A 57,671-nucleotide genomic window follows, 5' to 3' on the forward strand; every position below is an offset into this window, starting at 1 on the left:
ATTCAGGGAATTATGTGGATAACTAGTCGAAGCACTGAATCGACTTTTCGTTTTCCGCTTATTTTTTGTCCTTACGCAGGGTTAAAGGAGAGAAATTGTCGTGGACAACCGCAACAATGAAGTCTGGCAACAAGTGTTGTCGGTCATCCAAACGAAACTCAGTAAGCCAAGCTTCGACACTTGGTTTAAAGCAACGAAGGCTTCCTTCCTTAACGACGATGTAGTTATTGTTACTGCTCCGACTACATTTGCCGTTGAATGGCTGGAAACCCGATATACAAAATTAGTTGCTTCTACGCTTTCTGATTATATAGGTAGGAAAGTAGACGTTAAGTTTTCTATTGAAGAAATTCGACCGGCTGAGCCAGTTGAAGCCTTCACACAGCCAACAAATCGTCAGCCGGTTCTCGAAGAACCTATGATGCATATGTTGAATCCCAAATATACGTTCGATACATTCGTTATCGGAGCGGCCAATCGTTTTGCGCACGCAGCCTCTCTTGCTGTAGCGGAGCTGCCTGCAAAATCCTATAATCCTTTTTTCATGTATGGAGGCGTCGGACTAGGTAAAACGCATCTCATGCATGCCATCGGCCATTATATTTTGGAACATAACCCTCATATGAAGGTTCTATATCTCTCCTCGGAGAAATTTACTAACGAATTCATCAACGCCATTCGAGATAATCGTGGTGAAAGCTTCCGTAACAAGTATCGCAACATTGACGTGCTGCTTATTGATGATATTCAGTTTTTGGCCGGTAAAGAAGGAACCCAAGAGGAATTTTTCCATACCTTTAATGCCTTGCATGAAGAGCATAAGCAGATCGTCATCTCAAGTGACCGTCCGCCTAAAGAAATTCCAACGCTGGAAGAGCGACTTCGTTCCCGTTTCGAATGGGGCTTGATAACAGATATACAGCCGCCGGACCTAGAGACTCGGATCGCTATTCTGCGTAAAAAAGCAAAAGCAGAAAATCTCGACATTCCTAATGAAGCTATGATGTATATCGCGAATATGATTGATTCCAACATTCGCGAGCTCGAAGGCGCCCTTATCCGGATTGTTGCCTATTCCTCGCTTACTAACCAGGATATATCGGCACATCTTGCAGCAGAAGCATTGAAGGATATACTGCCAACCGGACGGAATCGCCTCATTACGATGCAAGATATCCAGCAGCGCGTAGGCGACTACTATGGATTGAAGCTCGAGGACTTCAAAGCTCGCAAACGGACGAAGGCCGTCGCTTTTCCAAGACAAATCGCGATGTATCTTTCACGCGAGCTAACCGACTATTCTCTGCCGAAAATTGGTGATGCTTTTGGCGGAAGGGATCATACAACCGTCATTCATGCCCACGAGAAAATTTCACAGCTGCTAAAAGTGGATCAGGATTTATACAAAATTATCAACAGTCTAACAGAAAAAATCAAAAATCTAACTTAAAAAATCAGCGGCGCCTATGCACAATTCATCCACATGTGGATAGGCGTTGTTTTCGAGCTTTTTCGGGCTTATCCACATATTCACTGCCCCTACTACTTCTTAAAGATTTAAACATGCTACAATATACAAAATCGACGAGGTGAGCCCATGAAATTGACGATATTGCGCAACGAGTTAAATGACGCTATTCAGCATGTATCCAAAGCGGTTGCCTCAAGGACAACCATTCCAATTTTAAGTGGTATTAAATTGGAAGCTACTACCACTGGAGTTACCTTAACCGCTAGCGATACCGACATCTCCATTCAAAGCTTCATCCCACTCGAATTACCGAATAAGACAATTGCTACTGTGCAAAAAACAGGAAGTGTCGTCTTAACGGCCAAATTCTTTGTCGAAATCGTTAAGAAATTACCGCATGAAGAGGTTCATATTGAGGTTGGCGAACGTTTTCAAACGATCATTAAATCCGGAGCTACGGAAATTCAGTTAGTTGGGCTTGACCCTGAAGAATTCCCAGTCCTTCCAACCGTACAAGAGGATCAGGTTGTATCGATTCCTGGAGATTTGCTACGGGACATGATTAGACAAACAGTATTCGCGGTTACGACTAACGAATCGACACCGATATTGACGGGAGTTCTTTGGAACTTACAAGAAGGTATATATAAATTCGTTGCTACAGATCGACACCGTTTGGCAAGCCGATCTGCAACGGTCGAATTATACGATGTGAGATTTTCTAATATCGTAATATCTGGTAAAACCTTAAATGAATTGGCGAAAATCGTTCCTGATCAGAATGTAATGGTGGATATTGTCGTTGCTGATAATCAAGTTCTGTTTAAGCTTGGTAACGTACTGTTCTATTCCAGAATGCTGGACGGGACTTATCCCGATACTTCAAAGATTATTCCGCAAAGCTTCAAAACAGAACTGGTATTGAACACGAAATCCTTAAGTGATTCTATAGATCGTGCCTATTTGCTTTCTCGAGAGGAAAAAACGAATATTGTACGGCTTATGACGACTGATAACGGGGGAATTGAAATTTCCTCTAGCTCATCGGAATTAGGTAAAGTAACGGAGCAATTGAGCGTGAAAGAAATGCGCGGAGATCCTCTCAAAATTGCATTCAACTCTAAATATATGCTTGACGTGTTAAAGGTTATTGACAGCGAGGAGCTGTTCATCGGTTTCAATGGTGCAATGAGCCCTATTATTATTAGGCCTAATGACCACGAGAACAGCTTGCATCTGATTCTCCCTTATCGGACGACGAATTGAGGCGCGCAGAATGAAGAATATTGGAATTTCTACGGAATACATTACTTTGGGACAGTTTCTCAAGCTTGCAGAGTGCATCGGAACGGGCGGAGAAGTGAAACATTTTCTGCAGGAAACTCGTGTATTAGTTAACAATGAGCCTGATAATCGCAGAGGGCGCAAGCTTAGAGTTGGGGATATTGTTGAGGTTGACGGATTTGGTTCATTTACGATCAGCATCCGATAATCCTGACGGCTTCAGTAGTCAGCTGAGGAAGGAAATATCCTATGCAATTAAATACCTTGGAGCTCCAAGGCTATCGTAATTATGATGCGCTAACGCTTGCCACTGAAGGTGGCGTTAATATTTTTATCGGACCTAATGCCCAGGGAAAAACCAACTTTATCGAAGCCATTCACGTGCTTTCCTTAACCAAGTCCCATCGGACCTCGAAGGACAAGGAATTGATAGGCTGGAATCAATCTTCGGCGCTAATTCGAGCACAGATGCAAAGAAAGTATGGGCAAGTGAACTTAGAGCTGCAATTGTCCGCCCAGGGCAAGAAAGCTAAAATTAATGGCTTAGAGCAGCGAAAGCTGAGCAGCTTTGTTGGAACGCTTAATGTCGTTTTGTTTGCGCCGGAGGATTTAGATATCGTTAAGGGTGCACCGGGAGTACGCCGCCGATTCATGGACATGGAGATCGGACAGGTGCACCCCGGTTATTTGTACGACATGCAGCAGTATCAAAGAATTTTGCAACAAAGGAACAATTACTTAAAATCAACGGATATGAACAAGGCCTCTCCGGAGATGATGGATGTATGGAATGAACAACTTGCAACGTCAGGTGTTAAAATGATGAAAAAAAGGAAAAACTTTATAGTACACCTGCAGAAGTGGGCTGAGAAAATTCATTCCGGAATAACCGGAGGTAATGAGCATCTTACTGTGGAGTATAAACCCTCTTTCGGGAACTCCGTTGGTATGGATAACCAAGAACATTCTTCTTTATTCGAACAATTTATGTTAAAGTTAACGCAAGGAAGGGATCAGGAATTCAGACGTGGAATTACTCTCGTCGGACCTCATCGGGATGATTTGATCTTTGCCATTAACGGTAAAGATGTTCAATCCTTTGGATCTCAAGGGCAGCAGCGAACAGCGGCATTGTCGTTAAAGCTTGCGGAATTGGAGCTTATGCACGAGGAGATCGGAGAATATCCGTTATTATTGCTTGACGATGTTCTCTCGGAACTCGATCAGACTAGGCAAACGCAGCTTATTGAGACATTTCAGAGTCGCGTTCAGACATTTATTACGACAACGAGCCTAGAGAGCGTTAACATGGGCCGGTTAAAGAATGCTTCCATTTTTCATGTGAGAAACGGCCAAGTGCTGCGTTAAGGTCAGGAGGAACTCCGTGTATATTCATCTTGGCGGGGAAAAAATCATTCGAACATCGCAGCTCGTGGCTATTTTTGATATTTCCATTGAGCAGTCTTCTAAGCTGTCTAGACAATTTGTTGTACATGCTCAGAAGAACAAGGAAGTGGAAACAATCGGGGAAGAGGATCCCAAGTCGATTGTCGTTACCGAGCACAAAGTTTATTACTCCCCAATATCCACGTCCACACTTAAGAAAAGGGCGCATATTTTGGATGGGTAGCTATGAATTTGTTAATAAAGAGCGGCTACGTATAGAAGGCGGTGGAAGGTTTGTCCGTTAATTCACAGCATAATACTTACGACGAGAGTCAGATTCAAGTCTTAGAAGGCTTGGAAGCGGTACGCAAACGTCCTGGTATGTATATTGGATCAACCAGCGGTAAGGGCTTGCATCATCTTGTATGGGAAGTCGTCGATAATAGCATTGATGAGGCGTTGGCCGGTTATTGTAATCGGATCGACGTTATTATTCATGAAGACGATAGCATCACTGTCATTGATAATGGACGGGGTATTCCAGTTGGTGAGAATGCTAAGCTAAAGAAATCAACCCTTGAAGTTGTTATGACTGTTCTTCATGCGGGTGGTAAGTTTGGCGGAGAAGGCTATAAGGTATCCGGCGGTTTGCATGGTGTTGGTGTATCCGTTGTGAATGCTTTGTCCGAGCAGGTTGTCGTTACCGTTAAACGCGATGGCCAAATTTATGAGCAAGAGTATCGCCGAGGAGCAGCTCAGCATGAGCTGAAGATCGTCGGAAATACAGAAGAAACAGGAACGACAGTAAGGTTTAAACCGGATTCGATGATCTTTACAGAAACAACGGTGTTCGATTATGACACACTGGCTGGACGTATTCGGGAGCTTGCTTTCCTCAACAAGGGAATCGAGATTAATCTAACCGATGAAAGAACGGAAATGAGCGATACTTTCCACTACGAAGGCGGAATTATTGAGTTCGTTCAATATCTTAATCGTACTCGTGATCCTTTGCATGAGCTGCCAATTTATGTAGAAGGCACGAAGGATCATATTAACATTGAGGTTGCTTTGCAATATAACGATGGTTATTCAGAGAATATCTATTCGTTCGCTAATAATATCAATACTCATGAAGGCGGTACGCACGAATCCGGCTTTAAGAGCGCCTTAACAAGAATTATTAACGATTACTCTCGTAAAATGGGTTTTGTTAAGGAGAACGAGTCTAACTTAACCGGCGATGATGTAAGGGAAGGCTTGACGGCGATTATTTCCGTTAAAATTCCTGAGCCGCAATTCGAAGGACAAACGAAGACAAAGCTCGGTAACAGCGAGGTTCGCGGTTTAGTAGAGTCTTTGTTTAGTGAAAAATTGCAGCAGTTTTTGGATGAAAATCCAGCCGTTGCTCGGAAGGTCATGGAGAAATCACTTCAAGCTGCTAGAGCACGTGAAGCTGCGCGTAAAGCACGTGAGCTGACTCGTCGTAAGAGCGCTCTGGAAGTAAGCTCCCTTCCTGGTAAGTTGGCGGATTGTTCTTCCAAGGATGCATCCATTAGTGAGATTTACATCGTAGAAGGTGACTCTGCAGGTGGATCGGCTAAGCTAGGACGTGATCGTCACTTCCAAGCGATATTGCCGCTCCGCGGGAAAATCCTCAACGTTGAAAAAGCACGGTTGGATAAAATTCTATCCAATTTGGAAATTAGAGCGATGATCACAGCACTCGGCACTGGAATCAGCGACGATTTTGACATCGCTAAGGCCAGATATCATAAGATCATTATTATGACCGATGCCGACGTGGATGGAGCTCATATCCGTACTCTTATCCTTACGTTCTTCTATCGCTACATGCGTAAGCTTATCGAAGAAGGATACATCTATATCGCTCAGCCACCATTGTTCAAGATTGAACGCAGCAAAACAGTGCGTTATGCGATGAGCGAAAAAGAACGTGATACCATCATCAGCGAGTTCGGAGAAGGCGCTAAGCTGACTATCCAGCGTTACAAAGGACTGGGAGAAATGAACGGTACCCAGCTTTGGGAAACGACAATGGATCCTGATACTCGGACGATGCTTCAGGTTAGAATTGAAGATGCAATTAAAGCTGATTTAATGTTTGATACTCTAATGGGCGATAACGTAGAACCCCGTCGGGAATTTATTCAGCAGTATGCTAAATACGTTAAGAATTTGGACGTGTAACTTACTGCCATTTGCAACTGCAGGGGGTATCTCTAGATAGAGATACCCCCTGCAAATTACCTTTTGCGTTTGTGGACTGCAAAGCGACCGTAAGCTACTGCGTATTGGTATATTTTACGGAATACGGCGCGACTGGGTAGTTTCTTGAATAGAAACGGATCAGGCATCGTGTTAACCTCAAGCACCCATGGCTTCAGATGATGATCAATTGCCACGTCAACTCCGATCTCTTTGAGACGAGGGTAACGCCTCTCCAAAGCTTTGGCGATATCGATTCCTAGCTTACGAAGACGGGATTGATAAGTAATCACCTGCTCGGAGGACATAGATTCCTTTAGTAGTGGGGTGACGGGCATGGGAGTGCCGCCTGCATGATAATTCGTGACGATTTTGCGCGGATGGGCAACACGGCCAATCATTCCGGTTGTCTCCCATTGAGACTGTGGATTTTTCTGTACCATGACCCTGAGGTCGAAACGCCTGCCCGAATATTTAAGCAAATGAATACCCTGCTGGGCGATATACGCTTTGTCTCTTTTTACCGAGAGAAGCTTTCGGAACATGCTATCAAACTCAGAGAATGAATATTTGCTCTCTCCTATTTGGAAAGTGAATAGAGGATGGGCTCCGTTATTCTTCTCAATGCGAATAACACCATTGCCAAAGGTGCCATTAATCGGTTTTACATAGATCATTCCATACTGCTCAAGCATCAGCTCGACGCTAGAACGTTGGAAGCTCCGAGTAGTAGGCACGAACTCCTTTAAAATGGGATCGGCAAGGAGAGCGTCGGTTTTAGCCCACTTGCTACGAACTCGCTGGATCGACATACGGGTTCATCCAACCTTTCCCTTTGGCAATATGATATAATGGAATTATTGTATATTTTCTAATCTATGACGGAAATCGCCTTGCGGTGTGTACCGTAAGAGCGTTCTTATCCGCTTGTATATTTGTTAAGGAGGATCTTCATGTCGGAAGAACAACGCTTCCAAGTCCGAGACCGTGATATAGGGGTCGAGATGCGGGAATCGTTCATGGATTACGCAATGAGTATCATCGTTAGCCGGGCTTTACCGGATGTACGCGATGGCTTGAAGCCTGTTCATAGGCGTATTCTTTATGCGATGTCAGAGCTTGGGATGTCTCCGGACAAGCCTTACAAAAAGTCGGCGAGAATCGTTGGCGAAGTCATTGGTAAATATCATCCGCACGGAGATTCCCCCATCTATGAAGCAATGGTCCGGATGGCACAGGATTTCTCTCTCCGCTACATGCTAGTAGACGGTCATGGAAACTTCGGTTCCGTTGACGGTGATTTTGCAGCTGCTATGCGTTATACGGAAGCTAAGCTGTCTAAGATCGCTATGGAGATGCTGCGAGATATCAACAAAGAAACGGTTGATTACAGACCTAACTATGATGGTGAAGAAGTCGAGCCAGTTGTATTACCGGCTAGATATCCGAACCTTCTCGTTAATGGTAATACGGGTATCGCTGTTGGTATGGCTACTAATATTCCTCCCCACAATTTACGGGAAGTTATTGAAGGTACCCAGGCTCTATTACGAGATCCGGAACTAACGCCGTACGATTTGATGGAATACATTAAAGGCCCGGATTTCCCAACGTCAGGGCTTATCCTTGGCCGCGTTGGCATTCGTCAAGCTTATGCAACAGGACGTGGTTCTGTTACGATGCGAGCGAGAGCCACAATCGAAGAAACCAACGGCAAGGCGCGTATTCTTGTGCACGAAATTCCATACCAGGTTAACAAAGCTAGACTGGTTGAGAAGATTGCTGAACTCGTACGCGAGAAGAAAATCGATGGTATTACTGACTTGCGGGATGAATCAGACCGTAACGGTATGCGAATTGTTATCGAATTGCGCCGTGATGTTACGCCGACCGTTGTACTAAACAACTTGTACAAGCAAACCTCCATGCAGAGCACCTTCGGAATCAACATGTTAGCTATCGTTAACAATGAGCCAAAGACTCTTAATCTGAGGGATGTGCTTTACCACTACATTAAGCATCAAGTTGAAGTCATTCGTCGTCGTACGGAATATGACCTCAAGAAAGCTGAAGCTCGTGCGCACATTCTCGAAGGCTTGCGTATTGCTTTGGATCATCTCGACGAGGTTATTGCGCTTATCCGTGCTTCGCAAACTACGGAAGAAGCTCGCGAAGGCTTGATCACCCGTTTTGGTCTCTCTCATGATCAAGCACAAGCGATTCTGGATATGCGTCTTCAACGCCTTACCGGGTTGGAGCGTGAGAAGATTGAACAAGAATATAATGAGCTTCAAGTGAAGATTGCTGAATATAGAGCTATTCTTGGTGATGAGCATCTAGTCAATGAGATCATTTACGAGGAGCTTGAAGAGATCAAGCTGAAATTCGGCGACGACAGACGTACCGAAATCACTGTAAGTGATGATGAAATTCTTGATGAAGATCTCATTCCTCGTGATGATGTTGTTGTTACGATGACACATACCGGGTATGTTAAGAGACTTCCTGTTTCCACTTACCGCAGCCAGAAAAGGGGCGGTAGAGGGGTTATGGGAATGGGGACGAAGGATGAGGATTTCATAGAAAATCTATTCGTTTCCAATACTCATCATTACCTATTGTTCTTTACGAACAAAGGACGTGTCTTCCGGTTAAAGGCCTATGAAATTCCGGATTTAAGTCGGACCGCTCGAGGCACACCGATCATTAACTTAATCCAGATTGATCAAGGCGAGACGATTAATGCCGTAATTCCGGTTGAATCTTTCGAGCCTAATCAATTCCTCTTCTTCGCTACTCGCAACGGTATTGTGAAGAAGACCCCTCTTACTGACTATGCTAATATCCGTAGAGTTGGACTTATCGCTATTTCCTTACGGGAAGACGATGATCTGATTGGGGTTAAGTTGACCGACGGCGACCGTGAAATTGTCATGGGAACTAGCCAAGGGATGTCTATTCGTTTCTCCGAACAGGATGTTAGAGCGATGGGTCGTTCAGCAACCGGTGTTAAGGGGATTCAGTTGGATAGTGATGACAAGGTAATTGATATGGATATTGTGGCACCGGATCAAGAGGTTCTCATTGTAACGTCCAAGGGTTACGGCAAACGGACTCCAATGACGGAATATCGGATCCAGACTCGTGGCGGTAAAGGGATCAAAACCCTAAACGTTACGGAGAAGAACGGAATAATCGTTGGGCTGAAGGTTGTTCATGACGACGAGGATCTCATGATTATGACTTCATCTGGTACTTTAATCCGGACCAGTATGTCTGGTATTAATACGATGGGTCGGATTACTCAGGGCGTTAAACTAATTAATATCCGCGACGAAGATTCCGTTGCAACTGTAGCGCGGGCTCCGCGCAGTGAAGACTCCGATTCCGAAGAGGATGAAGTGGAGTCGTCTGAAGAGAGCTAACATTTAGTAGTCCGTGTTTGAATTTTGGGAGGGATGCAGCATGCCGATTATTCCGATAGCGCAAGTGCAAGCAGGCGATCGTCTTGGAAGTGATGTTCAGACGGCTCTCGGAAGCGTGCTGCTCCAGCAAGGTCGGACACTTTCTGAACGGGATGCTGAAATTCTGCAGGCGTTTCTCATTCCTAGTGTGGACATTAGACGCAATGGTTTAGAAGAGCCTGACAACGTTACCGCAGCTGATGAAATAGCTGTAACGACGTCGGAAGTAAAGCTCACCTTGCTGCAGCAGGAATTTCTCAATGTGGAGAAGCTTCTCAAACGTATTATGTCTATGTTTTCCTCAGGATTAAAGCTTCCAGTGCTCGATTTGCGCAATGGACTTAATTCTCTTCTTGAGTGTATGGACGAATATAATATCCTTACTTTTGTTGCTCCTCCATCGAGTGGACCTACAGATGTTATGGTTCGAAACAGTGTCTTCTGTGCAATGACGTCCTATCAGCTTGCGAAATGGAACAAGTTCTCGGAGAAGGATCTGCTTCCAATTGCAATGGCTGGACTGCTTCATGATATCGGTAATGTCCGGGTGGATTCGACCATTCTGAACAAGCCGTCTCATCTTACTCCGGAAGAAATACAGGAGATGAGGCAGCATACCGTATATGGGTTCAGACTGCTAGAAGGAAGCACCTCAATGAATCAAGGTGTGTGGCTAGCAGCACTCCAGCACCATGAAAGAATTGACGGTAGCGGATATCCGATGAAGGTTAAAGGAGAGAAAATACATCCTTACGCCAAAATTGTCGCCATTGCTGATATGTACCATGCTATGACTTCTAATCGTAATTACCGCAAAGCAGAGTCACCGTATCTTGTATTGGAAGAGCTGCATGCAGGTTCTTTCGGTAAGCTAGAGCCGTTATATGTTCAAACCTTTATCGAGAGAACGACACAGTTCCATAACGGGGTATTCGTTAAGCTGAACAATGGCAGTATCGGGGAGATCGTATTCTCGGATCGTAATCACCCGACTAGACCGATGGTGTCTATTAATGGAGATATCATCAATCTAGGACAGAATCGTCAGCTGTTCATCTGTGAAGTATTCAGCACCAAGTAGTAATAGAATAGTAGTTGAGATAGACCGAGAGATTGGCTTGATGAGCCGATTCTCGGTCTTTTTGTTTTTATGAAGATGTGCTCTAGACCCCTAGTAGAGAAGGGGGTTCTACAGAGACATACTTACGCAATATGAGGGTAATAAAAATAAAATGAAAAAGTTATAAAAAACAGTTGCATCTCTTCGCCCACCGTGATATATTATTTAAGCCGCTTCAAGAGGGCGCAGCACAAACAAGCAAAACAGTAACAGAAATTGTTCTTTGAAAACTGAACATTGAGCGTAAGAAAACGAACAAATCGTCGGAAGATAACTTCGGTTATCGGAAGACAATCCAGTTGTAAAGATTGAGCCTCAAAGGCTCTTTAATACGAGACTTCGGTCTCACTATTATGGAGAGTTTGATCCTGGCTCAGGACGAACGCTGGCGGCGTGCCTAATACATGCAAGTCGAACGGATCTTGTTTAGAAGCTTGCTTCTAAACTTGGTTAGTGGCGGACGGGTGAGTAACACGTAGGCAACCTGCCCATAAGATCGGGATAACATTCGGAAACGAATGCTAAGACCGGATAAACAATTTGATCGCATGGTCGAATTGGGAAACGCGGAGTAATCTGCGGCTTGTGGATGGGCCTGCGGCGCATTAGCTAGTTGGTGGGGTAATGGCTCACCAAGGCGACGATGCGTAGCCGACCTGAGAGGGTGAACGGCCACACTGGGACTGAGACACGGCCCAGACTCCTACGGGAGGCAGCAGTAGGGAATCTTCCACAATGGGCGAAAGCCTGATGGAGCAACGCCGCGTGAGTGAGGAAGGCTTTCGGGTCGTAAAGCTCTGTTGCCAGGGAAGAATAAGGGTGAGAGTAACTGCTCATCCGATGACGGTACCTGAGAAGAAAGCCCCGGCTAACTACGTGCCAGCAGCCGCGGTAATACGTAGGGGGCAAGCGTTGTCCGGATTTATTGGGCGTAAAGCGCGCGCAGGCGGTTCTTTAAGTCTGGTGTCTAAGTGCGGGGCTCAACCCCGTGATGCACTGGAAACTGGGGAACTTGAGTGCAGAAGAGGAGAGCGGAATTCCACGTGTAGCGGTGAAATGCGTAGAGATGTGGAGGAACACCAGTGGCGAAGGCGGCTCTCTGGACTGTAACTGACGCTGAGGCGCGAAAGCGTGGGGAGCAAACAGGATTAGATACCCTGGTAGTCCACGCTGTAAACGATGAGTGCTAGGTGTTGGGGGTATCATGCCCTCGGTGCCGAAGTTAACACATTAAGCACTCCGCCTGGGGAGTACGGTCGCAAGACTGAAACTCAAAGGAATTGACGGGGACCCGCACAAGCAGTGGAGTATGTGGTTTAATTCGAAGCAACGCGAAGAACCTTACCAGGTCTTGACATCCCTCTGAATCCTCTAGAGATAGAGGCGGCCTTCGGGACAGAGGAGACAGGTGGTGCATGGTTGTCGTCAGCTCGTGTCGTGAGATGTTGGGTTAAGTCCCGCAACGAGCGCAACCCCTAAACTTAGTTGCCAGCAGGTTAAGCTGGGCACTCTAGGTTGACTGCCGGTGACAAACCGGAGGAAGGCGGGGATGACGTCAAATCATCATGCCCCTTATGACCTGGGCTACACACGTACTACAATGGCCGGTACAACGGGCTGCGAAACCGCGAGGTGGAGCCAATCCCAACAAAGCCGGTCTCAGTTCGGATTGCAGGCTGCAACTCGCCTGCATGAAGTCGGAATTGCTAGTAATCGCGGATCAGCATGCCGCGGTGAATACGTTCCCGGGTCTTGTACACACCGCCCGTCACACCACGAGAGTTTACAACACCCGAAGTCGGTGGGGTAACCCGCAAGGGAGCCAGCCGCCGAAGGTGGGGTAGATGATTGGGGTGAAGTCGTAACAAGGTAGCCGTATCGGAAGGTGCGGCTGGATCACCTCCTTTCTAAGGAACCCTTCGGGGTTATAAAAGTCCATAGCTACTTCGGTAGGATGGCAAATTCGTTTCTTACGCTCAAGTTCAGTTTTGAAAGAGCAATACACTCTTTCTTTAGAAAGCCGGTTTGGTGGCAACGGCGGAGGGGTTCCACGCGTTCCCATCTCGAACACGACCGTTAAGCCCTCCAGCGCCAATGGTACTTGGACCGCAGGGTCCTGGGAGAGTAGGACGTCGCCAAGCCGGGCTTTTCTTATCTCTGCTTGTAGAGGTAAGGAAGGAACAATAGCCCAGCAGCATCGGGCGCACATATTGGCCTTTAGCTCAGCTGGTTAGAGCGCACCCCTGATAAGGGTGAGGTCGGTGGTTCGAGTCCACTAAGGCCAACCATCTTTTCTTGAAACTTTATAACCCATGGGGACTTAGCTCAGCTGGGAGAGCACCTGCCTTGCACGCAGGGGGTCAGCGGTTCGATCCCGCTAGTCTCCACCATGAGACTTTCAGAGACGACCTTTGGTCGCTCGTTTGTACCTTGAAAACTGGATAGCGAAACAAAGCGCGAAAGAAGAGTAGTATCATCTATGCCTTACTAGTGTCTAATTATGTACTGACAACCGAACATTAGACTTCGTCTAACGTTAACGGTTGCAGTTGGTTAAGCTAATAAGAGCGCACGGAGGATGCCTAGGCGCCAGGAGCCGAAGAAGGACGCGACGAACAGCGATATGCTTCGGGGAGCTGTAAGTGAGCTTTGATCCGGAGATTTCCGAATGGGGAAACCCAGCTACCGTAATGGGTAGTTACCCTCGACTGAATACATAGGTCGTTGGAGGCACACCAGGGGAACTGAAACATCTAAGTACCCTGAGGAAAAGAAAACAAAAGTGATTCCGTCAGTAGCGGCGAGCGAAAGCGGAGAAGCCCAAACCTAAGAGCTTGCTCTTAGGGGTTGTGGGACGTCTCACATGGAGTAAGAAAAGAGAGTATTAGGCGAAGAGGTCTGGAAAGGCCCGTCACAGAAGGTAAAAACCCTGTAGCCGAAAGTGCTTTCTCTCCGAGACGGATCCCGAGTACCGCGGGACACGAGAAACCCCGTGGGAATCCGGCAGGACCATCTGCCAAGGCTAAATACTTCCTGGCGACCGATAGTGAAGCAGTACCGTGAGGGAAAGGTGAAAAGCACCGCGGGAGCGGAGTGAAAAAGAACCTGAAACCGTGCGCTTACAAGAAGTCAGAGCCCGATCTAGGGGTGATGGCGTGCCTTTTGTAGAATGAACCGGCGAGTTACGTTCACGTGCAAGGTTAAGCTGATGAGGCGGAGCCGAAGGGAAACCGAGTCTGAATAGGGCGAATAAGTACGTGGTCGTAGACCCGAAACCGTGTGATCTACCCCTGTGCAGGGTGAAGGTGCGGTAACACGCACTGGAGGCCCGAACTCGTGAACGTTGAAAAGTTCTGGGATGACGTGGGGTAGGGGAGAAATTCCAATCGAACTCGGAGATAGCTGGTTCTCCCCGAAATAGCTTTAGGGCTAGCCTCGAGGTAAAGCATCGTGGAGGTAGAGCACTGATTGGGTGCGGGGCCCGCCAAGGGTTACCAAGTCCAGTCAAACTCCGAATGCCATGTATGTATACTCGGGAGTCAGACAGCGAGTGCTAAGATCCGTTGTCAAGAGGGAAAGAGCCCAGATCATCAGCTAAGGTCCCCAAGTGTGTGTTAAGTGGGAAAGGATGTGGAGTTGCGAAGACAACCAGGATGTTGGCTTAGAAGCAGCCACCATTTAAAGAGTGCGTAATAGCTCACTGGTCGAGTGACTCTGCGCCGAAAATGTAACGGGGCTAAACACACCACCGAAGCTATGGCATGACACTTAGGTGTCTTGGGTAGGGGAGCGTTGTATGCGGGTAGAAGTCAGACCGTAAGGACTGGTGGACTGCATAGAAGTGAGAATGCCGGTATGAGTAACGAAAAGACAGGTGAGAATCCTGTCCGCCGAAAGCCTAAGGGTTCCTGGGGTAGGTTCGTCCGCCCAGGGTAAGTCGGGACCTAACGCGAGGCCGAAAGGCGTAGTGGATGGACAACAGGTTGAAATTCCTGTACCACCGTAATCCGTTATGAGCAATGGGGGGACGCAGGAGGAGAACGACGCAGACTGATGGAATAGTCTGTCCAAGCAGTAAGAGGTGAGTGTAGGCAAATCCGCACTCTAATACCTCAAGCTGTGATGGGGAGGGAAAATCACAGTACCGAAGGTCATGTACCCACGCTGCCAAGAAAAGCCTCTAGCCAGGAGAAGGTGCCCGTACCGCAAACCGACACAGGTGGGCGAGATGAGAATTCTAAGGCGCGCGGAAGAACTCTCGTTAAGGAACTCGGCAAAATGACCCCGTAACTTCGGGAGAAGGGGTGCCCCGGTAGTGTGAATAGCACGAGGGGGCCGCAGTGAAGAGGCCCAAGCGACTGTTTAGCAAAAACACAGGTCTGTGCGAAGCCGTAAGGCGAAGTATACGGCTGACGCCTGCCCGGTGCTGGAAGGTTAAGAGGAGTGGTTAGGGGCAACCCGAAGCTATGAATTGAAGCCCCAGTAAACGGCGGCCGTAACTATAACGGTCCTAAGGTAGCGAAATTCCTTGTCAGGTAAATTCTGACCCGCACGAATGGCGTAACGACTTGGGCGCTGTCTCAACGAGAGATCCGGTGAAATTTTAGCACCTGTGAAGATGCAGGTTACCCGCGACGTGACGGAAAGACCCCATGGAGCTTTACTGTAGCTTGATATTGAACTTTGGTACGGTCTGTACAGGATAGGTGGGAGCCTTTGAAGGTGGAGCGCAAGCTTCACTGGAGGCGCCGTTGGGATACCACCCTGATCGTATCGGAGTTCTAACTCACTACCCTTATCGGGTAGGAGGACCGTGTCAGGCGGACAGTTTGACTGGGGCGGTCGCCTCCTAAAGAGTAACGGAGGCGCTCTAAGGTTCCCTCAGCGCGGTTGGAAATCGCGCGCAGAGTGCAAAGGCATAAGGGAGCTTGACTGCGAGACCTACAAGTCGAGCAGGGACGAAAGTCGGACTTAGTGATCCGGTGGTACCGAATGGAAGGGCCATCGCTCAACGGATAAAAGCTACCCTGGGGATAACAGGCTTATCTCCCCCAAGAGTCCACATCGACGGGGAGGTTTGGCACCTCGATGTCGGCTCATCGCATCCTGGGGCTGAAGTAGGTCCAAGGGTTGGGCTGTTCGCCCATTAAAGCGGTACGCGAGCTGGGTTCAGAACGTCGTGAGACAGTTCGGTCCCTATCTGTCGCGGGCGTAGGAAATTTGAGAGGGGCTGTCCTTAGTACGAGAGGACCGGGATGGACGCACCGCTGGTGTACCAGTTGTTCCGCCAGGAGCATCGCTGGGTAGCCAAGTGCGGAAGGGATAAGCGCTGAAAGCATCTAAGCGCGAAGCCTGCCTCAAGATGAGATTTCCCAATTCGTAAGACCCCTGGAAGAACACCAGGTTGATAGGCTCGGGGTGGAAGCGCGGTAACGTGTGTAGCTGACGAGTACTAATCGGTCGAGGGCTTATCCTAACGAATAAACACTATTACATGCAAGACCACCACTCTTCTTCCTGCTTTGTTTCGCATCCAGTTTTCAAGGCGCAAGCTTTGTGAATGTATTTGTGACGACGTTGTCGACACAACTGGTCTGGTAATAATGGCGGAGGGGTTCCACGCGTTCCCATCTCGAACACGACCGTTAAGCCCTCCAGCGCCAATGGTACTTGGACCGCAGGGTCCTGGGAGAGTAGGACGTTGCCAGGCCAAATAGAAAGAAGCACTCAGCAATGGGTGCTTTTTTTGTGCTTTGGAATAGATGATTTCCATACTTTATAGCTGTAATGTAACCTGCAGAAGTGATGAAAAAAATCGCTAATCAGGCTTCAAGCCTCCCACCAAGATCAAAGTAGAGTGAAAAACATCGTACTTACGCCACCACAGTAGTTATTTGAGTAACATATCTCGTAGAAGCGATGAATAACATCGCTAATCGCACCTCAAGTAGCCCGCAAAGCAAGAAGTAGAATGAAAAACATCGTACTTACGACACCACAGCAGTTATTTGAGTAACATATCCCTCAGAAGCGATGTTTATCATCGCTATCCCAACCCCAAACTGCCCACTAAGCAAGAAGTAGAATGAAAACATCGTACTTACGCCACCACAGTAGTTATTTGAGTAACACCCCCCTCTGAAGCGATGAAAAACATCGCTAATTCAACTCCAAGCCCCCCACCAAGCAAGAAGTACGATAGAAAACATCGTACTTTCGCTACCGTAGCAGTAGTTAGTTTAAGTTTTAGAGAAGGGCTTGACGGTTTTTTACTACTTTCGATGGATACTTCAACTATCTTGCACACCCCTCTTGTCACTACTGCAATTAGGTAGGTAACCCTCCCTTGCGGGGAATCAAAACAGCAAATAATAATACGGCTACCCTGAACATTCATCAGCATTCAAATCGTCAATAACCGACAAAAGCTGAGCTTGCCCTTGAATGTTCAACTTTGTCTTTGGTTTCGACAAATTTCAGCCGGCTAATCGATATAAAGATACTCCAAACTTATATGCCCCGTCCCAAGCTCAGTCCCAGCTCAGTCCCACCTCTGCCTCAGCTCCGTCCCCAGCTTGCCCCAACCCCCGCCCTCGTTTCCACCCCCAAACTTCGACAGATTTAGCAGACATATAAATGTCGATTATACTACAAATATTAACTCGCATCTGCACACCACATTCACCACTAATCCGACTAAAGTCACCCTCCCACTCTCAATTAGGTTCTTAGGTACCTAAACTTCAACAGCGTCCGATTGTACTTGCATATCAATAAAATTACATATATATTCTTCTTGTATGAGAAAAGAATTCGCATATGAAATAAAAATAAATAAGGAAGGGGGCTGCGTTATTAGATTACAGAGTGTTTGACCAGTAATTAGCTTGTAATGAAAAGAGGGTGAATTTAGCTGAGAGTAGTTACGCTAGATATGAGGAAAGAAGACATCTTCTCCAAAGTTACTATCGTAATCAACCGCAACATGTAAGCGCTTGCTATGCGATAACCACCAAAAGGGAGTGAATAATCAATGCTTAAACGTCTGATATTTGGGACTGTGATGCTCTGTACTTTGCTATTGGTCATTACACCGGTTACGGCAAAAGTATTGGATCCCACGTTTAATGAGCCTTGGTCGAGAGCTGGGTTGACCCAACAGGTAGGTCAGCTAAATACGATAATTACAGCAACGACCCATCCCCAGCTGAAGTTATTTCTAGAAAGCGTGCGTAATAAAGCAGACTTAGTATTAGCATCCAGTGTAATTACATCTGATACGGGTCAAAAAACCCAGAAGTCCTTAAGCTATGCACTCAAGCTAGCTACAGACGTAAATCATGCGAATCAAGCACTATGGAACGGCACACCTTTTATCGTATACGATACCCCAGCTCTTAGCCCTCATCCAAGACTCCCAGATAGCCTCCCCGAAGATGGTAAGGTTAGCAATCAGCTTTCAATCATTTCTGCAAAAGGTGAATTCGAGCCTGCATCTTTCGTGCTTTCCCCACTCAGCAATGTAAGCTCGGCTACTTTTGTGATCAATGAATTAACTCGGGAAGGTGGCGGAACAATTCCTTCCAGTGCTGTAGATCTCCGTGTAGTAAAAAACTGGTACCAGGGTGGAACGGCGTGGTATAGCTACTTCGCTGATGACTCCCAGAACGTGTTGGTGCCTGAATTGCTGCTGCATGACGAGAATCTTGTCCTAGTAGATCATGAACGGAAGGGAAATTCTCTGAGGGTTGATTACCCGACGGGGTCACAATATGTGGACATCTCCAATATACCAGCAACCCCATTTGACGTGTACAAGACACCAGTGGAAGATAGCCCAACGCTACTTCCAATTGCACTTAAGCAGGGAGAATCCAAGCAAATATGGTTAACCCTGAAGGTGCCTAAGGAAACGCCGGCTGGTTTCTATAAAGGCACAATCGACATTACCGCAGACGGAGCCTCGGCCGGACAGATTACTTTGAATGTTCGGGTGCTCCCGTTCGAACTACCCAATCCGAAGACTTATTATGATACAGATAAGGACTTTTACGTCATGCTTTACCATCATGCCCGCTTAAAAGAAACATTGGCAGCAGCTAAAGGAGATACAGCTCTCGTCGAAGCCAACCTGCTGAACCAATATCGTAATTTGGCTGATCATAACGTACTCAATCTCCCAGGGCCGGAGTATTCAACAAAGGATAAAACGGTCTTCCTTCGCCAGCTAGAGCTTATGCAGCAGGCTGGTCTTGATTTAGATCCTCTGTTTGGGGTTAAGCCTACTTTCGATTTCTTGATCTATGAAAAATACACAGCCTATATGAATGCCAAAAAGGCATACGATGCTAATCCGACAGCTGCTAATAAACAAAAGATGGACACGACCTTTACAGCATGGCGCACAGGAGCAGATAAATTTAAGCTAGACCTGGATGAAGCTTTTAATGTTGCATCTGGCTTTGTCGGTCATACGAATCTCTTTTTCGATGGATGGGACGAGGCATGGAAGGAAATGCTGCTGTTCCAGCAGGAAAACTGGAAATATATACATGATAAAGGTGCTAAAGTCTTTGCCACAGGAAATGCAGGACATCTTGAACTCGAAGAAAAAGAGGATTTCCTGAACTGGGTAGGAGAGCCGACAAGGGACAAAGCCAATCAGTGGCATTCAGCGGGCGAAAATAGGATGATTACAAACTACGCCTTCCCGCATACTGGACCGGAGAACCCAGACTTAATGCGCCAGCGGCATGGTATGTGGCTCTACAAAGCCAATTATGACGCTACGTACAACTATAATTTTCTCGAGAATCCAGTTAATCCTTGGAACGACAACTCATCTGCCGGATTCCCATACCGTGCCTTTAACTTGGTGTACCCAACAAGAACGAATTTGATAGACACCATTGCTTGGGAAGGCTTCCGCGAAGGAATAGACGATATACGCTATGCAACGAAGCTTAAACAAGTTGCTGCAGATGCGATAGCTTCGGGTAAATCGGTCCGTATTGCTGCTGCCAATAAAGCCTTGACCTGGCTGGAATCATCCGACGAGCGTTCAACAAATGCCGATTTGCTGAGGCTGGAGATGATTCGTTACATTGTTCGTTTGCTTGATTTGGAAAATACGCAATAAGGAGGGGGTAACGATGTTGAAAAAAAACTCAAAGCTCGTAATACTCTTATTAGCGCTAGCTTTAGTTGTATCGGGTTTATTTCAGGTAAAGGCTGCAGATGCTGCCGAACCTACGAATAAGAAGGTTTATGAAGTTACCTGGGCTACGGAAGATTTATCTACTCCGATGAGTTGGGTGCAAAGCCCTTATTTTAACAATCCGCTCTATAAAGAAACACGGTTCGAAAACTATAACAACAACGCCCCGATTCCACCGGGAGGTACTAGAGAAACGGGCTTTTACATGGTTTATCGTGAGGATGGCTTGTACATGTTTTTCCAATCAGCAGAGCCAGACACGGATCCTGTAACCGGGAGGCTAAAGGAAAATTGGTTGGAGCTGTATCTTACAGAGGGTGAGGGCAACGCTCCCTATCATCAGATGATTGTACCAACCTCTGGGAACGGAATTGAATATTATGAATGGCAAACAGAGCATCGGGACAATCGCCCATTAGAGGGAAATGTTCATGTTGATACGAAGCAAATTCCAGGCGGATGGGGGACGGTTATTGTCATCCCATGGGAGACAGTCTATGACAAGCTGCCGCTTAACGGAGAGAATTGGAAATTCAACGTAATCCGATGGTCACCCGTCGACGGACAAACCTGGCAAGGGCAGGTACACCAAACCGGAAGGTTTAACCTGCTCCATTTTCAGAAGCCTACAACAGAACAACGAATGGCGATTCAGAAAAATGTACTGACTAAAGCCTGGAACAAATTGCAGTCAACGTCGGACAGTTTGACAGAGTATTGGTCTGAGAATGCTGCAACCTCAGAGCTCCCTTTTTACAACCATATTGTATGGCCTTTAATTGAAGCAGAATCCACTTATAGTTCTTCAATTTCACAATTAGCAGCTTTGAATGCATCACAAACTGAACTGCTTTTCGATAATGCTAAACGGTGGATGGAGCTTAGATATGAGGTTGATGATCAGCGCCAGCAGTATTTGAAGAACATTCTGATGGATCATACAGCACCTGTGACTACGGCGAATGTGTCCTCAGAGCAACCCATAACGGTTACATTGACTGCTTCTGATGACTTATCGGGAGTTGCAGAAACGGTGTATAGCTTGGATAATGGCACCACGTGGCAGCCGTATACGAGTCCACTAGTATTCGATCAGGAAGGACAGCATGTAGTAAGCTACCGATCTATTGATTTAGCTGACAATGTGGAAACGACAAAGACAGTAACTGTTACTGTTACCGTTGAGAATGAACCGCCGACTGCAACTGTCGATTACAGCATCACCACACCGACGACGGGAAGTGTTACTGCAACAATAACGCCCAACAAGCCGGTAACGATTACGAACAACGGAGGCTCTAATAGCTTCACCTTCCACGTTAACGGTAGCTATACTTTCGAGTTTGTAGATGGGGCAGGCAAGCAGGGATCAACGACGGCTGTTGTAACGAATATCATCTCAAATAGTAACGGTTTGCCAGGCACGCCCGTGCTTTCCAATGATAATGGGTGGGATACGGGATTGCTCGATGGAAATTACAACGTGAAAATGAATATGTGGTCGGGCAATAATGGTAAGGTGTATAAGCTGTATGAGAACGATGTTCTAATTGAGACAGGAGTTCTTACTGAAAATTCGCCTAATGCGCAATCTGTGGTAACGGCTATTACCGGTAAGCTTAACGGCACCTACAAGTACTACATCGAGCTAATTAATGCATATGGGACAACAAAAAGTAATATTATGACGGTGAACGTGACAGATGCGACACCAGCTAAGCCAGTACTATCACATGATAATTGGAGTCAAGGTGGAAACTACAAGATCAACATGAATATGTGGTGGGGAACAAATGGGGTAACCTATCATCTGTACGAGAATGGGGTGTTAATCGATACCCAAACATTTAGCGATCAATCGCCGCGAGCACAATCAGCTATTACAACGATCAGCAATAAAGCGATTGGCACTTACGAGTATCGGGCGGAGCTCGTTAACTATGCTGGAAGCACATCTAGTGAATTAATTACGGTTAACGTTACAAAATAATAGCTAGGTATTTGTTGAGTTTGAGGAGAACGTCAAACGACGACCCAAGGACGAACACTTTAACAAAAGTGGTCACTCTCGGGTCGTCGTTTTTTCGATCGTAGTAAACGATAGTTTTTTGTCGAAAAAAGGTATTGACAGTGCTGTTGGGTACGGTGTAAAGTTCGATTAAACCGTAAATACATATAAGTTTACTTGGTATTATATAAATACACATAAAGGAGGGTGTAATCATGAGCATAGCAATCATTGCTGCCATGGAAGAAGAGGCGGCCGAATTGAAATCACAAATTGATCATATTCAAACGGTAACGGTAGCGGGAGGAGTCTTTCATTCAGGTCAGCTAAGAGGAAAGGATATCATTCTGCTTGAGTGTGGTATCGGCAAAGTGAATGCAGCATTAACGACGGCGGTGCTTATCGACAGATATCGTCCTGAGTTAATTATCCATTACGGGGCTGCAGGTGGATTGGATCCAGCTTTGAAGATCGGAGATATCGTTGTCGCCACGGAAGTTGCTTACAGCGATGTGGATGTCACGGCGTTCAAATACGAGTATGGACAAGTTCCCCAGAGACCTGCACGTTACTCTGTGGAGAAAAAGCTGATCGACGTTGTGCAACAATCACTGGCAGGTAAATTCTTTGGCGGTCATATTGTCTATGGTTTGATTACAACGGAGGATTCCTTTATTTATCAGCCCGAGCGGTCCCGCCGCGTACGTAGCCTGTTCCCAGAAACCAAAGCAACGGATATGGAAGGCGCATCTATTGCTCAGACAGCGCACCAGTTCGGCGTGCCCTTTATCGTCATCAGGTCCTTATCGGACTTGGCGGGGAATGAGGCAGCGGGCTCCTTTAAATCCAACGTAGGTTTGGCGGCGAGGCATGCAGGCAATGTTGCAGCAGAGATCGTAGCCTTATATTCTACAATTGAGCAGTCTAACGAACAAGTACAGTTGCGCTAAGGGCCATATGACGTATATGATGGGAAGAGATCATCAACGATGTATACCGTTATGGTATATAAACACCGGGAGAACGCTTCTCGGTGTTTTTTGCGAGCGTTAGCTTAACCAAGTCCTAAGTCTAATGTATACTGGACAAAAGTTAAAAAGAAAACCCGACAAGGAACAATTGGAAAAAACTCTTATGCGTTATACAATAGAGTTAATCAAGAAAAACGGATTAGCCACTCTCGGGACGGCTACACACGTTTGTATCTTTCAAAAAAATAATTCAATATTATTTCTAAATACTCTATGAGATTCGTAATCTGTATTATAGTAGGATAACAGCTTGTCTTTTTACTCTCAAATAATGACTTGGTTTCCAATAATCGCCCAGAAAGAAGTGTCTATTAATGGAAGATCATAAAAAGGAAAAAATATTGATTCTTACTGGCACACTGGGTGACGGACATAACCAAGCAGCTAAAGCCATTCTTGAGGCAACGGGGGTTTATCACCCGGAGGTTGAGGTGGAAATAGTAGATTTTTTACAGTGGACTCATCCTTATTTACATTCAGTGGGCAGATTTTGCTATATGCAGTGGGTTAAGGGACTTCCTTCCCTTTACGGGTATTTGTATCGTAAAACCCGTGATGAGAATAAGCTCTCCAACCTATTCAAAAAAATGAGATCATTTAGCACAGAGCGAATGCTTAAGCTTCTAGATACAGTCAAACCAACTGTGGTGGTCAGTACTTTTCCAGGTGCAGCAGCGGCTATGTCTTTTCTTAGGTCTAATCATTTGACAGATGTCCCTACTGTAACAGTCATTACAGATTATACAGATCATAGCTATTGGATTCACCCGCTTACGGACCGCTATATGGTCGGGGCAGAGCATGTCAAACAAGCGCTAGTAAGGCAACGCGTTCCTCATGAGAGTATTATAGTGACCGGTATTCCAATTAAGCTGTCCTTCACACTTTCGTATGATCGAATGATTTTGTGCCAGAAATACGGACTTGATCCGTCAGTGCCCATCGTTCTTATTATGGGGGGAGGAGACGGCATGATTGGAAAGCAGATGTCCACGCTTCTAAGATCAGAAGAGCTGTCACCCTCGATTCAATTTATTATTGTGTGCGGACGTAATAGCAAGCTAAGGCAATCCCTTGAAGAGGAAATAGGTGTGGAAAATAGTAAGATTCGTCATCGTGTCGTTATTACCGGCTTTGTAGATTATGTACATGAGCTTATGGCCATTTCGGATTTGATTGTGACCAAGCCTGGAGGCGTTACGATATCTGAGGCATTAGCGCTTGAGCTACCAATGATTCTATATAAGCCGATTCCTGGGCAAGAGCAGGAAAATTCCGCATACCTGGTTCGTTTAGGAGCGGCACTGGAAGCACGAAATTCATCTGATCTGAAAAATAGGATTATACAAGCAATCGGTAGTGAGGCTCAGCTTGTAAACTTAAAGAACAATGCAAGGCTTAATAACAGAAAAGAGGGCGCAGCCGAAGCGCTGACAGCCATCTTAGAAACTCAAAACCACTTTATTCCTATTCCTGAGGATGCTCATATCGCTTATGCCAATGCTTAGAATAATGAAGCGGGAGTAAGCAATATACCGAGCACATCATCAAAAACTATAATTTAATCGTAATAGACCAACAGTTTTGCTGTTTGGTCTATTTTTTTACTTAAAAAGGCAAAAAATACAAGGATTTTGACGAATCATAGGGAATATTAAAGTTGTTATATCATTCTAGACCCAGGGTGATGATAAATTAAAAATATACTGTTCTCAGACGTCAACAATAAAATGCTAGTGCTCGATTCTTTCTTGAACCTTACTTCTGATGCGGTTTATGTTATGGATGTTGAAGGGAAAATACTTGAGGTTAATAAGAAGTTCGAGGAATTGCATGGTTGGACAAGGGAAGAGATTATTGGAAAAGAAATGCCTTTGACCCCGGCGGAACGGGCTGAGGCTGTTAAAGTGTACGAGCGGATTGTTCAGGGTGAAGAGGTAGAGGTTATAGATGCTGTGAAGTTTACCAAAGGCGGTACTTCTTTCTTCACGAACGTTACCATTTCACCAGTTTATAACAAAACCGGAGAGCTTATAGCTCTTGTTGTTATTGAGCGAGATATAACAGATCGGAAGAAGGCAGAGGATCGGCTCAGGGAAAGCGAGGAACGTTACCGAGTTCTGGTGGATTGTTCACCTGAGCCTATTGTCGTATATGAGGATTATATTATCGTGTTTGTTAATCCTGCGGCAGTTAGGCTTGTTGGTGCAACTGATCCGGATCAGTTGATTGGCCAGCATATATTCCGCTTGATACACCCGGAGGATATTTCTGCTTTATATGAAGATCTGAATAGGGGATGTATGTTGGGCAAAGTTACTGAGGGGTTCGAACGAAGAATGATCCGGCTGGATAATCAAGTGATCTACGTTGAGTTCCGGGCTGTTCCTATTATTTTTCAAGGGGCTGAATCTGTTCAGCTCTTATTTCGAGATATGACTGCTCGGAAAAAGGCGGAGCTAAAGCTCGAGAAGCGGGAAATTGAATTCAGCTCTATGATGAAGCTTTCTCCCGAACCGGTAATGCTTCACCAGGCGGGGACTGTTACATTTGTGAATGATATGGCCATTAAGCTATTGAAGGGAAATTCTATCCACGATTTTATTGGCCAGCCGATCGTAAGTTTTTTCTGTCCGAGCTGTCATTCCATTATATTAGAACGGATGGTAGCAGTAGTTCATATTGATGGGTATATGGAGTTTGCCGAGTTTAAGCTAAAAAACCTGCTCGGAGAATTTATAAATGTAGAGATATCCTCGATTTGCGTGTACAAAGATCTTGATGAACCAATCGTCCAGCTTATCATTAGAGATCTAACGGAGCGCAAAAAAACGGAGGAAATGATTCGGAGGTCTGATAAGCTGTCGGTAGCTGGGGAGCTTGCTGCTGGTGTGGCGCATGAAATCCGGAATCCTCTGACGGCGTTAAAGGGATTTATGCAGCTATTGAAGGAAAAGAATACAGACTATGTGGATATTATGCTTGATGAAATAGATAGGATTAGTTATATCGTTAACGAGTTCCTTGGAATGGCTAAGCATCAAGTTTTGAATTTTGTGGATTGTGACTTACGAGACCTTATTGATTCCGTTATCGTATTTATGACTCCCCAAGCTATGCTTTTCAATGTACAGATGACATTTACGGCCTGCCCTATACCCCGTATTCAATGCGAGCCAAATCAAATTAAACAAGTGTTTATGAATGTTCTAAAAAATGCAATTGAGTCGATGCCTCGCGGGGGCCAGATTGAAATCTCTCTTTATAGAATGGACAACGGTAACATCATGTCCCGTATAGTTGATCAGGGCGTAGGGATTCCTGCCGAGAGAATGGAGAAGATCGGAGAGCCATTCTTCTCGCTTAAGGAGATGGGAACGGGTCTAGGTTTAATGGTCTGTCATCGTATTATTGAGGCACACAAAGGGAAAATCACGATTTATAGTCAAGTTAATCGTGGTACCTCATTGGAGATAGAACTGCCTACGGTTATGAGATGAAATAGTTGAAATAGCTAGCATAAATTAAAATGAAACTTTAATTATGAAATGTGTTGCATTCTTATGGGCACGTGTGTTATATTATATTTCTTGCTGTTGTTGCCAATGAAATTCACATTTCGACTGATGAAAATAGAAATTAAAGTTTCTATCTAATCGGAAGAAAATAAGGGTTGCAAGTTGCTGAGAGTTATGATAAGATATAATTCTTGCTTCGGAAACGACGCAAACAAGAAACAACAAATTGTTCTTTGAAAACTGAACATTGAGCGTAAGATGTGACTGATTGCCAGCGATGTTTCATCGCGCACAGTCGTCATAAAAAACGAACAAATCGTCGGAAGATGACTTCGGTTATCGGAAGACAAACCAGTTGTAAAGATTGAGCCTCAAAGGCTCTTTAATACCGGTGATTTCGACTCTCGGGATTCCTTTGGAACCCTGTCGTCGAAACACCTATTATGGAGAGTTTGATCCTGGCTCAGGACGAACGCTGGCGGCGTGCCTAATACATGCAAGTCGAACGGATCTTGTTTAGAAGCTTGCTTCTGAACTTGGTTAGTGGCGGACGGGTGAGTAACACGTAGGCAACCTGCCCATAAGATCGGGATAACATTCGGAAACGAATGCTAAGACCGGATAAACAATTTGATCGCATGGTCGAATTGGGAAACGCGGAGCAATCTGCGGCTTGTGGATGGGCCTGCGGCGCATTAGCTAGTTGGTGGGGTAATGGCTCACCAAGGCGACGATGCGTAGCCGACCTGAGAGGGTGAACGGCCACACTGGGACTGAGACACGGCCCAGACTCCTACGGGAGGCAGCAGTAGGGAATCTTCCACAATGGGCGAAAGCCTGATGGAGCAACGCCGCGTGAGTGAGGAAGGCTTTCGGGTCGTAAAGCTCTGTTGCCAGGGAAGAATAAGGGTGAGAGTAACTGCTCATCCGATGACGGTACCTGAGAAGAAAGCCCCGGCTAACTACGTGCCAGCAGCCGCGGTAATACGTAGGGGGCAAGCGTTGTCCGGATTTATTGGGCGTAAAGCGCGCGCAGGCGGTTCTTTAAGTCTGGTGTCTAAGTGCGGGGCTCAACCCCGTGATGCACTGGAAACTGGGGAACTTGAGTGCAGAAGAGGAGAGCGGAATTCCACGTGTAGCGGTGAAATGCGTAGAGATGTGGAGGAACACCAGTGGCGAAGGCGGCTCTCTGGACTGTAACTGACGCTGAGGCGCGAAAGCGTGGGGAGCAAACAGGATTAGATACCCTGGTAGTCCACGCTGTAAACGATGAGTGCTAGGTGTTGGGGGTATCATGCCCTCGGTGCCGAAGTTAACACATTAAGCACTCCGCCTGGGGAGTACGGTCGCAAGACTGAAACTCAAAGGAATTGACGGGGACCCGCACAAGCAGTGGAGTATGTGGTTTAATTCGAAGCAACGCGAAGAACCTTACCAGGTCTTGACATCCCTCTGAATCCTCTAGAGATAGAGGCGGCCTTCGGGACAGAGGAGACAGGTGGTGCATGGTTGTCGTCAGCTCGTGTCGTGAGATGTTGGGTTAAGTCCCGCAACGAGCGCAACCCCTAAACTTAGTTGCCAGCAGGTTAAGCTGGGCACTCTAGGTTGACTGCCGGTGACAAACCGGAGGAAGGCGGGGATGACGTCAAATCATCATGCCCCTTATGACCTGGGCTACACACGTACTACAATGGCCGGTACAACGGGCTGCGAAACCGCGAGGTGGAGCCAATCCCAACAAAGCCGGTCTCAGTTCGGATTGCAGGCTGCAACTCGCCTGCATGAAGTCGGAATTGCTAGTAATCGCGGATCAGCATGCCGCGGTGAATACGTTCCCGGGTCTTGTACACACCGCCCGTCACACCACGAGAGTTTACAACACCCGAAGTCGGTGGGGTAACCCGCAAGGGAGCCAGCCGCCGAAGGTGGGGTAGATGATTGGGGTGAAGTCGTAACAAGGTAGCCGTATCGGAAGGTGCGGCTGGATCACCTCCTTTCTAAGGAACCCTTCGGGGTTATAAAAGTCCATAGCTACCTCGGTAGGATGGCAATTCGTTTCTTACGCTCAAGTTCAGTTTTGAAAGAGCAATCTTTCAACCATCTTGTTTTCCTCGATTGTCAATCTTTGTGGGTTGAATCTTTGATCGAAAACATGATAATATGTTTTTCCCTGCCGAAGAAGCAGGAAATCTTGTACCTTGAAAACTGGATAGCGAAACAAAGCGCGAAAGAAGAGTAGTATCATCTATGCCTTACTAGTGTCTACTATGTATGCGTAGGAATACCGTTTCGTACGACTTCTGTAGGCACAGTGCTGTCGCCCATCATTGATGGGAGCCTAGTCACTGCGAATACAGCATAAGGGAGAAACGGTATTCCGGAGCATTGGTTAAGCTAATAAGAGCGCACGGAGGATGCCTAGGCGCCAGGAGCCGAAGAAGGACGCGACGAACAGTGATATGCTTCGGGGAGCTGTAAGTGAGCTTTGATCCGGAGATTTCCGAATGGGGAAACCCAGCTACCGTAATGGGTAGTTACCCTCGACTGAATACATAGGTCGTTGGAGGCACACCAGGGGAACTGAAACATCTAAGTACCCTGAGGAAAAGAAAACAAAAGTGATTCCGTCAGTAGCGGCGAGCGAAAGCGGAGAAGCCCAAACCTAAGAGCTTGCTCTTAGGGGTTGTGGGACGTCTCACATGGAGTAAGAAAAGAGAGTATTAGGCGAAGAGGTCTGGAAAGGCCCGTCACAGAAGGTAAAAACCCTGTAGCCGAAAGTACCCTCTCTCCGAGACGGATCCCGAGTACCGCGGGACACGAGAAACCCCGTGGGAATCCGGCAGGACCATCTGCCAAGGCTAAATACTTCCTGGCGACCGATAGTGAAGCAGTACCGTGAGGGAAAGGTGAAAAGCACCGCGGGAGCGGAGTGAAAAAGAACCTGAAACCGTGCGCTTACAAGAAGTCAGAGCCCGATCTAGGGGTGATGGCGTGCCTTTTGTAGAATGAACCGGCGAGTTACGTTCACGTGCAAGGTTAAGCTGATGAGGCGGAGCCGAAGGGAAACCGAGTCTGAATAGGGCGAATAAGTACGTGGTCGTAGACCCGAAACCGTGTGATCTACCCCTGTGCAGGGTGAAGGTGCGGTAACACGCACTGGAGGCCCGAACTCGTGAACGTTGAAAAGTTCTGGGATGACGTGGGGGTAGGGGAGAAATTCCAATCGAACTCGGAGATAGCTGGTTCTCCCCGAAATAGCTTTAGGGCTAGCCTCGAGGTAAAGCATCGTGGAGGTAGAGCACTGATTGGGTGCGGGGCCCGCCAAGGGTTACCAAGTCCAGTCAAACTCCGAATGCCATGTATGTATACTCGGGAGTCAGACAGCGAGTGCTAAGATCCGTTGTCAAGAGGGAAAGAGCCCAGATCATCAGCTAAGGTCCCCAAGTGTGTGTTAAGTGGGAAAGGATGTGGAGTTGCGAAGACAACCAGGATGTTGGCTTAGAAGCAGCCACCATTTAAAGAGTGCGTAATAGCTCACTGGTCGAGTGACTCTGCGCCGAAAATGTAACGGGGCTAAACACACCACCGAAGCTATGGCATGACACTTAGGTGTCTTGGGTAGGGGAGCGTTGTATGCGGGTAGAAGTCAGACCGTAAGGACTGGTGGACTGCATAGAAGTGAGAATGCCGGTATGAGTAACGAAAAGACAGGTGAGAATCCTGTCCGCCGAAAGCCTAAGGGTTCCTGGGGTAGGTTCGTCCGCCCAGGGTAAGTCGGGACCTAACGCGAGGCCGAAAGGCGTAGTGGATGGACAACAGGTTGAAATTCCTGTACCACCGTAATCCGTTATGAGCAATGGGGGGACGCAGGAGGAGAACGACGCAGACTGATGGAATAGTCTGTCCAAGCAGTAAGAGGTGAGTGTAGGCAAATCCGCACTCTAATACCTCAAGCTGTGATGGGGAGGGAAAATCACAGTACCGAAGGTCATGTACCCACGCTGCCAAGAAAAGCCTCTAGCCAGGAGAAGGTGCCCGTACCGCAAACCGACACAGGTGGGCGAGATGAGAATTCTAAGGCGCGCGGAAGAACTCTCGTTAAGGAACTCGGCAAAATGACCCCGTAACTTCGGGAGAAGGGGTGCCCCGGTAGTGTGAATAGCACGAGGGGGCCGCAGTGAAGAGGCCCAAGCGACTGTTTAGCAAAAACACAGGTCTGTGCGAAGCCGTAAGGCGAAGTATACGGGCTGACGCCTGCCCGGTGCTGGAAGGTTAAGAGGAGTGGTTAGGGGCAACCCGAAGCTATGAATTGAAGCCCCAGTAAACGGCGGCCGTAACTATAACGGTCCTAAGGTAGCGAAATTCCTTGTCAGGTAAATTCTGACCCGCACGAATGGCGTAACGACTTGGGCGCTGTCTCAACGAGAGATCCGGTGAAATTTTAGCACCTGTGAAGATGCAGGTTACCCGCGACGTGACGGAAAGACCCCATGGAGCTTTACTGTAGCTTGATATTGAACTTTGGTACGGTCTGTACAGGATAGGTGGGAGCCTTTGAAGGTGGAGCGCAAGCTTCACTGGAGGCGCCGTTGGGATACCACCCTGATCGTATCGGAGTTCTAACTCACTACCCTTATCGGGTAGGAGGACCGTGTCAGGCGGACAGTTTGACTGGGGCGGTCGCCTCCTAAAGAGTAACGGAGGCGCTCTAAGGTTCCCTCAGCGCGGTTGGAAATCGCGCGCAGAGTGCAAAGGCATAAGGGAGCTTGACTGCGAGACCTACAAGTCGAGCAGGGACGAAAGTCGGACTTAGTGATCCGGTGGTACCGAATGGAAGGGCCATCGCTCAACGGATAAAAGCTACCCTGGGGATAACAGGCTTATCTCCCCCAAGAGTCCACATCGACGGGGAGGTTTGGCACCTCGATGTCGGCTCATCGCATCCTGGGGCTGAAGTAGGTCCCAAGGGTTGGGCTGTTCGCCCATTAAAGCGGTACGCGAGCTGGGTTCAGAACGTCGTGAGACAGTTCGGTCCCTATCTGTCGCGGGCGTAGGAAATTTGAGAGGGGCTGTCCTTAGTACGAGAGGACCGGGATGGACGCACCGCTGGTGTACCAGTTGTTCCGCCAGGAGCATCGCTGGGTAGCCAAGTGCGGAAGGGATAAGCGCTGAAAGCATCTAAGCGCGAAGCCTGCCTCAAGATGAGATTTCCCAATTCGTAAGACCCCTGGAAGAACACCAGGTTGATAGGCTCGGGGTGGAAGCGCGGTAACGTGTGTAGCTGACGAGTACTAATCGGTCGAGGGCTTATCCTAACGAATAAACACTATTACATGCAAGACCACCACTCTTCTTCCTGCTTTGTTTCGCATCCAGTTTTCAAGGCGCAAGCTTTGTGAATGTATTTGTGACGACGTTGTCGACACAACTGGTCTGGTAATAATGGCGGAGGGGTTCCACGCGTTCCCATCTCGAACACGACCGTTAAGCCCTCCAGCGCCAATGGTACTTGGACCGCAGGGTCCTGGGAGAGTAGGACGTTGCCAGGCCAAATAGAAAGAAGCACTCAGCAATGGGTGCTTTTTTTGTGCTTTGGAATAGATGATTTCCATACTTTATAGCTGTAATGTAACCTGCAGAAGTGATGAAAAAAATCGCTAATCAGGCTTCAAGCCTCCCACCAAGATCAAAGTAGAGTGAAAAACATCGTACTTACGCCACCACAGTAGTTATTTGAGTAACATATCTCGTAGAAGCGATGAATAACATCGCTAATCGCACCTCAAGTAGCCCGCAAAGCAAGAAGTAGAATGAAAAACATCGTACTTACGACACCACAGCAGTTATTTGAGTAACATATCCCTCAGAAGCGATGTTTATCATCGCTATCCCAACCCCAAACTGCCCACTAAGCAAGAAGTAGAATGAAAACATCGTACTTACGCCACCACAGTAGTTATTTGAGTAACACCCCCCTCTGAAGCGATGAAAAACATCGCTAATCGGACCCCAAGCCCCCCGCCAAGCAGTAAGTAGAATGAAAAACATCGTACTTACGCTCCTGCAGCGGTCATTTGAGCAACATCTTCCGCAGCAGCGATGTTTATCATCGCTATCCCAACCCCAAACTGCCCACTAAGCAAGAAGTAGAATGAAAAACATCGTGCTTTCTTTAACTCATTGTAGCGTTTTGAGACTTTGGTGGGGACTTTGCGGATTTTCCTTGACTCATTGTAGCGTTTTGCGACTTTGGTGGGGACTTTGCGGATTTTCCTTGGCTAATTGTAGCGATTTGCGACTTTGGCGGTGACTGCTCGGCTTTTTCTTGGCTCATTGTAGCGATTTGCGACTTTGGCGGTGACTGCTCGGCTTTTTCTTGGCTCATTGTAGCGATTTGCGACTTTGGTGGGGACTCCTCGGCTTTTTCTTGGCTCATTGTAGGGTTTTGCGACTTTGGTGGGGACTCCTCGGCTTTTTCTTGGCTCATTGTAGCGTTTTGCGACTTTGGTGGGGACTTTTCGGCTTTTCCTTGGCTCATTGTAGCGTTTTGCGACTTTGGTGGGGACTTTGCGGATTTTCCTTGGCTCATTGTAGCGTTTTGTGACTTTGGTGAGGACTCCGGGGCTTTTTCGCAACCGCAGCAGTCTTTCGAGCAACATACCCTGCAGAAGCGATGAAAAATATCGCTATCTCAACCTCAAACCGCCAACCAAGCAGGAAGTACATTTAAATACATCGTACTTCCGCCCCCGCAGAAGCCATTTCAGTAACCAAAGGACTGAGAGACAGCAGTCACCGCTCGATACAAGCGCATACCGCCGTCCTAAAGCCAGCCACAACAGCCTATGCCTGTTCCTATTGATGGTAATAAGAAACTTCCTTAGACTCTAGACGGATAACACCTTCACCGAGCTCACGACGTAAGGTTAGTAAAATTCTGATGCGAGGTGTTAGTAGCCATAAATGCCAGTAAAGCATTGAAATAACGAGTGAGGAGTGCGCCCAAGGGTAGAACATTCCGGCCACGCAGCAGCCTACGAGGGTGAGATGGAAGTGGAGCCGACGAAACAGTGCTAATTGCGTGTCCATGATTGGTAGAGGGCCTACCCAGGGCCAGTCGCGGCGAAAGGTCCATCGTTTCTCTGATAACTGGTCAACCCTGCGTATCGTTATTTTTAGTACTAGGGCATGGACCACGAGCATAAGAACGGCTCCTACGACTGTGTAGATTAAGCCTATCCATCCATAGATAAAATATAAAGCCGTCACTACTAACAACGCTGTAGACATATAGCTATATTTGCTTTCAGGTCGTAGTGCTATTTTGCGAATAAGCTTATAATTATAGTAGGTTGCATCACGTGTTACAGCTGGGGCATCCAATCTAATCATACCTCCCTAACATAAAACAGGTTCTGTTTCTTACTATCGGATGATCACGAAGTTAATGTTATGTCTAGTATAGATTTCTTACTATGAATGCGTATATTTTCATAGAATTAAGATCATAATAGATGTATAACTAGGGAAAGGCAGGGATGTTCATGGAAGATAGCGAACGGAAAACCTGCATAGTATGTGGCGAAAACAAAGAAGAGGGAATCACTGTAGTTACTGAATTCATATGTACTTCATGCGAATCGGAAATGGTTCATACGAATACGGAAGATGAAAGATATCCTTTTTTTGTGAGACAATTAAAGCAGCTGTGGGTTCGATTTCATGCTTAATATTTAAGAGGCTTTATCGAGATTAACTCTCGGTAAAGCCTCTTTTTGTCGTTTGTGTGAAAAGGGGGATGTGAGCTTGCATTTATCATTTTGAATCCCTATAATTCTATTCACGCCCCAATAATGAACAGGTGATTATTAATGCAAATCCTTAAAGATGAAGTAAGAAATAAGATCATGAAGGCAGCTTTGCTGGAGTTTAAGCGTGAAGGCTATTTGAAGTCATCTATGCGCCAGATAGCACAGGTGGCGGGAATTACGAGCGGTAATATTTATCGCTACTTCACGAATAAGGAACAGCTATTCGATGCCATTGTCCAGCCTGTGAATGACCAATATACGTCTCATGTGTATGCCATAGGCCAGAAGGTGGCCAGTAGCCAAGCTCAAGATACTACCAATAAGCTTTTTTATTTCTATAACATAGAGCTCACCATTATTGAGTTATTCAAGAACTACAGTGAAGAGTTCATGATATTACTCAATCGTAGTGAGGGGTCAAAGTATGAGAGTGCAAAGTCTGACTTGGTAAATCTAGCATACGGTATTCTAGAGAGGGTGTTTAGCAGGGCTAAGGGATTGAATCGTCTTACAAGCGTTGAAGATACTGCACTAGCCCGCATGCTATCGTCAACAATCGTCGAAGGCTTATGTCTTATCCTAAGGGAGAATGATGAGGGCGATACGCTCAAGAAACTCATAGATCAGTTATTAACGGTCTATACAGAGGGAATTAACAAGCTTATTAAGCAAATGTAACATTAGAAGGAGTTATCATTATGAGACGAATTATTAAGTGGCGTTGGACAATCTTGATTATATGGCTGGTTGCGACCACGTTACTTGCGGTTTTTCAGCCTGATGTGAACAAGATATTGCATGACCGGGGTCAGGATCCACTTCCGAAGGGTAGCCCCTCCAAGGTAGCTAACGAAATGCTGAGCAAGATGAATGAAACGAATGGTATGAGCAACATCCTCATTTTCTTCAATGAAAATAAGCTGTCTGATGAGGATATGAAACAAATAGGCAATGGCCTGTTAAGTCTAAGAGCAAATGAATCGGAGCTTGGTATTAACCAGCTCATTGATCCGATAGCTATACCCGAGGCAAAGGCATCCCTGATTTCTCCGGACGGCACAACCTTAATGGCAAGCTTTATTCTGGAGAAGAACGGTCGAAGTGTTGATAGCATTAAAGAACAGTTCGAAGATGTACTGAAGGATGTAAAAGTTGAACATTATTTAAGCGGCGAGGATTTCATCCAGAATGACTATATCAAGGCATCGACTGAAGGGGTAGAGAAGAGCGCGGCACTGACCGTTATCTTCATCCTAGTCGTATTGGTTATCATGTTCCGCTCGTTCGTTATTCCTTTCGTGTCATTGATAGCGGTAGGCATATCCTACTTATGTTCAATGGGTATCGCGGCTCAAGTTATTGATAAGCTAGATTTCCCTATTACGAGCGTCACACAAATGCTTCTAGTTCTTATCCTGTTCGGTATAGGTACCGACTACAACATACTTCTTTTCAACCGATTCAAAGAAGAATTGGCGAATGGAAGCTCTGTAGACGATGCAATCGTTACTTCCTACAAAACAGCTGGAAAAACGATTGTATACAGTATCCTAACTGTATTTATCGCGTTCGCGGCACTTAGCTTCTCCGAATTCGGAATTTACAAGTCCGCTAACGTAGTCGCTATAGGCGCTGTCGTCCTCGTCTTAGAGATCTTGACACTAACTCCATTCCTTATGAAGACTCTAGGAACGAAGCTATTCTGGCCTTCTAAGAAGGTTACAGGGCATAAGGATAGCAAATACTGGTCGAAGCTAACTGAAATATCCGTGAAGCACCCGGTTGTTACTACAGCTATTATTGTTATTCTTCTTATTCCAGTCATTTTGACAAGTGGTCAGAAGCTGAGCTTCGATCAATTGAAGGAGCTAGGAACTGGTCATCCTTCTACTAAAGGATTTAGCTTGGTCGGAGATCACTTCAGCCGTGGGCAGGCTCTACCAACAACAGTTGTTATCTCAAATGAGAAAGCTATGGATAACAATGAAGCATTGGCTACTGTCGACAAGCTTACTAATAAGCTTAAGGCGATCGAGGGAGTCGTATCTGTTTCCAGCGTTACACAGCCACAAGGTGCGCCGATTGATTTCTTCTATGCTACTGGGGAGTTGGAGGCAGATGGTTCTAAGAAGTTCTTCATCCCTGATCAGGTTCTGAGCAGCCCTGATTTCCAAATGTCGGCGGCTAACTACTTTTCTAAGGATCACCTGATTACGAAGATGATTGTTATTCTGAAAGACGATCCGTATTCACCTGCAGCTTTGGATACAATTGAACAAATCAATGAAGAGACAGAGGCAACTCTGAAGGGTTCGTCACTAACGAATGCGGTATTCGGAGCAGCAGGTCCAAGCTCCACAACATACGATATGAACAAAGCCCAAGTTAAAGCATTTAATGGGACAGCAGTCATTGTAATCATTAGCGTATTTATTGTTCTGTTGTTCGTCATTCGCGCCTTCTGGCCAGCTATATACATCATTCTTTCATTGCTTGCTTCTTACTATGTAGCTATGAGTGCATCGAAGCTGGTTACGGAGTATGTAATAGGGGCAGATGGAGTATCATCCTTCGTTCCCTTCTTCTCCTTCATTGTCATTGTGGCGGTGGGAGTCGACTATAGTATTTTCCTCATGATGAGGTTCAAAGAGTATGGAAAAATAGCACCGAAGGAAGCAATCGTCAAATCCGCGAAAAGTGTTGGAGGAGTCATTGTATCCGCAATGATTATTCTAGGCGGTACGTTCGCAACATTAATTCCATCCGGTCTAGTGCTTCTCATTGAGCTTGCCGCGGCGGTTATTGTAGGCTTAGTCGTACTTTGCTTCATTTTACTGCCAATGCTTGTACCGGCTCTAATCGTACTTCCAGAATCCTTGAAGAAAAAACGTTCAAAAGACAAAGCAGCTAGCTAAAAATAACAGCAAAAGTAACAAATATAAGGGACAACGAGCTAATCGTTGTTCCTTTTTTTTTATTTGTCTATAATGATAACGATTCGTAAAATTACCATTAATGTATTTGTATTGGTGAGCTAGGGGGCATTTGATTGTTGGAAGATAGAGAAAGGGCACCGCTATATGAAGCACTAGTTGCCCATGACAAATTAAATATGCATGCCTTTCATGTGCCTGGACATAAACAGCGTCCGATAGAGGGAGATGCGCAAGCTATAGCCTACTATGATAAGCTACTTTCCTTAGATGTAACGGAGCTTTCTGATACCGACGACTTGCATCACCCGGAAGGGCCGTTGGTGGAAGCGCAGCAGCTAGCAGCTAACTGCTGGGGAGCGGAAGAAACACGGTTTCTAGTAGGAGGAAGCACGTCGGGTAATCTCGCAATGATTATCGGTCTGTGTCACCCGGGCGACCTAGTTATTGTTCAACGCAATGTTCATAAGTCGATGGTTCATGGCATTATGATGGCAGGTGCTAGAGCTGTTTTACTGCCTCCGGATATAGATTCAGCTTCTGGATTAGCAACAGTGCCCGCAGAGAGCTTGCTTAGAGCTTCACTTGAGCGGTACCCCGAAGCGAAAGCAGTCATCCTCTCATCACCGAATTACTATGGTATGAGCTCTGATCTAAAACCACTCATCCAAGCTGCACATAGCTTCGGAATTCCTGTATTGATCGACGAGGCGCATGGACCCCATTTCGGACTGCACCCCTTATTTCCACAATCCGCATTACAGGCTGGCGCAGACGTAGCCGTGCAATCTACGCACAAGATGCTCTCAGCCATGACAATGGGGGCTATGCTGCATATGCAGGGGAATCGGCTTCCAAGACCATCTATTCGCCAAGCTTTAACAATGGTGCAAAGCTCTAGTCCATCTTTTCCGATCATGGGCTCTTTGGATTTGGCGAGGTGGCAGCTTCATACTCAAGGGGAAAAAGCGTTTATTTCACCACTTGAAGCAGTAAATTTGGCAACAAAAGGATTAAATGACACGTCCATTAGAGCAATAGGATATGGAGAGTATGCTAGCAGCAATATCTCATATGATCCTCTAAAGCTTGTTTTGTTTGATGCTACTTTTACGCTGAGCGGCTTTGAACTAAAGGATGAGCTTCTGCACAGAAAATGTGTGGCTGAGATGGCAGATTCGACTTACGTTGTGATGGCTTTTGGAACAGGCTCTACTAAAGAGGATGGCGAATGCTTAAGTGCGGCTTTGAAGGCTATTTCTGACAAGATATCTAACAAGATTTCTGGCAAGTCGGAAAGCAATCAAGCTGCACACTCAATCTCAAAGCAGAGGATAGTTAATCCATATAATGGGGAAATTACTGTGCCGGAGCCGGTATTCATCGGTCGTAAAATGGAGCCTACGCAAGCTATTCGATTAGAAGACAGTGTTGGGTCCATTTCAGCAGAATGGGTTATCCCTTATCCACCTGGTATACCTGTGCTTTATCCAGGCGAGACGATTACATCTGAGATCATATTGCAATTACAGCATTGGAGGCATGAAGGAGCGCAGATTCAAGGGGCACAAGACGCTGAGCTCCAATATATCCAAGTTCAGGTGGACAAATGAGGTTTAGTGAAGGGGAACGGAATGAATAATACGGATGCAAGGAAAGATATTCGTAAAATGATCGGCTGGATTACAGGAGGAGCTGCAGCTGCTCTAATCATAGCTTTAATAATGGTATCCCCCGTCATTGGAATAGCGGATAGCGGGGATTTCGGTCGTGTATTAGGCATCACCGGATTAAAGGTGCTTAACCCGAGTGAAACATATGAACAGTTATATTTTAATTATGCGCATCAGAACTTCGGGTATGGCGGATTTACTGTCGGCGGGTACGTATCCACTCATATTATTCTGGTTGCGCTAGCGGGACTACTTGGAAGAATAATTAATGGGGAAGTATTTGATATACGTGTTCTAGGTGTGTGCTATTCAGTCTTTTTCATATGGGCATTGGTTCTAATGGTTAGAAATGCTCCTAAGGCAGAAAATCAGAGAAATACCGTCATTCTGGCAGCTGTAATGTCTCTGTGTTTATTGTTCGTGTTTGGTGATATCGGATATTTAGCTTATTTCCAATCGTTCTTTGGCGAGCCATACGCACTCATTGCTATGCTGCTAATGGTGGCTTCCGCAATTGCGTTAGCAGGATCAGATCGACCGTCAGGCAAGCTGCTTGCCTTATTCGTAATTGCTGCATTAGCAGTAGCAACCTCGAAAATACAAAATGCACCGCTGGGGTTCGCGTTCGCACTATTAGCGTGGAGAATATACAGCCTACGATCAGATATGAAATGGAGACGCCAAGCATTAATTGGTGTAGCTGTTCTCGTCCTAGGCTCGGCACTAATGATTATTGTAGCTCCGGATAGGCTGAAGAATACGAACTTATACCAATCTATTTTCTACGGCGTATTGAAGGGCTCGAGCAATGTAGAAAAAGATATGGAGGAGCTTGGTATACCTGAGAAGTACGCCGTGCTGGTGGGAACGAATTATTTTCAGAAGGATATCGCTATTCCACAAAATGATCCCGTCTTAAGGGAGGAAGTGCTGGAGAAGCTCAGTCATAAGGATATCGCCATGTATTATTTGCGCCATCCGTCGAGATTTATAGAGAAGCTGGACAAAGCAGCGGCGAACTCCATGTTTATAAGACCTAATTACCTGGGTAATTACGATCAATCCGTCGGTAAGCCACCCAAGACATTGAATTATAAATATAGTGGTTGGAGCCAGTTTAAACTGAAACATATGCCACGAAGCTTAGCATTTTACGTTGGGCTATATGTTCTTTATTTGGCTGTATTGGGCACTCTGTGGTGGAGAACCGCTTCTAGAAGAGTTCGATTGGTTGCAGAAACGTTAGCAGTTGTCGCCTTAGCCGGTGTATTTTCCTGTATCGTACCTTTAATCGGAGATGGAGAAGCGGATTTGGGTAAGCATTTGTTTATGTTTAACGTCTGCTTTGATATGATGGGAGTAAGTATAGTAATGGGGGCAGTCTACGGGCTGCTTAAGCTGATTGAACGGAAAAGGCCGATTTAAGGGTTGTCGTTGAAAGGGGAAAGCTCTAGTGCGAGGCGGATCATTCATTACAATAGAAGGCGGAGAAGGAGCGGGCAAGACAACGCTTATTCAAGCTTTAGCGGTTAAAGCGCAGCAACAGGGCTATGAGGTCATGATTACTCGGGAGCCTGGAGGCATTCCGATAGCCGAAGCTATACGCACGGTCATCCTACAGAAAGAGAATACCGCTATGGATGCACGTACGGAAGCCTTGTTATATGCAGCCGCACGCAGGCAGCATCTGGCTGAGAAGGTTATGCCCGCTTTGAACCAAGGAACAGTCGTAATCTGCGACCGTTTTGTCGATAGCAGCTTAGCTTATCAAGGGCATGCTCGTGGACTAGGCTTTGATGCTGTGTGGGAGATTAACCGATTCGCAACGGAGGGCTGTATGCCGGATCTAACGCTCTATTTGGATTTGGATCCAGAGATCGGACTTATGCGAATTGAGAAGAACAGTGATCGAGAGGTGAATCGTCTTGATCTGGAAGGCTTGGCGTTCCATCGTCTTGTTAGGGAAGGCTTTAAGCTGGTTGAAGAACGGTTCAAGGAACGGTTTATTACGCTGGATGCATCGGAAAGTCCAGATCAGGTTGTCGAGAAGGCTTGGCAGTATTTAGAACACAAACTGCTTACTCGCAAAGATGAGAATTAGAACGGCTTGACTGTTCCTAAGGCGTGGAAATACGTTTTTACAAAAAAGAGGATTTTGGCGCAGGAGTGTCCAATTTAAATAAGAAGCGACAGACCCCATTAATGAAATTAGAGGAGGGCCTGAACAATGAAATTACTAATTGCAGTCATTCAAGATAAGGATAGCAATCGATTGTCCAATGCGCTTATTAAAGAAGGGTTTCGGGCAACCAAGCTTGCCAGTACCGGAGGATTTCTTCGCGCAGGAAACACGACGTTCCTAATTGGAATCGAGGATGATCGAATTCAAAGCGCTTTAGATGTTATTCGTTCTAGCTGCAAAGTACGTGATCAGCTTGTTACTCCTGTATCCCCTGTAAGTGGAGCAGCAGATTCCTACATCCCGTTCCCTGTTGAGGTTCAAGTTGGTGGAGCAGCCGTATTCGTGCTTCCAGTTGAGCAGTTCGAACACTTCTAATGTAGCCGGGTGGTGAATGGATATGAAAATCCAAACGGGTTTCTATCCTGTCAATAAGACATTAATGCGCGGAGAATTAGCCAGCAGACCGGCTCAGGCACAGAGCTTCGGTGACTTGATGCAGCAGAACGAAGAGCAGCGGACTCATGAGGAGCTTCAACGAAAGCTGGAGGACATTCACCTGCAAGGAGAACGCTTAAATCGCTCAATGACGATTAGGGAGCTAGTTCTTTACAGGCAAATGGTTAAAGGATTTCTTGAGGATACCGTTCGCCGCGGGGTTGCCCTAAGGGAAACGAAAGGCTGGGACCGCCGAGGTCGTGGCAAAAGATATAAATTGCTGGAAGAAGTAGATGAGATGCTGATAGCTATGGGGGAAGAGCTGCTGAAGAGTGAAGAAGGCAGAATTGATCTACTCCAGAAGGTCGGCGAAATTCGTGGTATTTTGATTAATCTAGTTTTCTAAGGGTAACTGATTGAACGGCGTGTTTACTCGTCAATCAGTTGTCACGGATTCGACTATCCAAGCTACGGACTTGTGCTAGCAGGGTAGTCGTAACGGAGGAGTACGCTTTATGAGTTTTCAACAAATTTCTGGACAGGATCGGGCAAAGGCTTTATTGCAGAATGCATTAGCCACTCGTAAAATCGCTCACGCCTATTTATTCGCAGGACCCTCTGGCTCAGGTCGCAGGGAAATGGCAAATGCCTTTGCCCAGGCTTTGTTCTGCGAGAGAGGCGGGAATGATGCCTGCGGTGAATGCTTGGAATGTCGAAAGATACTACATGGCAATCATCCGGATTTACATGTAGTCAGTCCTGACGGTGCTACTGTCAAGATTGAACAAATTCGTGTTTTACAGCGAGAGTTATCTTATCGGAGTGTCGGAGCGGGCTATAAGGTTTATATTATTGAAGGCGCTGAGACAATGACAGTGCCGGCAGCCAATAGCTTGCTTAAGTTTTTGGAAGAGCCACCTTCTCCTGTAGTTGCCATTCTTATATCACCTAGCGCACAAACGGTACTTCCAACCATTTTATCTCGGTCACAGCTCATTGCTTTTGTGCCAGGAGACCGGGAAGCACTAGAGAAAGCATTGGTTGCAGAGGGTAAACCACCACTTCTATCACGTGCCGCAGTAAATCTGGCATCAGGGCTAAATGCCAGTAGAAAATTGGTAGAAGAGAATTGGTTTGCAGATATCCGAAACGTAGTGATACAATTGGGTAAGGAGAATCCGACCCGGTTCACTGCGAGTCTGCTTCAAGCGCAGCAGCAGGTTATTAAAACGGATCTCTCAGAACATGTCGAAACCTTGCTACAGCTGTTAGCTTTGTGGTATAGAGATATGATTTATGCAATGACCGACCGTCATAATCAGATGGTGTTTCCCGATCAAGGGGAATGGATCTCGAAGCAGGCCTGGAGCCGTTCCATTCAATCATGGGTTACGGTGATGGAGTCTGCATTGATGGCGGCAAGACGAATAAAGGCTCATGTGTCGCCGCAATTGGCGCTAGAGCAATTTCTGGTGAACGTGCGGGAGGGATAGATTTGTACGATGTGGTGGGAGTCCGCTTCAAGAAAGCGGGCAAAATCTATTATTTCGATCCCGCCGAGCATCCGGTGTCCAAAGATCAGCATGTCATCGTGGAAACGGCGCGTGGCGTAGAATACGGCAAAGTCGTCGTTGGACCGAAGACGGTAGAAGAATCGGATGTCGTTCTTCCTTTGAAGAAAGTCATTCGGATAGCAGGTGATCCCGATGCGAAGACGGTGGATGAAAACCGCGGAGCAGCAAAGAACGCTTTTACCGTTGGCCTGCAGAAAATTAAGGATCACGCGCTGAAGATGAAGCTCGTGGACGTGGAATACACGTTTGACCGGAACAAAATCATCTTTTATTTTACAGCCGAAGGACGCGTCGATTTCCGGGAACTCGTCAAGGATTTGGCTGGTGTATTTCGAACCCGCATAGAGCTGCGGCAAATCGGCGTACGGGATGAAGCAAAGATGCTCGGCGGAATCGGTCCGTGTGGGCGTGTACTCTGTTGTTCTTCTTGGCTTGGGGATTTCGAGCCAGTCTCGATTAAGATGGCGAAGGACCAGAATTTGTCGCTGAATCCAACGAAGATATCAGGGCTATGCGGCCGCTTGATGTGCTGTTTGAAATATGAGCACGACAATTACGAGAGTGCTAAGGAAGAATTGCCTGCAGTAGGAAGATTGGTTGTTACCTCTATGGGTGAAGGTAAGGTAGTTGGAATTAATGCAGGCAGTAGAAGTGTACACGTTCAGTTGTTCGACTTAGGTAAGGTGAAAGAGCTACCATTTGACGACGTCGTCTTGAAATAATTTGTGACGACTGTACGAGATGATTTATCATTGTAATCAGTCGCACTTGTTAATCGACACAATCGGGTGCCTTGAGGTGGATAGTTGTTCATGAAAGACATTTTCCTTCGCGTGGATGAACTCGAATCGCATATGGGCACGATTCATGCCGATTTAGGTACGCTTAAGCTGAAGATCAAGGAGCTGCTGGAAGAAAATCAACAGCTCAGGATCGAGAATCAGCAGTTAAGAAAAGTGCTCAAGCGGGAAACAGAACCCGCAACAACCCAGGAAGCGGCGGAAGAACCGGCTGCCGTCAAGGGAGACAAGCTGTCTCTTGCTATGCCTGTGGGTGAGGGCTATGATAATCTAGCTCGTCTTTATCATGAAGGCTTCCATATTTGCAACGTGTACTACGGTCATTTGCGAATGGAAGGCGATTGCTTATTCTGTTTATCTTTCTTAAGTAAATAGTATCGTAGGAAGCAGCGACCTTTCGAGGACTCGCTGCTTTTTTTATATGGCCAGCAGGGCTCAGATTGCGATAGAGGAAGGAATCAAGTAAGCTAAGGGACGTAAACAATTGTTAGAGGAGGTGCGCTGTAGTATGGATTTGAATCCCTTGAAGGAGTCGAAGCCGGTCTTGTTACCTGGAGAGAGGCTGGACGATTTGCTCACTCACAGCTTAAAGATTATCCAGAGCTCTGAAGTATTTAGCTTCTCGCTCGACGCTGTGCTGCTTGGGCGATTCGCAGGAGTGCCTCCGCGTGGGCGAATACTTGATCTATGTACGGGTAACGGGGTAATACCGATGCTGCTCACGACTCGAACTGATGCTTTAATTGATGGCGTGGAAATTCAACCCCGACTAGCCGATATGGCACGGCGTAGCGTTCAATTAAATGAACTATCCCATAAAGTTAATATTATTGAAAACGATCTGCGTGTATGGAAGCCGGAAGGCGAGTTGTACGATGCAGTTACAGTTAATCCGCCATACTTGCCTTTGCAGAGTGGAGATCACAAAGAAAATCATCATCAAGCTATGGCACGTCACGAGATCGGCTGCAAGCTGGAGGATGTTGTTGCTGCTTGTGCGAGGTCAGTTCGTATTGGCGGCCGAGTATCTATGGTTCATCGTCCCTCAAGGCTCATTGACATTGTTGATCTAATGAGACGCTACCGTATCGAGCCAAAGAGAATACGGTTTGTGCATCCGCGGAAGGAAGCGGAGTCAAACATGGTATTAATAGAAGGAACACGCGAGGGTAAGCCTGAGGTTCGGTTATTGCCTCCGCTAATCGTCTATGAGGAAGACGGAGAATATACCCAGGAGCTACTGGCTGTATTCTATGGTCAAGCTGCTGAGCTGCCTGACTTCCGACGAAATAATGGACGAGCACCTGTAGTAGGTAAGACGGGGAAGGGGACGGAAATTGATGACTGAGGATTTGAGCAAAGCAACCATTCAACGAAGCTTCACAGCACGTGAGACTCCAGGAACGCTGTATTTAGTTGCGACACCTATTGGCAATCTAGAGGATATGACCTTTCGTGCGATTCGAACGCTGCGTGAAGTCCAGCTTATTGCAGCAGAGGATACCAGACAAACGAGAAAGCTACTGACGCATTTCGAAATTCAAAATCGATTAGTTAGCTATCATGATCACAACAAAGAGGCAAGTGGACCCGAGCTCATTCGCTTGCTAGAGGAAGGACAGAGCATTGCGCTCGTTAGCGATGCGGGTATTCCGGCTATCTCTGATCCAGGTGCTGACTTAGTGAGAGCAGCTATTGCACAAGACATTCCTGTCGTTCCGATTCCGGGAGCCAATGCTGCCTTGTCGGCACTTATCATTTCAGGGCTTCCGACCGATCGATTCCTATTCGTGGGCTTTCCTCCTCGCGAGCGCAAGGGGCTTAATAAATTTTTGGATGGATTTGAGGAAGAGCGCGGATCAATTATTTTCTATGAATCTCCTCATCGGGTTAAGAAGACACTTGCTCTTATTGCTGAGCGTTGGGGTAATCGCAAGATGGCTATCGTGCGTGAATTAACTAAGAAGCACGAGGAAGCGGTTAGGGGAACTGTGATAGCTTGCTTAGAGCATGTCGAGCAAATTCCGCCACTCGGAGAGTGTTGTATTGTAATAGAAGGTAAATCTGCGAACGAGGGTTCAACGGGAGAGAATGACGGTCAATGGTGGTCATCCTTAACTTTGGCACAGCACGTTGTTCATTACGAAACCCTTCAATTAAATCGTAAGGAAGCAATGAAGTCTGCAGCTGTGGATAGAGGAATATCTAAACGAGATGTCTATCAGGCGTTGCTTAATGATACGGAAGAATAAAAGGGCAAAAAAAATCCTCCCGATATCAGGTTCGGGAGGTGTGCAAGGAGTATAAAAAGGTTGGAATTAACAGTTATTAGAATACAATTTTCATTATAAACTATTTTCTTTAATTTGTCACAGGTGAAGGTAAATCCTTCAAACATTCTCTGCAAACAATTTTTCCTTTGAAATATGTAACGTTTTCTGCATTGCCACAGAAGATACAAGCTGGCTCGTATTTCTTAAGCATGATGCGTTCTCCGTCTACATAAATCTCAAGAGCATCTTTCTCTCCGATGCCTAGCGTACGACGCAATTCAATCGGAATAACCACCCGACCTAGTTCATCAACTTTACGCACAATTCCTGTGGATTTCATCATTTGGTAATACCCCTCTCATCAGGTTAAAATAAAAACAAACGGACCACCAAATGCAGAGTTTGTCCGTATTCGCCAGCATTCGACAAAGTTCTCTGTTTTCCGATTACTATCGTACCAACCATTCCCATAAAAGTCAACCTATTATTGATAGAATTGAAGTACCCGAACCGCTACAAAACCTATAAAATAAGGCGATATCAAGAACATGTGGGCTATCTAAAAGGGGTCTAGTAAAAGGAAAGCGTTTTACGACATTATTCGACAAAATTCGATATATTATCGTTGTTTTGTCGAATGATGATCCTATTTGAGGTGATGACTATGCTCAAGGAGCTGCAAGAAGAGAAGGTGTTTAAGGATCCTGTTCATAATTCCATCTACGTGCAAGATTTGACCATCTGGAAGCTCATTAATACGCCAGAGTTCCAACGTCTTAGAAGAATACGCCAGCTAGGCACCTCCTATCTTACTTTCCATGGAGCGGAGCATAGTAGATTTTCCCATTCTCTGGGTGTATATGAAATTACTCGGAAAATTATTTCTCAATTTGAGCGTAATAGATATGCCGATTGGCCGCAAGAGGAAAAATTACTAAGTCTTTGCGCCTCCCTGCTGCACGATGTAGGCCATGGGCCGTTCTCTCACTCTTTAGAAGAGATCTTTCATATCGATCATGAGCAATGGACCTGTGAAGTTATACTGGGCGATACAGGAATTAATCAGATTTTAAGACAGGTTGACCCACAATTCCCGGAAAAAGTAGCCTCTGTTATTCGTAAAAAATATGAGAAGCCGATTGTTGTAAGCCTCGTGTCGAGCCAGCTGGATGCTGATCGTATGGACTATTTATTGCGTGACGCTTATTTTACAGGAGTAAATTACGGCACCTTTGATATAGATCGTATTCTTCGTATGCTTCGTCCATATAAAGGTAAAATTGTCGTAAAAGAAAGCGGAATGCATGCGGTAGAAGATTATTTAATGTCTCGCTACCAGATGTATTGGCAGGTGTATTTTCACCCTGTAACTCGAAGCTCAGAAATCATTCTTCGACAAATTTTTAGAAGGGCAAGTGAGCTTCATGGGGAAGGCTATGAATTCGGTTTCATGCTTCCTCCAATCCGTGAATTATTGGAAGGATCAATTACGCTGCATCAATACCTAAAGCTGGATGAGGCCATGCTGCAGACGGTATTCGGACAATGGTCTGACGAGCGGGACGAGCTGTTGTCAGATTTATGCAGACGGTTCTTAAATCGACAGCTCTACAAGTATGCTGAGCTTGAGAGTGAGGACAAAAATTGGCTTGAGAGTATTAGACACGAGTGGCAGGAAATCGGGTTGAATCCGGACTATCATATGGAATTTGATACACCTATGGACTCCCCTTATGCGATCTATAAACCAGGGGCTTTACCAGATAGTAAAGAGAAGCCTCCTATCCTTCTTTTGAATGAGCATGAGCAGTTGACAGAAATATCTGTTAAGTCCGATATTATTCGATCTATTGCCGGACTTCACCGTGGGAAATACTACATTTATTATCCGGAGGAGAGAGTGCTCCCTCACGTTGAAAAGCTCAGTTTGGAAACACGTAAAAAACTATCTATATAATAGAAGGAGACAACTTCCGACATGCTCATCGACACCCATGCACACCTTGATTCTTCTAAGTTCGACAACGATCGCGATGAGGTCATCTCCCGTGCTCTAGAAGCGGGTGTAGACACAATAGTTAACATTGGATTTAACCGCGAGACGATACCCACAACGATGTCTTTGGCAGAAAAATATGATTTTATTTACGCTGTCGTAGGGTGGCACCCTACGGATGCGATAGATATGAATCTTGTTGAGGATTTGGCCTGGATTGAACAGCTTTGCAGTCATCCCAAAGTCGTAGCTATTGGTGAGATCGGACTTGATTATTACTGGGATACATCACCCAAAGATATCCAGCAGACTGTATTTCGTGAACAGATTCGATTAGCTAGACGTTTGAACAAACCCATTGTTATTCATAATCGCGATGCTCATGAAGATATATTGCGTTTGCTTAAAGAAGAGAAGGCCTCTGAAGTGGGCGGAATCATGCATTGCTTCTCGGGAAGCTGGGAAACGGCCAAGCAATGCCTTGATATGAACTTCTATATTTCCTTCGGAGGTCCAGTCACATTCAAGAATGCAAGGGTTCCTAAAGAGGTGTTAGAGCGTGTTCCGCTCGATCGTTTGCTACTAGAAACAGATGCTCCTTATTTGACCCCTCATCCCTATCGGGGAAAGCGGAATGAATCGGCTTATGTTCGTCTTGTTGCGGAGACAGCAGCGGAGATAAAGAGGCTTTCTTTGGAAGAAATTGCTAAAATAACGAGTGAAAACGGTCGTCGCTGTTTGGGTATAACGAGATAAACGGAATATAAGTGAGAAAAACAGACCGGTACGAAGAAAAAACTGGCTTTTGTCGCTGATAATGATAAACTACTGGTCAATTTCGGTCAAAATGGGGAAATTCGTCCATTGTACCTTCTTTACACCGTTGGTAAGTAGAGGTTATTATCAACAACAGAAGTTCGAATATGACATTCCTTTTCCAGTGCGCTAAATCTCCCAAATGGGAGAGTGGGGGACCCAACGCAGCGACGATTTTATACATTGTCCAAAGCGGTCCGAGCAATCTTGGGGTGAATTTTGCAAGTGACATTGACAAGGCTCTAGCTGAGTATCTTGTCATGCATGTAGCAAATAGGGCAACTCTCTTTGTCCGAATCCGACAGCTAACCCCGCAAGCGTTATAGAGAGAGGTCAACCTCGTGCCGCGCTATTTCCCTTACATTCTACTACAAGCGGAAGCCACGAACAGGTCCTCTGTCTCGATGGCTTTTTGTGTTGAAAAAAAGGGTAGTAGGTGCTTGTACCTCTTGTATAAGCCTGTACGAACTGGTTAAGGCGGCGCTTAGATTTCACAGCTTGAATCTGCCAATTCTTGTCTGGAGGATAAGTGTCGATATCAAAATTGGATTAGTCGCGTCAGACAATAGTCATGTATCACAGTCGACGACGGGGCTATGAGGAGGAGCGAGAAAATGGGCGTTATTCCTGTTAGGGAAACCCATGATCCACGACCGACCGGCAAGCTTTTCGCACTGCGGTGGAAGCCTGAGCATGTGCGCGCAGTATTATTAGGCGCAATTCTTGTGTTTGCCATCACGATCATGTTCATGTCCTTGCTGCAGAAAGCAGCTACTAAGAGCATCACGATTATCGATAACGGTATTGCCTCCGTTTTCGTAACCCAAACATCGAACGTACTCGGTTTCCTCGAGGAACAGGACATACAAGTTGGACCGAATGACCGCCTCTCCTTGCAGCTTGCAGATCCTCTTAAAGAGGGAAGTCAGATCGTAATTGATCGTGCGGTAGGAGTTACAATCAAGGCGGATGGCAAGAAGGAAGTTGCCTACACAATCGAAGACACGGTTGGGGGAGTCATAAGCGAGTTGAATATTTCACTGAATGATGAGGATCGGGTATCTCCGGCACTCAGCAGCCCATTGAAGGATGGGATGACCGTATCGGTCGTTAGGGTGCGTAAAGAAGTCGTAGAGACCAAGCGCCCAATCGCATTTACGGTAGTGGAGCAGAAGAACAAGGACCTAGAAACAGGCAAGCAAAAGGTAGTCACAACGGGGAAAGATGGACTTGTTGTGCTCAAGACAGAACGAGTTTATGAAGATGGTAAGCTGGTTAGCCAAGAAATGATTGAGAAGACTATTGCACAGCCTGCCGTGCAGCAGGTCGTTGCTATTGGCACGAAGAAAAAGCCTGAGGTTGTCACACTTTCTTACAACGGAAAGCCCTCTTCAGCTGAAGCCAAGACCGTTAGTCTGAATGGTAGAAGCGTCAAGGTTAAGCGTATGCTTAGCAATGTCACGCTTACCGCGTATTCTGCAGGGGAAGCCTCAACAGGTAAATCCAAAGGTGATACAGGCTATGGTATAACCTCTTCAGGTGCAGTTGTGCAGGAAGGTCGTACGATTGCGGTAGATCCTAAAGTTATTCCTATCGGATGGTGGGTTTACATTGAGGGCATCGGGTTTAGAAGAGCGGAAGACACAGGTAGCGCGGTCAAAGGTAAGAAGATCGATGTTTATTATGACAGCGAGAAGCATGTCAATAAGTTTGGACTGAAGCGTGGATACACGGTTTATGTCATTGGCCCTGTTAAGCCTTCTGCGGATTAATTAGCTACGTTTCGTAAGGAACTCATATATAAATCATGATCGGGAAGAAGCTGAAGGGCTTCCTCCCGATTTTTTCTTTGGTTCTTCGCGCGCGCCTAGCCAAGCTGGGAGACAAATAAAGTACCCAAAAGTGCCAAAGTGCCAAAGTGCCAAAGTGCCAAAGTTCCAAAGTTCCAAAGTTCCAAAGTTCCAAAGTTCCAAAGTTCCAGTGTCCCCCACCCCCCGCTAGTCGTGACAAGAAAAGTACGATGTAATTCATCGCTAATAGCAAGTAGGTGTGCCGCCAAACACACAATAGCGATGTTTATGATCGTACTTGCTACACAATAGGCTCTGCATCTGATCATTTTCGTCGAAGTAGAATGTTTTTCATCGCTAATAGCAAGTAAGGGCACCTCCAAACACACATTAGCGATGATTATGATCGTACGTGTTCACCCAGTGTGCTGCAGTTGTTCATCTCCGTAAGCTCGAGGAAGAAGCGCTTTTACTTGCTGTCTTCCTTAATCTCGTATACGCTTGTAAGATCGGCTTTGTAAAGGCGGAATAAATATCATGGTTCAAGAAATGATTGTCGTTGAAGGTAAGGACGATACAACGGCTGTTAAGCGTGCTGTGGGCGCGGATACAATTGAAACTGGCGGTTCTGCCATAGGAGAAGACGTGCTTCGTCGTATTGAGCTGGCACAAGCCCGTAGAGGAGTCATCATACTGACTGATCCCGATGCCCCGGGAGAGCGCATTCGTAAGATCGTAGCGGAGCGTGTGCCGGGCTGCAAGCATGCTTTCCTGACGAAGGATGAGGCTAGAGGGCGCAGGGGAATCGGCGTAGAGCACGCTTCAGATGCAGCTATTCAAAGAGCGCTTGAGGTTGTGCGAAGTCCAGAGGGCGATTCTGGGGAGCTTGGAGAGATTGAATGGAACGATTTGCTAGATACAGGTCTTATCGTGCAGCCTTCATCGGCGCGCCGCAGGGAGCGTATGGGGGAGCTGCTAGGGATCGGTTATGCGAATGGCAAACAATTTTACAAAAGATGTCTCATGTTCCGAATTACGCGGGTAGAGTTTCTAGCTGCATTGGAACAACTGGAGCGGGAAGGGTTATAGATTAACATGAAAAAACCAACAGACAAGAACGGCGTGGCTAAGAAGAAGTATGGCGTTCATACAAAGCCGTATGAGTATAACAAGTCAACCAAGCCAGAGGCTGGATCATCGAAGGCGGGTAGTGCAACAACTGCGCCACCGAAAGATATTTTGAAGGAAATTGCGACCTCCAGTCGGACTCGCGAAATCATTCGTAAGCACCGGTTCACTTTCAAGAAGAGCTTGGGTCAGAATTTTCTGATCGATGGAGACGTGCTAGATCAGATAATTGCTGCTGCAGGTTTGGACGAGACACGGGGGGCTTTGGAGATTGGTCCCGGTATTGGGTCCCTTACAGAGCAGCTTGCCAAAGTAGCGGGAAAAGTAACTGCGGTGGAAATCGACAGGCGCCTTATTCCCATTCTAGAGGACGTCATGTCCCCTTATAATAACGTTAGCGTTGTTCACAGCGACATTCTTAAGACGGATTTGAAGCAGCTTTGGCAGGAGCAATTTTCCGGTTTAACGGGAGTTAGTGTAGTTGCCAATCTTCCGTATTACGTCACGACTCCGATTATTATGAAGCTGCTAGAGGAAAGACTGCCGCTTGAAAATATTGTCGTTATGGTTCAGAAGGAAGTCGCGGAGAGAATGGCGGCTAAACCGGGCGGGAAGGAATTCGGCAGCTTAAGCATTGCCGTACAGTATTACTGTGAGCCTGAACTAGTATGTATAGTGCCGGGTAAGTCATTTATTCCTGCACCTAATGTTAGCTCCGCTGTCATTAAGCTGAAACGGAGGCAGGAGCCTGCTGTCCAAGTGGCGGATGAAACGAAATATTTTCATGTGGTCCAGACTGCTTTCGCACAGCGCCGCAAAACACTTGCCAATAACCTCTCTGCTTTTTCCGGTAAGGAGCGTAAGGGAGAGCTGTCGGATATACTACTGAAAATTGGAATTCAGCCGGAGCGCCGTGCAGAGACGCTTTCTCTGCAAGAGTTCGCTGACGTGTATGAGGCACTTGCAGCGAACGGAATGCTCTCTTAAAACGGACGCGCACCCGAAGCCCACTGACACCATAGGATAGACGAAGAGGTGATTTGCCCATGAACCAGGGGGATCTAGTCATTCGTAAATCCTATGGCGGAGATGTATTGTTCAGAGTCGCGGCATTCGCTGCAGATCAAGCTGTGCTCAGGGGCATGGACTACCGCTTGCTCGCTGACTCGCCTGTCCACGATCTTCAAACAGTGAGGAATCCGGACGAGCTCGGTGGGACGCGCCAGGCGCGCATACACGCGAATGAGTCCCTTAGAAGAATGAGTGAGGAACGCAAGCGGCAAACGGGCCATATGGGGTTCCCATCGGCTCTAGACGATCGGCGACAGCCGTTCTTTGAATTGCCAGGTAAAGTTCTTCACTTAGACGGCGACGCTAATTATCTCAAAAAAAGCATGCAGGTCTATAACCAACTAAATGTTCCTGCTGAGGGTGTGCATTGTCACGAGTCCCAGATGCCGCAGGTTCTGCTTCGTTTGCTTCCGCAATACCATCCGGACATTGTAGTCATAACTGGACATGATGGGGTGCTCAAGCAACGTAAGGACCTGCAACAGCTAAGTAGCTACAAAAATTCGTTGAATTTTGTACAGTCGGTTAATGTTGCCAGAGATTATGAGCGCAATCGTGATTCGCTGGTTATCGTAGCCGGAGCCTGCCAATCTCATTTCGAGGCGCTGCTGGAAGCAGGGGCTAATTTTGCTAGCTCACCAGGGCGTATTATGATTCACGCGCTAGACCCTGTGTACGTGGCCGTGAGAGCGTCTTTTACACCGTTCCGGGATACAATTAACATTACGGACGTTATTGCCCATACAATTAGTGGGAGGCAAGGTGTGGGCGGAATCGAAACAATGGGACGATATCGGATAGGTGTACCGAATCTAAAAGCTGTGGATTCCGAACAAAATGTGAACATTGTGTGACAGAAAAAGGCGGGTTTTTCGATAAACCCTACACCAGCAAGGAAAATGACCGTTGACATCAAAACATCTTCGTTGATATAATATTCTACTCATTTGACACCTCCCCTGTTTTTAGATATAATTTACAGGGAAAGAGGTGGTAGTGGATCATGGCTAAAAACGCTCTTCTAGAGATCAAACGAAGCCTGGAACCGCACGTTGGTTCCAAAATCATGCTCCGCGCCAACGGTGGACGGCGCAAGACCATCGAGCGTACAGGAGTGTTGGAAGAAATCTACCCATCGGTTTTCATTGTTAAACTGGATCAGGAACAGCACGCGTTTAAGCGGGTTTCGTACAGTTATGCTGATATTTTGACTGAATCCGTGGAAGTTATGCTGTGCAATGACGATGGCCAGGTTCGCATCAATTATTTATCGCACTGACACGGTTAAATTTGTACGGGCAGCATCGCGCTAGTTAAGCGCAGTGCTGCCCGTTTTGCATGTATAGGCTTTCCGATAGGCATCCTATACGGGGGATGGCGGCGAATCTGTCCTTACCCTACGTAGAGGAGGCAATGGTATGAGCCGAAGAAGAAGCGTCATGTCTGAGCAATTCAAGGCGGAGCTTGCCAAGGACCTGGGATTTTACGATACGGTACAGAATGAGGGCTGGGGAGGCATTCGTACTAAGGATGCCGGTAACATGGTGAAACGCGCCATTCAGATCGCTGAGCAAGCGATAGCCCGGCCCCCACAGTCTTAGGAAGGTGCTCGACAAAAGAGGTCGTTTTCCTGTTACAGGGGATTCGATCTCTTTTTTCGCATTTAAGGGCGCTGTTTGTTATAATATGGGACAACTGTTCAGTCAAAATAAGAATAACAAGCATATGGGCTCGCGCTGATTTGAAGAAGGCGAAAGCCGTCGTATAGAGAGTATAAGTTCTATGTCCGTTTTACTTGGAAAGAGGTGATAAGCTTGTCGAAAATATATGTGAAGGCACCTGCCAAAATTAACCTGCTGCTGGATGTTATTCGTAAGCGGGAGGATGGCTTTCATGAAGTTGAGATGATTATGACGATGGTCGATCTGGCTGATCGCTTGGAGATGGAAGAGCTCCCGAGAGATCAGATCGTGCTGTCCAGCCAAGTGGGCTTTATACCGCTTGATGAGAAGAATCTCGCTTTCCAAGCCGCTAAGCTTATTAAAGAGCGTTACGGAGTTAAGAGAGGCGTCTATATCCATCTGGATAAGCAAATTCCGGTGGCCGCTGGCTTAGCGGGAGGAAGCAGCGATGCTGCGGCTACGCTAAGAGGTCTTAACCGATTATGGGATCTCGGCCTCTCTAGAGATGAGCTAGAGGTTCTAGGAGCGGAGCTAGGCTCTGATGTGCCCTTCTGCATACGTGGAGGCACTGCCCTTGCCAGAGGGCGCGGAGAGAAGCTAGAGAGCATCTCGCCTCCGCCGCAGTGCTGGGTCATACTAGCTAAGCCGCCGATTAATGTGTCGACCGCAGATGTGTATGGGAAATTCCGAGTTAACGATCTGAAGGAGCATCCGTCTATCCCGGCCATGCTGGACGCTCTGTCGCGACAATCCTTTCCTGATATGTGCGACTCCCTTGGCAATGTGCTTGAGCATGTGACGCTTAATCGGTATCCTGAGGTTCGCCAAATTAAGGATTGCATGATTAAAGCTGGAGCTGACGGGGTGTTAATGTCCGGAAGCGGGCCGACTGTATTTGGTCTTGTGTCCAAGGAAATCAAAGTCGCACGGGTTTATAATGCTTTAAGAGGTTTTTGTAAGGAAGTATACGTGGTAAGAATGTTAACATAATGCTTGCGCAAAACCCCAAACCAAGCCGATTTTCTTGATAAAACCCGTATAAAAATGTTATGATACTCCTAAAATATTCGGATTTGGACGGGAGAGGGGAACTTGAAAAAATTGAAACGCAGCGCTAGGCTCGTGGAGATGACGCAATATTTATTGGCCCGTCCTCATACGTTAATTTCTCTAACAGCATTCGCCGAACGGTATCAATCTGCTAAGTCTTCTATTAGCGAGGATTTAGCGATTATTAAAGAAGTATTCGAGGATGAAGGAATTGGCGAGCTTAATACTTTAGCTGGGGCAGCTGGGGGTGTACGTTTCGTTCCCAAGTGTCGCAAGGATCAGGCATTAGAGAAGATCATTTCGATTTGCCGCGAGCTAGAGCAGCCGGATCGGCTGCTCCCGGGCGGTTACTTATATATGACAGACCTGCTTGGACAGCCTGCTATGATGCAAGAGGTAGGACGGATGTTTGCATCTGCATTCTCAGATCGGAACATTGACGTCATCATGACGGTTGAGACGAAAGGGATACCGCTCGCACATGCTACAGCCCAGTATTTGAACCTGCCGGTTGTCATTGTGCGTAGGGATCATAAAGTGACGGAAGGCTCTGCCGTTAGCATTAACTACGTTTCTGGCTCAACTAAACGCATCCAAACGATGTCACTCGCTCGCCGTGCACTTAAGGAAGCTTCGCGTGTTCTCATTATCGATGACTTCATGAAGGCCGGAGGAACGATTCAAGGAATGGTCGATTTACTCCATGAATTCCGGGCAGTTGTTGCTGGAGTCGGAGTATTCGTAGAATCTGGCGAGGTAGACAACGAGGAGCGTTTGCTGCATGATTATGTCTCGTTAGCCCGGTTAACAGAAGTGGATTTGAAATCACGTCAAATTAATGTGCAGCCAGGAAACTTTTTCTAAACTAACAAAAGCTTTATCAACTACTAGGAGGAATACCCCATGAATCTTAAAATTGTTTCTACTTCAGATGCTCCTGCCGCAATCGGCCCTTATGCGCAAGCTGTTCGATATGGTCAATTACTATTTACTTCGGGACAAATTCCTCTAACGCCTGCAGGAGAGCTTGTCGTAGGCACGATTCAGGAGCAAACTCACCAAGTGCTGGATAATTTGAAAGCGGTTTTAGCAGCTGAGGGAGCTGGCTTCCAAGATGTAATTAAAACGACTGTTTTCTTAAAGGATATGAATCAATTTGCTGAGTTCAACTTGGTCTATGCATCGTACTTTGGAGACCATACTCCAGCCCGTTCAACCGTAGAAGTGGCAAGGCTTCCAAAGGATGTTTTTGTCGAAATAGAATTGATTGCGGCGATTAATGTCGAAACTGTCAGGAATTAAAAAATTATTTTAATTTTAACAATAGTTTTTCCAAAATAAAGAAGGAATCTGCACGATTTTGTGGAATATTACACCAAGTTCTTCTGAGGACAAAGGTGGTGAACACAAGTGCAAATTACAGATGTGAGACTCCGCCGCGTCAATTCGGAGGGGCGTATGAAAGCCATTGCGTCGATCACCATTGATAACGAATTCGTAGTACACGACATTCGCGTCATTGACGGAAACAATGGGATGTTTGTCGCCATGCCGAGCAAACGAACCCCGGACGGAGAGTTTCGCGATATCGCTCATCCAATTTCTTCTGGAACGCGTGAGAAAATTCAAGCTGCAGTATTGACTGAATATGAGCGTGCTGCGCAAGAAGAAGAAGTTATGGTCGAAGGGGCATAATAAAGTAAATACGAAAAGAGGGCCCCTTGAAGGC

42 protein-coding genes, 2 tRNA genes, 7 rRNA genes and 1 riboswitch are annotated in these 57,671 nt (G+C 46.4%); of the genes, 47 read left to right on the forward strand and 4 right to left on the reverse strand.

Annotation, left to right across the window (positions count from 1 at the left end):
• Window positions 1–100: 100 nt before the first annotated feature.
• The 6 genes from dnaA to gyrB all read left to right on the forward strand — a co-directional run bounded on the left by dnaA (window position 101) and on the right by gyrB (window position 6,352).
• Window positions 101–1,450: a chromosomal replication initiator protein DnaA gene (gene dnaA, locus KCTCHS21_RS00005; RefSeq protein ID WP_130604552.1), complete on the forward strand. Its 1,350-nt coding sequence runs from the start codon at window positions 101–103 to the stop codon at window positions 1,448–1,450.
• 147 nt (window positions 1,451–1,597) lie between these two features.
• Window positions 1,598–2,737 (forward strand): DNA polymerase III subunit beta, encoded by a 1,140-nt coding sequence (gene dnaN, locus KCTCHS21_RS00010; RefSeq protein WP_130604553.1) that lies wholly within the window; start codon window positions 1,598–1,600, stop codon window positions 2,735–2,737.
• A 10-nt stretch (window positions 2,738–2,747) separates the two neighbouring features.
• The gene (gene yaaA, locus KCTCHS21_RS00015) at window positions 2,748–2,963 is read left to right on the forward strand and encodes a S4 domain-containing protein YaaA (protein WP_130604554.1); all 216 of its coding nucleotides are present in this window, start codon (window positions 2,748–2,750) and stop codon (window positions 2,961–2,963) included.
• Window positions 2,964–3,004: 41 nt separating this feature from the next.
• Window positions 3,005–4,123, forward strand: a complete 1,119-nt coding sequence (gene recF, locus KCTCHS21_RS00020; protein ID WP_130604555.1) for a DNA replication/repair protein RecF — start codon at window positions 3,005–3,007, stop codon at window positions 4,121–4,123.
• Window positions 4,124–4,139: 16 nt separating this feature from the next.
• Window positions 4,140–4,385 carry an extracellular matrix regulator RemB gene (gene remB / locus KCTCHS21_RS00025; RefSeq protein WP_130604556.1) on the forward strand — a complete coding sequence of 82 codons (246 nt, stop codon included), beginning with the start codon at window positions 4,140–4,142 and terminating at the stop codon, window positions 4,383–4,385.
• Between the two features lie 50 nt (window positions 4,386–4,435).
• Entirely contained in the window at window positions 4,436–6,352 is a 1,917-nt protein-coding gene (gene gyrB / locus KCTCHS21_RS00030) for a DNA topoisomerase (ATP-hydrolyzing) subunit B (RefSeq protein ID WP_130604557.1), read from the forward strand.
• Window positions 6,353–6,408: 56 nt separating this feature from the next.
• Here gyrB and KCTCHS21_RS00035 read toward each other — a convergent pair whose 3' ends face one another.
• Window positions 6,409–7,182, reverse strand: coding sequence for a YheC/YheD family protein (locus KCTCHS21_RS00035; RefSeq protein ID WP_130604558.1), 774 nt, complete (start codon window positions 7,180–7,182; stop codon window positions 6,409–6,411).
• A gap of 141 nt (window positions 7,183–7,323) precedes the next feature.
• On the opposite strand from KCTCHS21_RS00035, the gene gyrA reads away from it, so the two are divergent.
• From gyrA to rrf (KCTCHS21_RS00115), 16 genes are all read left to right on the forward strand, one after another.
• The gene (gene gyrA / locus KCTCHS21_RS00040) at window positions 7,324–9,795 is read left to right on the forward strand and encodes a DNA gyrase subunit A (RefSeq protein WP_130604559.1); all 2,472 of its coding nucleotides are present in this window, start codon (window positions 7,324–7,326) and stop codon (window positions 9,793–9,795) included.
• A 40-nt stretch (window positions 9,796–9,835) separates the two neighbouring features.
• Window positions 9,836–10,915 carry an HD-GYP domain-containing protein gene (locus KCTCHS21_RS00045; protein WP_130604560.1) on the forward strand — a complete coding sequence of 360 codons (1,080 nt, stop codon included), beginning with the start codon at window positions 9,836–9,838 and terminating at the stop codon, window positions 10,913–10,915.
• 389 nt (window positions 10,916–11,304) lie between these two features.
• Window positions 11,305–12,861, forward strand: a 16S ribosomal RNA gene (locus KCTCHS21_RS00050).
• A gap of 117 nt (window positions 12,862–12,978) precedes the next feature.
• Window positions 12,979–13,095, forward strand: a 5S ribosomal RNA gene (gene rrf / locus KCTCHS21_RS00055).
• 70 nt (window positions 13,096–13,165) lie between these two features.
• A tRNA-Ile gene (locus KCTCHS21_RS00060) sits at window positions 13,166–13,242 on the forward strand.
• Between the two features lie 26 nt (window positions 13,243–13,268).
• Window positions 13,269–13,344: transfer RNA gene (locus KCTCHS21_RS00065), tRNA-Ala, on the forward strand.
• A 161-nt stretch (window positions 13,345–13,505) separates the two neighbouring features.
• A 23S ribosomal RNA gene (locus KCTCHS21_RS00070) occupies window positions 13,506–16,430 on the forward strand.
• Window positions 16,431–16,547: 117 nt separating this feature from the next.
• Window positions 16,548–16,664: ribosomal RNA gene (rrf, locus tag KCTCHS21_RS00075) — 5S ribosomal RNA — on the forward strand.
• Together the 16S, 23S and 5S rRNA genes with 2 tRNA genes alongside form the textbook arrangement of a ribosomal RNA operon.
• Window positions 16,665–17,987: 1,323 nt before the next feature.
• A complete protein-coding gene (locus KCTCHS21_RS00080; protein ID WP_130604561.1) occupies window positions 17,988–20,093 on the forward strand; it encodes a hypothetical protein in 2,106 nt (701 codons plus the stop codon).
• Window positions 20,094–20,106: 13 nt separating this feature from the next.
• Window positions 20,107–22,161: an OmpL47-type beta-barrel domain-containing protein gene (locus tag KCTCHS21_RS00085; protein WP_130604562.1), complete on the forward strand. Its 2,055-nt coding sequence runs from the start codon at window positions 20,107–20,109 to the stop codon at window positions 22,159–22,161.
• A gap of 233 nt (window positions 22,162–22,394) precedes the next feature.
• Entirely contained in the window at window positions 22,395–23,129 is a 735-nt protein-coding gene (locus tag KCTCHS21_RS00090) for a 5'-methylthioadenosine/adenosylhomocysteine nucleosidase (protein WP_130604563.1), read from the forward strand.
• 395 nt (window positions 23,130–23,524) lie between these two features.
• Window positions 23,525–24,718: an MGDG synthase family glycosyltransferase gene (locus tag KCTCHS21_RS00095; protein WP_130604564.1), complete on the forward strand. Its 1,194-nt coding sequence runs from the start codon at window positions 23,525–23,527 to the stop codon at window positions 24,716–24,718.
• A 222-nt stretch (window positions 24,719–24,940) separates the two neighbouring features.
• Window positions 24,941–26,710: a PAS domain-containing sensor histidine kinase gene (locus KCTCHS21_RS00100; protein WP_130604565.1), complete on the forward strand. Its 1,770-nt coding sequence runs from the start codon at window positions 24,941–24,943 to the stop codon at window positions 26,708–26,710.
• Between the two features lie 458 nt (window positions 26,711–27,168).
• Window positions 27,169–28,725, forward strand: a 16S ribosomal RNA gene (locus KCTCHS21_RS00105).
• Window positions 28,726–29,115: 390 nt separating this feature from the next.
• A 23S ribosomal RNA gene (locus KCTCHS21_RS00110) occupies window positions 29,116–32,043 on the forward strand.
• A gap of 117 nt (window positions 32,044–32,160) precedes the next feature.
• A 5S ribosomal RNA gene (rrf, locus tag KCTCHS21_RS00115) occupies window positions 32,161–32,277 on the forward strand.
• A 623-nt stretch (window positions 32,278–32,900) separates the two neighbouring features.
• Here the strand turns inward: rrf (KCTCHS21_RS00115) and KCTCHS21_RS31015 are convergent.
• Both KCTCHS21_RS31015 and KCTCHS21_RS00125 read right to left on the reverse strand, forming a co-directional pair.
• Complete coding sequence (locus KCTCHS21_RS31015; protein ID WP_162309235.1) at window positions 32,901–33,164, reverse strand: hypothetical protein; 264 nt, start codon at window positions 33,162–33,164, stop codon at window positions 32,901–32,903.
• A 419-nt stretch (window positions 33,165–33,583) separates the two neighbouring features.
• Window positions 33,584–34,120 (reverse strand): transposase, encoded by a 537-nt coding sequence (locus KCTCHS21_RS00125; RefSeq protein WP_130604567.1) that lies wholly within the window; start codon window positions 34,118–34,120, stop codon window positions 33,584–33,586.
• Between the two features lie 152 nt (window positions 34,121–34,272).
• Here KCTCHS21_RS00125 and KCTCHS21_RS00130 point away from each other — a divergent pair, with 152 nt between their 5' ends.
• The 13 genes from KCTCHS21_RS00130 to rsmI all read left to right on the forward strand — a co-directional run bounded on the left by KCTCHS21_RS00130 (window position 34,273) and on the right by rsmI (window position 46,388).
• Complete coding sequence (locus KCTCHS21_RS00130) at window positions 34,273–34,458, forward strand: sigma factor G inhibitor Gin (protein ID WP_130604568.1); 186 nt, start codon at window positions 34,273–34,275, stop codon at window positions 34,456–34,458.
• A gap of 141 nt (window positions 34,459–34,599) precedes the next feature.
• Window positions 34,600–35,217, forward strand: a complete 618-nt coding sequence (locus tag KCTCHS21_RS00135; protein ID WP_130604569.1) for a TetR/AcrR family transcriptional regulator — start codon at window positions 34,600–34,602, stop codon at window positions 35,215–35,217.
• A 20-nt stretch (window positions 35,218–35,237) separates the two neighbouring features.
• The gene (locus KCTCHS21_RS00140) at window positions 35,238–37,454 is read left to right on the forward strand and encodes an MMPL family transporter (protein ID WP_130604570.1); all 2,217 of its coding nucleotides are present in this window, start codon (window positions 35,238–35,240) and stop codon (window positions 37,452–37,454) included.
• Between the two features lie 134 nt (window positions 37,455–37,588).
• Entirely contained in the window at window positions 37,589–39,085 is a 1,497-nt protein-coding gene (locus tag KCTCHS21_RS00145; RefSeq protein WP_130604571.1) for an aminotransferase class I/II-fold pyridoxal phosphate-dependent enzyme, read from the forward strand.
• A gap of 21 nt (window positions 39,086–39,106) precedes the next feature.
• On the forward strand, window positions 39,107–40,570 hold the full coding sequence (gene wsfD, locus KCTCHS21_RS00150; RefSeq protein WP_130604572.1) for a glycan biosynthesis hexose transferase WsfD: 1,464 nt from the start codon (window positions 39,107–39,109) through the stop codon (window positions 40,568–40,570).
• Window positions 40,571–40,598: 28 nt separating this feature from the next.
• Window positions 40,599–41,246 (forward strand): dTMP kinase, encoded by a 648-nt coding sequence (gene tmk / locus KCTCHS21_RS00155; RefSeq protein WP_130604573.1) that lies wholly within the window; start codon window positions 40,599–40,601, stop codon window positions 41,244–41,246.
• Window positions 41,247–41,372: 126 nt separating this feature from the next.
• Window positions 41,373–41,702, forward strand: coding sequence for a cyclic di-AMP receptor DarA (locus tag KCTCHS21_RS00160; protein WP_130604574.1), 330 nt, complete (start codon window positions 41,373–41,375; stop codon window positions 41,700–41,702).
• Window positions 41,703–41,724: 22 nt separating this feature from the next.
• A complete protein-coding gene (locus tag KCTCHS21_RS00165; protein WP_130604575.1) occupies window positions 41,725–42,168 on the forward strand; it encodes a YaaR family protein in 444 nt (147 codons plus the stop codon).
• Window positions 42,169–42,277: 109 nt separating this feature from the next.
• Window positions 42,278–43,255 carry a DNA polymerase III subunit delta' gene (gene holB, locus KCTCHS21_RS00170; protein ID WP_130604576.1) on the forward strand — a complete coding sequence of 326 codons (978 nt, stop codon included), beginning with the start codon at window positions 42,278–42,280 and terminating at the stop codon, window positions 43,253–43,255.
• Between the two features lie 2 nt (window positions 43,256–43,257).
• On the forward strand, window positions 43,258–44,058 hold the full coding sequence (locus KCTCHS21_RS00175) for a PSP1 domain-containing protein (RefSeq protein WP_130604577.1): 801 nt from the start codon (window positions 43,258–43,260) through the stop codon (window positions 44,056–44,058).
• Window positions 44,059–44,148: 90 nt separating this feature from the next.
• Complete coding sequence (gene yabA, locus KCTCHS21_RS00180) at window positions 44,149–44,511, forward strand: DNA replication initiation control protein YabA (protein ID WP_408621747.1); 363 nt, start codon at window positions 44,149–44,151, stop codon at window positions 44,509–44,511.
• A 133-nt stretch (window positions 44,512–44,644) separates the two neighbouring features.
• Window positions 44,645–45,484: a tRNA1(Val) (adenine(37)-N6)-methyltransferase gene (locus KCTCHS21_RS00185; protein WP_130604579.1), complete on the forward strand. Its 840-nt coding sequence runs from the start codon at window positions 44,645–44,647 to the stop codon at window positions 45,482–45,484.
• Window positions 45,477–46,388, forward strand: coding sequence for a 16S rRNA (cytidine(1402)-2'-O)-methyltransferase (gene rsmI, locus KCTCHS21_RS00190; protein WP_130604580.1), 912 nt, complete (start codon window positions 45,477–45,479; stop codon window positions 46,386–46,388). The genes KCTCHS21_RS00185 and rsmI overlap by 8 nt, the downstream gene beginning before the upstream one ends.
• A gap of 109 nt (window positions 46,389–46,497) precedes the next feature.
• Here rsmI and KCTCHS21_RS00195 read toward each other — a convergent pair whose 3' ends face one another.
• Complete coding sequence (locus KCTCHS21_RS00195) at window positions 46,498–46,752, reverse strand: AbrB/MazE/SpoVT family DNA-binding domain-containing protein (protein ID WP_027086730.1); 255 nt, start codon at window positions 46,750–46,752, stop codon at window positions 46,498–46,500.
• A 321-nt stretch (window positions 46,753–47,073) separates the two neighbouring features.
• On the opposite strand from KCTCHS21_RS00195, the gene KCTCHS21_RS00200 reads away from it, so the two are divergent.
• The 12 genes from KCTCHS21_RS00200 to spoVG all read left to right on the forward strand — a co-directional run bounded on the left by KCTCHS21_RS00200 (window position 47,074) and on the right by spoVG (window position 57,637).
• On the forward strand, window positions 47,074–48,366 hold the full coding sequence (locus KCTCHS21_RS00200) for an HD domain-containing protein (protein ID WP_130616273.1): 1,293 nt from the start codon (window positions 47,074–47,076) through the stop codon (window positions 48,364–48,366).
• Window positions 48,367–48,387: 21 nt separating this feature from the next.
• Window positions 48,388–49,161, forward strand: a complete 774-nt coding sequence (locus KCTCHS21_RS00205; protein WP_130604581.1) for a TatD family hydrolase — start codon at window positions 48,388–48,390, stop codon at window positions 49,159–49,161.
• Between the two features lie 177 nt (window positions 49,162–49,338).
• Window positions 49,339–49,556: riboswitch (cyclic di-AMP (ydaO/yuaA leader) on the forward strand.
• A 279-nt stretch (window positions 49,557–49,835) separates the two neighbouring features.
• On the forward strand, window positions 49,836–50,993 hold the full coding sequence (locus KCTCHS21_RS00210) for a resuscitation-promoting factor (protein ID WP_130604582.1): 1,158 nt from the start codon (window positions 49,836–49,838) through the stop codon (window positions 50,991–50,993).
• Window positions 50,994–51,548: 555 nt separating this feature from the next.
• Complete coding sequence (gene rnmV / locus KCTCHS21_RS00220) at window positions 51,549–52,100, forward strand: ribonuclease M5 (RefSeq protein WP_130604584.1); 552 nt, start codon at window positions 51,549–51,551, stop codon at window positions 52,098–52,100.
• A gap of 6 nt (window positions 52,101–52,106) precedes the next feature.
• On the forward strand, window positions 52,107–53,126 hold the full coding sequence (gene rsmA, locus KCTCHS21_RS00225) for a 16S rRNA (adenine(1518)-N(6)/adenine(1519)-N(6))-dimethyltransferase RsmA (RefSeq protein ID WP_130604585.1): 1,020 nt from the start codon (window positions 52,107–52,109) through the stop codon (window positions 53,124–53,126).
• 59 nt (window positions 53,127–53,185) lie between these two features.
• Complete coding sequence (gene yabG, locus KCTCHS21_RS00230) at window positions 53,186–54,064, forward strand: sporulation peptidase YabG (protein WP_130604586.1); 879 nt, start codon at window positions 53,186–53,188, stop codon at window positions 54,062–54,064.
• A 149-nt stretch (window positions 54,065–54,213) separates the two neighbouring features.
• Window positions 54,214–54,489, forward strand: a complete 276-nt coding sequence (veg, locus tag KCTCHS21_RS00235) for a biofilm formation stimulator Veg (RefSeq protein WP_115995944.1) — start codon at window positions 54,214–54,216, stop codon at window positions 54,487–54,489.
• Between the two features lie 139 nt (window positions 54,490–54,628).
• Window positions 54,629–54,811, forward strand: coding sequence for a small, acid-soluble spore protein, alpha/beta type (locus KCTCHS21_RS00240; protein ID WP_130604587.1), 183 nt, complete (start codon window positions 54,629–54,631; stop codon window positions 54,809–54,811).
• A 213-nt stretch (window positions 54,812–55,024) separates the two neighbouring features.
• Entirely contained in the window at window positions 55,025–55,882 is an 858-nt protein-coding gene (ispE, locus tag KCTCHS21_RS00245; RefSeq protein WP_130604588.1) for a 4-(cytidine 5'-diphospho)-2-C-methyl-D-erythritol kinase, read from the forward strand.
• Between the two features lie 102 nt (window positions 55,883–55,984).
• On the forward strand, window positions 55,985–56,806 hold the full coding sequence (gene purR, locus KCTCHS21_RS00250) for a pur operon repressor (RefSeq protein WP_130604589.1): 822 nt from the start codon (window positions 55,985–55,987) through the stop codon (window positions 56,804–56,806).
• Window positions 56,807–56,845: 39 nt separating this feature from the next.
• Window positions 56,846–57,244, forward strand: coding sequence for a RidA family protein (locus KCTCHS21_RS00255; RefSeq protein WP_130604590.1), 399 nt, complete (start codon window positions 56,846–56,848; stop codon window positions 57,242–57,244).
• Window positions 57,245–57,352: 108 nt separating this feature from the next.
• Window positions 57,353–57,637 (forward strand): septation regulator SpoVG, encoded by a 285-nt coding sequence (gene spoVG / locus KCTCHS21_RS00260; protein WP_130604591.1) that lies wholly within the window; start codon window positions 57,353–57,355, stop codon window positions 57,635–57,637.
• Window positions 57,638–57,671 lie beyond the last annotated feature (34 nt).

The organism is Cohnella abietis, assembly GCF_004295585.1.
GTDB classification, from domain to species: Bacteria; Bacillota; Bacilli; order Paenibacillales; family Paenibacillaceae; genus Cohnella; species Cohnella abietis.

Coding starts and splice junctions, on each gene's coding strand:
- veg (WP_115995944.1), top strand. CDS start 54,214: ATGGCTAAAAACGCTCTTCTAGAGATCAAACGAAGCCTGGAACCGCAC.
- KCTCHS21_RS00165 (WP_130604575.1), top strand. CDS start 41,725: ATGAAAATCCAAACGGGTTTCTATCCTGTCAATAAGACATTAATGCGC.
- yabA (WP_408621747.1), top strand. CDS start 44,149: ATGAAAGACATTTTCCTTCGCGTGGATGAACTCGAATCGCATATGGGC.
- rsmI (WP_130604580.1), top strand. CDS start 45,477: ATGACTGAGGATTTGAGCAAAGCAACCATTCAACGAAGCTTCACAGCA.
- KCTCHS21_RS00100 (WP_130604565.1), top strand. CDS start 24,941: ATGCTAGTGCTCGATTCTTTCTTGAACCTTACTTCTGATGCGGTTTAT.
- KCTCHS21_RS00125 (WP_130604567.1), bottom strand. CDS start 34,120: ATGATTAGATTGGATGCCCCAGCTGTAACACGTGATGCAACCTACTAT.
- KCTCHS21_RS00045 (WP_130604560.1), top strand. CDS start 9,836: ATGCCGATTATTCCGATAGCGCAAGTGCAAGCAGGCGATCGTCTTGGA.
- KCTCHS21_RS00135 (WP_130604569.1), top strand. CDS start 34,600: ATGCAAATCCTTAAAGATGAAGTAAGAAATAAGATCATGAAGGCAGCT.
- rsmA (WP_130604585.1), top strand. CDS start 52,107: ATGAAAAAACCAACAGACAAGAACGGCGTGGCTAAGAAGAAGTATGGC.
- KCTCHS21_RS00255 (WP_130604590.1), top strand. CDS start 56,846: ATGAATCTTAAAATTGTTTCTACTTCAGATGCTCCTGCCGCAATCGGC.
- recF (WP_130604555.1), top strand. CDS start 3,005: ATGCAATTAAATACCTTGGAGCTCCAAGGCTATCGTAATTATGATGCG.
- KCTCHS21_RS00210 (WP_130604582.1), top strand. CDS start 49,836: ATGGGCGTTATTCCTGTTAGGGAAACCCATGATCCACGACCGACCGGC.
- KCTCHS21_RS00035 (WP_130604558.1), bottom strand. CDS start 7,182: ATGTCGATCCAGCGAGTTCGTAGCAAGTGGGCTAAAACCGACGCTCTC.
- gyrA (WP_130604559.1), top strand. CDS start 7,324: ATGTCGGAAGAACAACGCTTCCAAGTCCGAGACCGTGATATAGGGGTC.
- yabG (WP_130604586.1), top strand. CDS start 53,186: ATGAACCAGGGGGATCTAGTCATTCGTAAATCCTATGGCGGAGATGTA.
- KCTCHS21_RS00160 (WP_130604574.1), top strand. CDS start 41,373: ATGAAATTACTAATTGCAGTCATTCAAGATAAGGATAGCAATCGATTG.
- KCTCHS21_RS00130 (WP_130604568.1), top strand. CDS start 34,273: ATGGAAGATAGCGAACGGAAAACCTGCATAGTATGTGGCGAAAACAAA.
- KCTCHS21_RS00095 (WP_130604564.1), top strand. CDS start 23,525: ATGGAAGATCATAAAAAGGAAAAAATATTGATTCTTACTGGCACACTG.
- KCTCHS21_RS00240 (WP_130604587.1), top strand. CDS start 54,629: ATGAGCCGAAGAAGAAGCGTCATGTCTGAGCAATTCAAGGCGGAGCTT.
- wsfD (WP_130604572.1), top strand. CDS start 39,107: ATGAATAATACGGATGCAAGGAAAGATATTCGTAAAATGATCGGCTGG.
- rnmV (WP_130604584.1), top strand. CDS start 51,549: ATGGTTCAAGAAATGATTGTCGTTGAAGGTAAGGACGATACAACGGCT.
- KCTCHS21_RS00205 (WP_130604581.1), top strand. CDS start 48,388: ATGCTCATCGACACCCATGCACACCTTGATTCTTCTAAGTTCGACAAC.
- KCTCHS21_RS00200 (WP_130616273.1), top strand. CDS start 47,074: ATGCTCAAGGAGCTGCAAGAAGAGAAGGTGTTTAAGGATCCTGTTCAT.
- yaaA (WP_130604554.1), top strand. CDS start 2,748: ATGAAGAATATTGGAATTTCTACGGAATACATTACTTTGGGACAGTTT.
- KCTCHS21_RS00080 (WP_130604561.1), top strand. CDS start 17,988: ATGCTTAAACGTCTGATATTTGGGACTGTGATGCTCTGTACTTTGCTA.
- KCTCHS21_RS00085 (WP_130604562.1), top strand. CDS start 20,107: ATGTTGAAAAAAAACTCAAAGCTCGTAATACTCTTATTAGCGCTAGCT.
- holB (WP_130604576.1), top strand. CDS start 42,278: ATGAGTTTTCAACAAATTTCTGGACAGGATCGGGCAAAGGCTTTATTG.
- KCTCHS21_RS00185 (WP_130604579.1), top strand. CDS start 44,645: ATGGATTTGAATCCCTTGAAGGAGTCGAAGCCGGTCTTGTTACCTGGA.
- KCTCHS21_RS31015 (WP_162309235.1), bottom strand. CDS start 33,164: ATGAGCCAAGAAAAAGCCGAGGAGTCCCCACCAAAGTCGCAAATCGCT.
- KCTCHS21_RS00090 (WP_130604563.1), top strand. CDS start 22,395: ATGAGCATAGCAATCATTGCTGCCATGGAAGAAGAGGCGGCCGAATTG.
- dnaN (WP_130604553.1), top strand. CDS start 1,598: ATGAAATTGACGATATTGCGCAACGAGTTAAATGACGCTATTCAGCAT.
- KCTCHS21_RS00140 (WP_130604570.1), top strand. CDS start 35,238: ATGAGACGAATTATTAAGTGGCGTTGGACAATCTTGATTATATGGCTG.
- KCTCHS21_RS00195 (WP_027086730.1), bottom strand. CDS start 46,752: ATGATGAAATCCACAGGAATTGTGCGTAAAGTTGATGAACTAGGTCGG.